Origin of the sequence: Caulobacter sp. DWR2-3-1b2 (assembly GCF_049896345.1) — a bacterium.
Taxonomy (GTDB): domain Bacteria; phylum Pseudomonadota; class Alphaproteobacteria; order Caulobacterales; family Caulobacteraceae; genus Caulobacter.
In genome coordinates this window covers 335,383-393,053 of sequence record NZ_JAFCUC010000001.1, presented here as the reverse complement: position 1 = coordinate 393,053, position 57,671 = coordinate 335,383, and the positions used below count along the sequence as shown (strand labels likewise).

General features: G+C 66.5%; 43 protein-coding genes and 6 pseudogenes (1 of these 49 running past the window's edge). 24 read left to right on the top strand and 25 right to left on the bottom strand.

The window, feature by feature from the left end; genetic code table 11:
- Window positions 1–397, top strand: partial view of an OsmC family protein gene (locus ACP694_RS01865; protein WP_426009973.1) — the 3' portion only. It extends 8 nt beyond the left edge of the window; the window shows 397 of its 405 coding nt (coding positions 9–405); its start codon lies beyond the left edge, outside the window; the stop codon is at window positions 395–397.
- A gap of 193 nt (window positions 398–590) precedes the next feature.
- Here ACP694_RS01865 and ACP694_RS01860 read toward each other — a convergent pair.
- The 6 genes and pseudogenes from ACP694_RS01860 to ACP694_RS01835 all read right to left on the bottom strand — a co-directional run bounded on the left by ACP694_RS01860 (window position 591) and on the right by ACP694_RS01835 (window position 7,218).
- Window positions 591–1,087, bottom strand: a pseudogene (locus ACP694_RS01860) (ATP-binding protein).
- Window positions 1,074–1,718 (bottom strand): annotated as a pseudogene (locus ACP694_RS01855) (Mu transposase domain-containing protein); the annotation flags it as partial. The pseudogenes ACP694_RS01860 and ACP694_RS01855, both read right to left, overlap by 14 nt.
- Before the next feature lie 841 nt (window positions 1,719–2,559).
- Window positions 2,560–3,376, bottom strand: a pseudogene (locus tag ACP694_RS01850) (IS5 family transposase).
- Between the two features lie 280 nt (window positions 3,377–3,656).
- On the bottom strand, window positions 3,657–5,237 hold the full coding sequence (aceB, locus tag ACP694_RS01845; RefSeq protein ID WP_426009972.1) for a malate synthase A: 1,581 nt from the start codon (window positions 5,235–5,237) through the stop codon (window positions 3,657–3,659).
- A gap of 79 nt (window positions 5,238–5,316) precedes the next feature.
- Window positions 5,317–5,550 (bottom strand): hypothetical protein, encoded by a 234-nt coding sequence (locus ACP694_RS01840; protein ID WP_426009970.1) that lies wholly within the window; start codon window positions 5,548–5,550, stop codon window positions 5,317–5,319.
- Between the two features lie 45 nt (window positions 5,551–5,595).
- Window positions 5,596–7,218, bottom strand: a complete 1,623-nt coding sequence (locus ACP694_RS01835) for an isocitrate lyase (RefSeq protein ID WP_426009968.1) — start codon at window positions 7,216–7,218, stop codon at window positions 5,596–5,598.
- A gap of 183 nt (window positions 7,219–7,401) precedes the next feature.
- Between ACP694_RS01835 and ACP694_RS01830 the strand changes: the two genes are divergently transcribed.
- Window positions 7,402–8,829, top strand: coding sequence for a helix-turn-helix domain-containing protein (locus ACP694_RS01830; protein WP_426009966.1), 1,428 nt, complete (start codon window positions 7,402–7,404; stop codon window positions 8,827–8,829).
- Window positions 8,830–9,151: 322 nt separating this feature from the next.
- Here the strand turns inward: ACP694_RS01830 and ACP694_RS01825 are convergent.
- The 3 genes and pseudogenes from ACP694_RS01825 to ACP694_RS01815 all read right to left on the bottom strand — a co-directional run.
- Window positions 9,152–9,921, bottom strand: a pseudogene (locus ACP694_RS01825) (IS5 family transposase); the annotation flags it as partial.
- 249 nt (window positions 9,922–10,170) lie between these two features.
- Entirely contained in the window at window positions 10,171–10,398 is a 228-nt protein-coding gene (locus ACP694_RS01820; protein ID WP_426009964.1) for a hypothetical protein, read from the bottom strand.
- A 376-nt stretch (window positions 10,399–10,774) separates the two neighbouring features.
- A complete protein-coding gene (locus ACP694_RS01815; RefSeq protein WP_426009962.1) occupies window positions 10,775–13,255 on the bottom strand; it encodes a M10 family metallopeptidase C-terminal domain-containing protein in 2,481 nt (826 codons plus the stop codon).
- 601 nt (window positions 13,256–13,856) lie between these two features.
- On the opposite strand from ACP694_RS01815, the gene ACP694_RS01810 reads away from it, so the two are divergent.
- The 4 genes from ACP694_RS01810 to ACP694_RS01795 all read left to right on the top strand — a co-directional run bounded on the left by ACP694_RS01810 (window position 13,857) and on the right by ACP694_RS01795 (window position 17,060).
- Window positions 13,857–14,612, top strand: coding sequence for a CatB-related O-acetyltransferase (locus tag ACP694_RS01810; protein WP_426009961.1), 756 nt, complete (start codon window positions 13,857–13,859; stop codon window positions 14,610–14,612).
- A 7-nt stretch (window positions 14,613–14,619) separates the two neighbouring features.
- Window positions 14,620–15,501, top strand: a complete 882-nt coding sequence (locus ACP694_RS01805) for a class I SAM-dependent methyltransferase (RefSeq protein ID WP_426009959.1) — start codon at window positions 14,620–14,622, stop codon at window positions 15,499–15,501.
- A 42-nt stretch (window positions 15,502–15,543) separates the two neighbouring features.
- Window positions 15,544–16,224 (top strand): DUF1796 family putative cysteine peptidase, encoded by a 681-nt coding sequence (locus ACP694_RS01800; RefSeq protein WP_426009957.1) that lies wholly within the window; start codon window positions 15,544–15,546, stop codon window positions 16,222–16,224.
- A 110-nt stretch (window positions 16,225–16,334) separates the two neighbouring features.
- Window positions 16,335–17,060, top strand: a complete 726-nt coding sequence (locus ACP694_RS01795) for a hypothetical protein (protein ID WP_426009955.1) — start codon at window positions 16,335–16,337, stop codon at window positions 17,058–17,060.
- Here ACP694_RS01795 and paoC read toward each other — a convergent pair.
- From paoC to paoA, 3 genes are read right to left on the bottom strand one after another with little or no spacing between them, the layout of a single operon-like run.
- A complete protein-coding gene (gene paoC, locus ACP694_RS01790) occupies window positions 17,057–19,249 on the bottom strand; it encodes an aldehyde oxidoreductase molybdenum-binding subunit PaoC (protein ID WP_426009954.1) in 2,193 nt (730 codons plus the stop codon). The two genes, ACP694_RS01795 and paoC, sit on opposite strands and share 4 nt — an antisense overlap.
- A gap of 4 nt (window positions 19,250–19,253) precedes the next feature.
- On the bottom strand, window positions 19,254–20,201 hold the full coding sequence (locus tag ACP694_RS01785) for an FAD binding domain-containing protein (RefSeq protein ID WP_426009952.1): 948 nt from the start codon (window positions 20,199–20,201) through the stop codon (window positions 19,254–19,256).
- Entirely contained in the window at window positions 20,198–20,830 is a 633-nt protein-coding gene (gene paoA, locus ACP694_RS01780) for an aldehyde dehydrogenase iron-sulfur subunit PaoA (protein WP_426009950.1), read from the bottom strand. The genes ACP694_RS01785 and paoA overlap by 4 nt, the downstream gene beginning before the upstream one ends.
- Window positions 20,831–21,167: 337 nt before the next feature.
- On the opposite strand from paoA, the gene ACP694_RS01775 reads away from it, so the two are divergent.
- Window positions 21,168–21,644, top strand: coding sequence for an FAD-dependent oxidoreductase (locus ACP694_RS01775; protein WP_426011268.1), 477 nt, complete (start codon window positions 21,168–21,170; stop codon window positions 21,642–21,644).
- A 15-nt stretch (window positions 21,645–21,659) separates the two neighbouring features.
- Here ACP694_RS01775 and ACP694_RS01770 read toward each other — a convergent pair whose 3' ends face one another.
- On the bottom strand, window positions 21,660–22,874 hold the full coding sequence (locus ACP694_RS01770) for an ROK family transcriptional regulator (RefSeq protein WP_426009949.1): 1,215 nt from the start codon (window positions 22,872–22,874) through the stop codon (window positions 21,660–21,662).
- Window positions 22,875–23,048: 174 nt separating this feature from the next.
- Here ACP694_RS01770 and ACP694_RS01765 point away from each other — a divergent pair, with 174 nt between their 5' ends.
- From ACP694_RS01765 to ACP694_RS01740, 6 genes are all read left to right on the top strand, one after another.
- A complete protein-coding gene (locus ACP694_RS01765) occupies window positions 23,049–23,972 on the top strand; it encodes an ROK family protein (RefSeq protein ID WP_426011267.1) in 924 nt (307 codons plus the stop codon).
- Between the two features lie 141 nt (window positions 23,973–24,113).
- Complete coding sequence (locus tag ACP694_RS01760; protein ID WP_426009947.1) at window positions 24,114–27,548, top strand: glycosyl hydrolase 2 galactose-binding domain-containing protein; 3,435 nt, start codon at window positions 24,114–24,116, stop codon at window positions 27,546–27,548.
- Window positions 27,545–28,282 carry an SGNH/GDSL hydrolase family protein gene (locus tag ACP694_RS01755; RefSeq protein WP_426009945.1) on the top strand — a complete coding sequence of 246 codons (738 nt, stop codon included), beginning with the start codon at window positions 27,545–27,547 and terminating at the stop codon, window positions 28,280–28,282. The genes ACP694_RS01760 and ACP694_RS01755 overlap by 4 nt, the downstream gene beginning before the upstream one ends.
- 196 nt (window positions 28,283–28,478) lie before the next feature.
- Window positions 28,479–31,430 (top strand): TonB-dependent receptor, encoded by a 2,952-nt coding sequence (locus ACP694_RS01750; RefSeq protein ID WP_426009944.1) that lies wholly within the window; start codon window positions 28,479–28,481, stop codon window positions 31,428–31,430.
- A gap of 89 nt (window positions 31,431–31,519) precedes the next feature.
- Entirely contained in the window at window positions 31,520–33,043 is a 1,524-nt protein-coding gene (locus ACP694_RS01745; protein WP_426009943.1) for a tryptophan halogenase family protein, read from the top strand.
- 320 nt (window positions 33,044–33,363) lie between these two features.
- The gene (locus ACP694_RS01740) at window positions 33,364–35,832 is read left to right on the top strand and encodes a glycoside hydrolase family 3 protein (protein WP_426009941.1); all 2,469 of its coding nucleotides are present in this window, start codon (window positions 33,364–33,366) and stop codon (window positions 35,830–35,832) included.
- A gap of 156 nt (window positions 35,833–35,988) precedes the next feature.
- Here ACP694_RS01740 and ACP694_RS01735 read toward each other — a convergent pair.
- The 4 genes and pseudogenes from ACP694_RS01735 to ACP694_RS01720 all read right to left on the bottom strand — a co-directional run.
- Window positions 35,989–36,450: pseudogene (locus tag ACP694_RS01735) on the bottom strand (GNAT family N-acetyltransferase); the annotation flags it as partial.
- A gap of 181 nt (window positions 36,451–36,631) precedes the next feature.
- Complete coding sequence (gene gyrB, locus ACP694_RS01730; protein WP_426011266.1) at window positions 36,632–39,052, bottom strand: DNA topoisomerase (ATP-hydrolyzing) subunit B; 2,421 nt, start codon at window positions 39,050–39,052, stop codon at window positions 36,632–36,634.
- An 80-nt stretch (window positions 39,053–39,132) separates the two neighbouring features.
- Window positions 39,133–40,311, bottom strand: coding sequence for a DNA replication/repair protein RecF (recF, locus tag ACP694_RS01725; RefSeq protein ID WP_426009939.1), 1,179 nt, complete (start codon window positions 40,309–40,311; stop codon window positions 39,133–39,135).
- Window positions 40,312–40,352: 41 nt separating this feature from the next.
- Window positions 40,353–40,727: a VOC family protein gene (locus ACP694_RS01720; RefSeq protein ID WP_426009938.1), complete on the bottom strand. Its 375-nt coding sequence runs from the start codon at window positions 40,725–40,727 to the stop codon at window positions 40,353–40,355.
- A gap of 166 nt (window positions 40,728–40,893) precedes the next feature.
- Between ACP694_RS01720 and ACP694_RS01715 the strand changes: the two genes are divergently transcribed.
- Entirely contained in the window at window positions 40,894–41,022 is a 129-nt protein-coding gene (locus tag ACP694_RS01715; protein ID WP_426009937.1) for a hypothetical protein, read from the top strand.
- A 360-nt stretch (window positions 41,023–41,382) separates the two neighbouring features.
- Here the strand turns inward: ACP694_RS01715 and dnaN are convergent, their stop codons facing one another.
- The gene (gene dnaN / locus ACP694_RS01710; RefSeq protein ID WP_426009935.1) at window positions 41,383–42,501 is read right to left on the bottom strand and encodes a DNA polymerase III subunit beta; all 1,119 of its coding nucleotides are present in this window, start codon (window positions 42,499–42,501) and stop codon (window positions 41,383–41,385) included.
- A 164-nt stretch (window positions 42,502–42,665) separates the two neighbouring features.
- Window positions 42,666–43,190 carry a peptide-methionine (S)-S-oxide reductase MsrA gene (gene msrA / locus ACP694_RS01705; protein ID WP_426009934.1) on the bottom strand — a complete coding sequence of 175 codons (525 nt, stop codon included), beginning with the start codon at window positions 43,188–43,190 and terminating at the stop codon, window positions 42,666–42,668.
- Window positions 43,191–43,286: 96 nt separating this feature from the next.
- Between msrA and ACP694_RS01700 the strand changes: the two genes are divergently transcribed.
- The gene (locus ACP694_RS01700; protein WP_426009932.1) at window positions 43,287–43,757 is read left to right on the top strand and encodes a low molecular weight protein-tyrosine-phosphatase; all 471 of its coding nucleotides are present in this window, start codon (window positions 43,287–43,289) and stop codon (window positions 43,755–43,757) included.
- Between the two features lies 1 nt (window position 43,758).
- Here ACP694_RS01700 and ACP694_RS01695 read toward each other — a convergent pair whose 3' ends face one another.
- The 3 genes from ACP694_RS01695 to hrcA form a co-directional block, all read right to left on the bottom strand.
- A complete protein-coding gene (locus ACP694_RS01695) occupies window positions 43,759–44,112 on the bottom strand; it encodes a hypothetical protein (RefSeq protein ID WP_426009931.1) in 354 nt (117 codons plus the stop codon).
- 108 nt (window positions 44,113–44,220) lie between these two features.
- Window positions 44,221–44,838, bottom strand: coding sequence for a nucleotide exchange factor GrpE (gene grpE / locus ACP694_RS01690; protein ID WP_426009929.1), 618 nt, complete (start codon window positions 44,836–44,838; stop codon window positions 44,221–44,223).
- A gap of 12 nt (window positions 44,839–44,850) precedes the next feature.
- Window positions 44,851–45,924: a heat-inducible transcriptional repressor HrcA gene (gene hrcA / locus ACP694_RS01685; protein WP_426009927.1), complete on the bottom strand. Its 1,074-nt coding sequence runs from the start codon at window positions 45,922–45,924 to the stop codon at window positions 44,851–44,853.
- 111 nt (window positions 45,925–46,035) lie between these two features.
- On the opposite strand from hrcA, the gene rph reads away from it, so the two are divergent.
- Window positions 46,036–46,764 (top strand): ribonuclease PH, encoded by a 729-nt coding sequence (gene rph / locus ACP694_RS01680; RefSeq protein WP_426009925.1) that lies wholly within the window; start codon window positions 46,036–46,038, stop codon window positions 46,762–46,764.
- A gap of 8 nt (window positions 46,765–46,772) precedes the next feature.
- Here rph and ACP694_RS01675 read toward each other — a convergent pair.
- From ACP694_RS01675 to ACP694_RS01665, 3 genes and pseudogenes are all read right to left on the bottom strand, one after another.
- Window positions 46,773–46,896, bottom strand: a pseudogene (locus tag ACP694_RS01675) (hypothetical protein); the annotation flags it as partial.
- Window positions 46,897–46,911: 15 nt separating this feature from the next.
- Window positions 46,912–47,148 carry a helix-turn-helix domain-containing protein gene (locus tag ACP694_RS01670; RefSeq protein WP_426009923.1) on the bottom strand — a complete coding sequence of 79 codons (237 nt, stop codon included), beginning with the start codon at window positions 47,146–47,148 and terminating at the stop codon, window positions 46,912–46,914.
- Window positions 47,149–47,178: 30 nt separating this feature from the next.
- Window positions 47,179–47,709 (bottom strand): DUF2975 domain-containing protein, encoded by a 531-nt coding sequence (locus ACP694_RS01665; protein WP_426009921.1) that lies wholly within the window; start codon window positions 47,707–47,709, stop codon window positions 47,179–47,181.
- A gap of 459 nt (window positions 47,710–48,168) precedes the next feature.
- Between ACP694_RS01665 and rdgB the strand changes: the two genes are divergently transcribed.
- The 8 genes from rdgB to ACP694_RS01625 all read left to right on the top strand — a co-directional run bounded on the left by rdgB (window position 48,169) and on the right by ACP694_RS01625 (window position 57,658).
- On the top strand, window positions 48,169–48,774 hold the full coding sequence (gene rdgB / locus ACP694_RS01660) for an RdgB/HAM1 family non-canonical purine NTP pyrophosphatase (protein ID WP_426009920.1): 606 nt from the start codon (window positions 48,169–48,171) through the stop codon (window positions 48,772–48,774).
- 132 nt (window positions 48,775–48,906) lie between these two features.
- Entirely contained in the window at window positions 48,907–50,055 is a 1,149-nt protein-coding gene (hemW, locus tag ACP694_RS01655) for a radical SAM family heme chaperone HemW (protein WP_426009919.1), read from the top strand.
- Window positions 50,056–50,110: 55 nt separating this feature from the next.
- Window positions 50,111–50,983, top strand: a complete 873-nt coding sequence (rsmI, locus tag ACP694_RS01650) for a 16S rRNA (cytidine(1402)-2'-O)-methyltransferase (RefSeq protein ID WP_426009918.1) — start codon at window positions 50,111–50,113, stop codon at window positions 50,981–50,983.
- The gene (locus ACP694_RS01645) at window positions 50,980–51,387 is read left to right on the top strand and encodes a YraN family protein (protein WP_426009916.1); all 408 of its coding nucleotides are present in this window, start codon (window positions 50,980–50,982) and stop codon (window positions 51,385–51,387) included. The genes rsmI and ACP694_RS01645 overlap by 4 nt, the downstream gene beginning before the upstream one ends.
- Window positions 51,384–52,199: a SirB1 family protein gene (locus ACP694_RS01640; RefSeq protein ID WP_426009914.1), complete on the top strand. Its 816-nt coding sequence runs from the start codon at window positions 51,384–51,386 to the stop codon at window positions 52,197–52,199. The genes ACP694_RS01645 and ACP694_RS01640 overlap by 4 nt, the downstream gene beginning before the upstream one ends.
- Before the next feature lie 469 nt (window positions 52,200–52,668).
- On the top strand, window positions 52,669–53,622 hold the full coding sequence (gene gshB / locus ACP694_RS01635) for a glutathione synthase (protein ID WP_426009912.1): 954 nt from the start codon (window positions 52,669–52,671) through the stop codon (window positions 53,620–53,622).
- Between the two features lie 135 nt (window positions 53,623–53,757).
- Entirely contained in the window at window positions 53,758–55,320 is a 1,563-nt protein-coding gene (locus ACP694_RS01630; protein ID WP_426009910.1) for a YifB family Mg chelatase-like AAA ATPase, read from the top strand.
- A gap of 751 nt (window positions 55,321–56,071) precedes the next feature.
- Complete coding sequence (locus ACP694_RS01625) at window positions 56,072–57,658, top strand: response regulator (protein WP_426009909.1); 1,587 nt, start codon at window positions 56,072–56,074, stop codon at window positions 57,656–57,658.
- Window positions 57,659–57,671: the final 13 nt, after the last annotated feature.

Sequence of the window (57,671 nt, the reverse complement as noted above, 5' to 3'; positions counted from 1 at the left end):
ATATCGCGTCAATGCCGTCCGTCAGGACTCTCACGGGAGCCTGGCCACCTGCAAACAAGCTGAGGTCGCCCTCGACACTGACGTCAACGGCCGACCCGACGCCTTCAACCCAGCAGAACTGTTTCTAGCGTCCATAGCCGCCTGCATGATCAAAGGCATCGAGCGGGTCACACCGATGCTTAACTTCGAGCTTCGCGGAGTAGAAGTGCGCCTGCACAGCGTTCGCCAGGACGCCCCGCCGATGCTCATCGCCGTGGACTACGAGCTGATCATCGACACCCATGAGGACGATCAACGCCTCGAGCTTTTGCACAAGAACGTGCGCAAGTACGGGACAATCTCCAACACTGTCGCGGCGGCCCTGCCGTTGACAGGCACGATCCGCCGCATAGGCTAGACTGTCAAACGGCGCAATCGGGACCCCCCATCGGCGCGCAATCGGGACCCCCTATTCGGCTTCCGAGCGGCGATGCGCGTAGCTCTCAGCCAGCGCAGAGCATCGCCGCGGGGTGAGCCACTGATTGATCAGCTGCCCGGGAGGGGGTCTGGGGGGAGGTTGAACAAGTTGTGGATGAAGCGGGGCGTGCCGGTTAGGCGCGGTTTCTGAGTCGCCAGCTGTCGTTGCCGGTCTCGACGATGTCGCAGTGGTGGGTCAGGCGGTCGAGCAGCGCCGTGGTCATCTTGGCGTCGCCGAAGACGGCGGGCCACGCTCCGAAGGTCAGGTTGGTGGTGATGATCACCGAGGTGCGCTCGTAGAGCTTGCTGACCAGATGGAACAGGCGCTGCCCGCCGGACTGGGCGAACGGCAGGTAGCCCAGCTCATCGAGGACCACGAGGTCCAGGCGCGAGAGCTGGGCCGCCAGGGCGCCGGCCTTGCCGCGCCGGGCTTCGGCAGCTTGGCGGCGGTCAGGCGATAGCGGATGGAGGCGGCCTGGCGATGGTTGGTCTCGGCCTTGAGCAGGTCAGCCAGGATCTCCATGGCCGTGCGGTTACGCTGAAGGCCTGTGGTGACGGTCTCATCGAAGGCCCCGGCCATGCCCTTCAGGCCCAATTGGGCGAAGGCTTGGATCATCTCATGCCGCTGCACGGGGACCTCGCAGCAGGTCGTAGCGGGCGCAGTCGGCGATGGGCGGATGGCGCAGGACCAGGGCCTGAGAGGTGGTGATCGCCTCGGGCCTGGGTGGCTCGCGCCGTCGGGCCAGGATGTTGAGGATGACCCCGTCGCTGGCGGCGCCGGCGTCCAGGGCCTCGCGGACGGCGTCATCGACCACATCCAGGCCATCGATCAGCACCGCCGCCACGCCCCAGCTTCTTGCTGAGCCGCGTCAGGGCTGGAACGGCGCGCCGTTGCGCAGAGCGCCCGGCTTGCGGGCCAGGACCGGCAGGTAGCGCCAGGGATCATAGATCGTCCGGCCCCGGCCGAAGGACCGGGCATGCTCAGCAACCACTTCGCCGGCGCAGCGGACGACGATCTTGTCGGCATAGGCGCGCACCTGCACCTTGCGCTTGGCGGCCCTGGCCATCACCGAGTAGCGGTTGCGATCGAAGGTGATCAGGCAGGTTCCGGTCACCGCGTGCTCGACCTCGTGGAAGCCGTCGGGGTGCAGGCGCGCCCAGCGGCGGCACTCGGCTTCAAGCCAGCCGTTCAGCTCTTCCAGGGTGGCGAACCGCAGGCGCGGCTTGAAGGACCGCTCCCGCCGGGACCGCGCCTCGTTCTCGGTCAGAAGCTGCTCAAGCCGTTCGCGCACCGGGCCGATCTTCGGAAACGGCTGCGTCACGCGCCGATAGCTGAACGCGCCTTCCTCCGCCAGGATCGCCTTGCGCACAACCTTGCGACAGAGCCTCAGATCCCGACAAATCGCCTTGATCGACTTGCCCGCCGCAGACTCACCGCGAATCCGCACCACTGTCTCCACGACCAACATCCCGATCTCGACCGCCCGGTTGAACCAAGCCGCCGTGCCTAAGCCATCGGAATGAGGGGTCCCTTTTAGGCGCCTATCACCCCGCTAAGGGGGTCCTTCTTCCACGCCGCTGCACGCGAATCTCGACGCGGCCTTGAAGCGCAACTGAAAGACTATCCAGCCGCTCGGTTCCGCGATGTCAGCGCGCACTATGGCGTTCTTGAAAAGACCACGCCATTTGTCGGCTTCTGCGGTTGGATCAATGCAAAAGACGGTCGCGGCGCATATTTAGGATGGCAATTCTTCATCTTGGTTGGCCAAGGGATCGATCTCTATAAACCTGAGCGTTACGACATAGACGCGATGCGCGCGAGTGGGTGTATTGGGCCATCGATGTCACCGGACGTGGTGTCAGACACCGCTGACTGGTCGGACCAGATCGCTTATCACGACCCAAAACAAGGTCGGGACCAGCGCCCTGCCCAGCGTGCGGTCGGGGGCGAGCATTCCATGCCACGCCCGGCACAAACGGGCCTGCCCGGCCATTGCTCACGCCCAGACCGGAACACGCGACCGCTCTCCATCATGCTTGGTGGCGGGAAAGCAACCGCAGGCTAAAGCTTCAGAGTCTGACTCATAATGTTTCTGATTATGATCAGAGTGTTGCGAGCCTTCGGGTCATGAGTTGGACCGAGGCCATGAAGAGCCATGCGGTTGAGCTTGCGAGAGTGGCCTCGAAATCCTTGGCCAGGCGTCGGTTTCGGCCGAGCCAGGCGAAGGTGCGCTCCACCAACCAGCGGCGGGCAGCAGCACGAAGGTGCGTTTGGCGGTGTTGGATCGCTTGATGATCTCGATCTCCCAGTCGCCGCGTCCGACCATGGCGTGTCGCAGCTTGTCGCCAGCCTAGCCGCCGTCGGCGAAGACGTGGCGCAGCCAGGGGAAGCTGGCGCGGATCGAGGTCAGGACGTCAGGCGCGCCGTCACGGTCCCGGATATCGGCTGTGTGGACCAGGGCCGTGACGAGCAAGCCGCCGGTGTCGGTGAGGATGTGACGCTTGCGGCCCTTGATCTTCTTGCCCGCGTCCCCCCGGTCCAGCCTCCGGCTGGCCGAGGACAGGCTCCCCCAACAGGCCCGCCGCTTTCGGTGGTCTTGACGCTCTGGCTGTCGATCACCCCGGCGCTGGGCGAGGCCTGGCGTCCCACCGTCTCCCGGCAATCCATCAGCAACAGATGATTGAGGGTCCGCCAGAGCCCCTTGTCGCGCCGAGCGTAGAAATAGCGCTGAACCGTCGTCACCGGCGGGAAGTCCCCCTGCAGCATCCGCCACGGCAGACCGCTGCGCAAAACATAGAGCAGCGCGTTGGTGATCGTCCGCAACGACCACTTCGCCGGACGACCCAGGCGAGACCGCGCCGCGATCAGCGGCTCCAGAACCGCCCATTCCTGGTCCGTTAGATCGCTTGAATACCGCAGGCCCTTTCAAGCACGCTTGCCCCAGGTGATCTCAGTCCACATTTCGTTTTCCGTTGATGGCTCGCATCTCCAACAGAATCACAAGGGCCTGAAATCACCCAACTTCATTTCGGGTCAGCCTCTGAGAGAATCGAGGTTTGCTGACCCTGAGCCTCGAAGGTTTGCAAAGCCGAGCGGGCTTGCCCTCAACGGCATTTCGCTCAATGACCAAACGGGCCGCTTGGGCGCCAGACGACACGGAACACATGTCAGTCGCAGTCGGGCGCCGCGAAAGCCGGCGTTAAACGATCATCTCGTAGGCCGGCAGGGTGAGGAATTCATCGAGAGCTTCGGTCAGCACCATCCGTGAGAAAAGTTGCGCAGCGTCCTCCAGCCTGTCGCTGGGAAAATGCTGACGAAGTTCCGTCAGCTCTTGGGTGAAGAAGCTGACGAACAACTCCGAGCTTAGGTCTCGGCCGTCGTCCAGCGCCGCGTTAAATCGCAGCCATTGCCATAGCTGGGTGCGGCAGATTTCGGCGGTCGCGGCGTCTTCCATCAGGTTGTAGAGCGGCACCGCGCCCCGGCCCTCGATCCAGGCCTGAGTGTAGCGCACGCCAACGCGGATGTTTTCGCGCACGCCTGCTTCGGTGCGGACGCCGTCATGCAACTTCAGCATTTGCTGCCGCGTGATCGTGAGGTCGGCGAGGCGCTTGTCCAGCTGGTTGGGCGTCGGCATTAGGCGGTCAAAGACCTCCATGGCCACGGGCACCAGGTCGGGGTGGGCGACCCAGGTGCCGTCGTGACCGGCCCCGGCCTCGCGTTCCTTGTCAGCCCGCACCTTGGCGAAGGCGGCTTGGTTGGCGGTCTCGTCGCCCTTGATCGGGATCTGGGCCGCCATGCCGCCCATGGCGAAGGCCGCCCGGCGGTGGCAGGTCTGGATCAGCTTCAGCGAATAGGCGCCCAGGAAGGCCTGGCCCATCACCATGGCCGAGCGGTCCGGCGTGAGGAATTCAGCGCGTCCGCCCAGGCGCTTGATGAACGAGAAGATGTAGTCCCAGCGACCACAGTTGAGGCCGGCCATGTGGTCGCGCAGCTCGAAGATGATCTCGTCCATCTCGAAGGCGGCAGGGATGGTCTCGATCAGCACCGTGGCCTTGATCGTGCCGTCGGGGACGCCCAGCGCGGCCTGGGCGTGGACGAACACCTCGTTCCAGAGGCGCGCCTCCAGGTGGCTCTCTAGCTTGGGCAGGTAGAAGTAAGGACCCGAGCCTTGCGCCAGGGTGGCCTTGGCGTTGTGGAAAAAGTACAGGCCGAAGTCGAACAAGGCCCCGCTGACGGGCAGGCCATCCACTTCCATGTGCTGTTCAGGCAGGTGCCAGCCGCGTGGGCGGATTTTCAGGACGGCCAGGTTCTCTCCCAGCGCGTAGCTCTTGCCGGACTTGGGATCGACGTGGGCCAGCTGGCCCGCCCAGCGATCCTTCAGGTTGACCTGGCCTTCGATCAGGTTGGACCAGGTCGGAGAGGTGGCGTCCTCGAAGTCGGCCATGAACACCTTCGCCCCGCAGTTGAGGGCGTTGATGATCATCTTGCGATCGACGGGGCCGGTGATTTCGACGCGGCGATCCTGTAGGTCGACTGGGATCGGCGCGACAGTCCAGTCGCTCTCGCGGATGTCGACGGTATCGGGCAGGAAGTCTGGCAGCTCCCCAGCGTCGAAACGAGCCTGGCGTACGCTTCGGGCCACCAGGAGTTCGCGGCGACGCGCGTCGAACCGGCGGTGCAGATCGGCCACGAAGGCCAAAGCTTCGGGCGTCAGGATCTCTACCGCGCGGCCCTCGACAGGACCGTTGATCTGGATATTGGCGGCGATGTCGAGGGGCATGGGAAATCCTGCAGGCTCTGTGGAGGCCTCCCGGGCGTAAAGCCCGGGAGCAAGCATATCGACGAGGTGGTGTTGTAGATCAGTCGCTCTTGGCGGCGCCATTGGGTCGAACGGTCGGGACGATCTGGTCGCCCCAATTGCCCGCCCCGTCGTGGTGACGCGAGGTGCGCACCAGCTCGACGGAATAGCCGGCCGCGATGGCCCGTTGCACTGCCTCGTTCAGGCGGTGGGCGGCCTCGGCCACCCGATCGATCGCGCGTTGTTCGGCGGAGGCGTTCGGCATGGCGGCGGGAGCAAATTGCGTGGCGGTCATGATGGAATCCTTTGATCGGGTGGGGAAAGAAAGGCCGTTCGCCGACTATTCGGCGGCGAACTGGTTCATGGTGTTGGCGTGGCCGCCGGCCTTCAGGGCGCGCTCACCGGCGACCATCTCCTTGAAGGTGTCACCCAGATCCGAGCCGACCTCGTGCTGGTGCTTCACGGCCGAGACGCCGCGACGGATTTCCTCGCGCTGGACGGTGTTGACGTAGGCCTTCATCCGGTCGGGACCGAAATAGCCGCGCGACAACTCGTCCATGCTCTTGGCCGTCAGGTGGAAGGTGGGCAGGGTGATCAGGTTGTGGAACACCCCGGCGCGAGCCGCGATGTCGGCCTGGAAGGCGGCGAGACGGGCGTCGGTTTCCTGGCCCAGGTCGCTGGCGTCGAACTCGGCCGACATCAGGGTGTTACCCTCGGGATAGGAGTCCTTGTGGATCTTTCCCTCGGCGATCCATTGATCACGAACCTGGCGGCGCAGGTTCAGGGTCCAGTTGAACGACGGCGAGTTGTTGTAGGTCAGCTTGGCGTTCGGGACGACCTTGCGGATCTCGCTGACCATCGAGGCGATCTCGTCGACATTGGGGGTGTCGGTCTCGATCCACAGCAGGTCGGCGCCGCCCTGAGTCAAGGATGCGATGCAGTCCTCGATGACGCGGGCCCGGCCGGTGCCTTCCTGGAAGGCGAACAGACCGTTGGGCATGCGCACCGGCTTTTCGAACCGACCGTCGAGATAGATCGCCAATTCGCCCGGCAGGATCGGGCTATCGACGGTGATCGCCTCGGTCTTCAGCCACTTGATGTAGTCAGAGGCCAGGTCGCCCGGCGCCTGGCTGACCGGGATCTTCTGGGTCAGGCCGGCGCCCAGGCTGTCGGTGCGGGCGACGATGACGCCCTCGTCGACGCCCAGTTCCTCGAAGGCCAGGCGACAAGCGCGCAGCTTCTCGATGAAGTCCTCACGCGGCACCGTGACCTTGCCGTCCTGGTGGCCGCACTGCTTGGCGTCGGAGACCTGGTTCTCGATCTGCAGGCAGCAGGCGCCGGCCTTGATCATTTCCTTGGCCAAAATGTAGGTGGCGTTCTCGTTACCGAAGCCCGCGTCGATGTCGGCGATGATCGGCACGACGTGAGTCTCGAAGGTGTCGATGGCGGCGATTGCGGTTTTCTCGGCGACCTGGTCGCCGACGTCGCGGGCGGTCTTCAGGGCCTTGAACAGGTCGTTGATCGCGACCTCATCGGCCTGGCGCAGCGAGACGTAGATCTCCTCGATCAGATCAACGACCGAGGTCTTGTCGTGCATCGACTGATCGGGCAGGTGGCCGAAGCGGTTGCGCAGGCCGGCGACCATCCAACCCGAGAGATAGACGTAGGCGCCCTTGGTCGTGCCGCGCAGGCGCTTGACCGACTTGATCATCTGCTGGGCGTGGAAGCCCGACCAGCAGCCCAGCGATTGGGTGAACTGGGCGCTGTCGGCGTCGTAGGCGGCCATGTCGGCACGCATGACGCCGGCCATTTCGCGGGCGATGTCCAGGTGGGTCGAGAAAGTGTTCTGCAGCTTCAGCTGGATAATGTCGTCCACGGCGATGCCGGCCGGCGCGAGGCCGTCGGGATAGCGGCCCAGCAGCTCCTGGCGGTGTTGGGCGTAGGTCTTGCGCAGCGTCGTCATCGGTCGTTTGTCCCACATCAGGCGCCGATCCGGCTTGGCCGCAGGAGGTGCGGGAGGGCGGGTCGACAAGGAAGCGTTCGTGACCGTGAGCTAACGCCGCCCGGCGAAAGCCGTCGAACCTAATGAAGGCGATTTGTCACATCAAGACTTTGTAAATCTGTCAATCTATGACAACTTGACCATATGTCGACGAATGACAAGAAGCTCTTCCTGGGCGGCCGGCTGAAGCGGCTGCGGCGCGATCTCGGCGTGACCCAGAGCCGGATGGCGGAGGACCTCGGCGTCTCGCCCAGTTATTTCAACCTGCTGGAGCGCAACCAGCGTCCGGTCACCGCCCAGATCCTGCTGCGCCTGGCCGACGCCTACGACCTGGACCTGCGCAGCCTGTCGGCCGACGATCCGGGCGGCGGGGCCAGTTTGGAGGAGGTGCTGGCCGACAAGATGTTCGCCGACCTGGGCGTCAATCGCCACGAGTCGGCCGAGGTCGCCGAGCTGTCGCCGGCCTTCGCCGAGGCCATGACCCGGCTCTACCGCGCCTATTTGGATCGGGGTCGCCTGATAGACCTTGGCGCCTTCGAGCGTCCGGACGGCACGGCGGCGGCCTCGACAACCTCGCCCACGGACTGGGTCCGCGACCTGGTCAGCGCTCAGCGCAACCATTTTGCCGAGCTGGAGACCGTGGCCGAGCGGATCGTCGCGGCCATGAAGGCCGACCCGCAGGACCTGGGTCCCGCCGTCCGCGCCCGGCTGCTGGAACAGTTCGGCGTCCAGACCCGGGTGATGCCGGTCGAGACCATGGCCGGCTCGCTGCGACGCTACGACCATCACCGCAAGCGGCTGATGGTGTCGGAGACCCTGGCCCCGGCCAGCCGCATCTTCGCGGTTTGCTACCAGCTGGGTCTGATGGAGGCCGGCGAAACGCTGACGACCTTGACCGACCGCTTCCAGGCCCCCGACCGTGCCACGCGCCAACTGCTGAAGGTGTTCCTCGACAACTACCTGGCCGCCGCGATCATGACCTCTTACGAGCCTTTCCTGGCGGCCATGGAGGCTAGCGGCTATGACATCGAACGGGTCCGCTCACGGTTCGGGATCAGTTACGAGCAGGCGGCCCAGCGGCTGACGACGCTCAGCCGCCCCGGCTCACGCGGCGTGCCGTTCTTCATGATGCGGCTGGACGCGGCGGGTAACATCTCCAAGCGGTTCGCGGCCGGGCCGTTTCCGTTCTCGCGGTTCGGCGGAGCCTGCCCGCGCTGGAACGTCCACGACAGCTTCAAGACTCCGGGCCGCATCATCACCCAGGTGATCGAGACCCCCGACCGCGAGCGCTATTTCACCCTGTCGCGCACGGTGCGGCGAGTGTCGGGCCTGCAGGCGGGGCTGGAGGACGAGCTGGTCATTGGCCTGGGTTGCGAGCTGAAATACGCCGGCAAGCTGGTCTATGCCCGGGGGCTGGACATCACCGCGCCCCTGGCTGTCGAGATCGGCCCATCCTGCCGGATCTGCGAGCGCCCGGCCTGCCCGCAGCGGGCGGCGGCGCCGATCAATCGCACGCTGTTGGTCGAGGAAAACAGCAAGGCTGTCTCGCCATTCCCATTTGCAGCGTTTTAGCGGCTGACTGGGTCAGGTCTCTGTCGGGCGCAGGGCGATTTGCCTCGATTTTTGCTCCGCTCAAGCACCGCTGCAACGTACCGGTTCTGCTGCTATCGCGGGCCAAGTTACGCCGCCGGGATGACAGTCTGCTTCACGCCTCCAATCCTTGCGGCTTCAATCGCGGCGAGGCGCTGGGCCTCGCCGCATTGCGTCGTCAATATTTAGAGTTCAGCTCGATCCCGACAGTGCGTCCCTTGTTCAGGGGCGCAAACCCGCCGCCGCCGTAGGAGGCGGGAAGCGGGAAGCGGGAAGCGGGAAGCGGCGAGTTTTGGTCGTAGAAGAGCCATGCGGTTGAGCTTTCGAGAGTGGCCTCGAAGTCCTTGGCCAGGCGTCGGTTTCGGCCGAGCCAGGCGAAGGTGCGCTCCACGACCCAGCGGCGGGGCAGCAGCACGAAGGTGCGTTTGGCGGTGTCGGATCGCTTGATGATCTCGATCTCCCAGTCGCCGCGTCCGACCATGGCGTGTCGCAGCTTGTCGCCAGCCTAGCCGCCGTCGGCGAAGACGTGGCGCAGCCAGGGGAAGCTGGCGCGGATCGAGGTCAGGACGTCAGGCGCGCCGTCACGGTCCCGGATATCGGCTGTGTGGACCAGGGCCGTGACGAGCAAGCCGCCGGTGTCGGTGAGGATGTGACGCTTGCGGCCCTTGATCTTCTTGCCCGCGTCCCCCCGGTCCAGCCTCCGGCTGGCCGAGGACAGGCTCCCCCAACAGGCCCGCCGCTTTCGGTGGTCTTGACGCTCTGGCTGTCGACCACCCCGGCGCTGGGCGAGGCCTGGCGTCCCACCGTCTCGCGGCAATCCATCAGCAACAGATGATTGAGGGTCTGCCAGAGCCCCTTGTCGCGCCAGGCGTAGAAATAGCGCTGAACCGTCGTCACCGGCGGGAAGTCCCCCGGCAGCATCCGCCACGGCAGACCGCCGCGCAAAACATAGAGCAGCGCGTTGGTGATCGTCCGCAACAACCATTTCGCCGGACGACCCAGGCGAGACCGCGCCGGGATCAGCGGCTCCAGAACCGCCCATTCCTGGTCCGTTAGATCGCTTGAATACCGCAGGCCCTTTCAAGCGCGCTTGCTCCGGGTGGTTTCGGTCCACATGTCGTTTTCCGTTGATGGCTCGCATCTCCAACAGAATCACAAGGGCCTGAAATCAAACAACTTCATTTCGGGTCAGCCTCTTAGTGGAGCTGCTACGTCGCATCGTCGACCAAATTGAGGGTTCGGACGTGTTGACCGACGAGGAGCGCGAAGAGGCATTGGACGGGTTGGGAGACTGGCTATAGGCGGCTGCCTCGTCTGCCTGCCTCATTCATCGTTGCGTCGCGACATCGGATCATCAACTCCCCGATCATTCGTGGCTCCGGCCGCCGCTCCAACACCAGCCATGCGATGAAGCGCGAAGATGAGCTTCCGCGTCGCCGCCGGGTGCGGTGAAGGCGGAGCCTTTTTCAGCAACTCTCGCGCGATCTCAGGATGAACCATCGCGGTGGTCACAAACTCATCCACCCGGGCGATGCCGGCAAAGAGGCTCATGCTGGACCGATCGACCTAGGATGCTGCGCGGCGTCTCGCGCACGGCGCGCAGCGCCCGATGCATGGCGATTATGGGAGCTTCGCCCTTACCACGCGCGCACGTACTCGTCCGGAAACCCCGAAATTCGTCTAAAAAACTCGCGGATCAACAGGCAGGCTCGTCCAGCCAAGGCCTCGCGCTCGCGCGTTCGCGTACTGCTGCCAAAAATCGGAGCGGCCGCTCCGTCAACGAGTCGCGGCCGGGGTGGCGGGTCGCGGCCTCTCGGATCGGGCTAGAGCATTTCCCGACCTGACTGCGTCAGGCCGTGAGCTCTAATCGTTTGTTTTGACGCATTTTTCTTCACGCGAACCGGAACCACTTCGCTCGAAAAATGCTCTAGAAGATCCACCCACCTTGCGAAACAAGGTCAGTGGCATGCACGCCATACAGAGTGATGCTGTCGCCGTTGTTCAGGGTTATGGCGGTGTCGGCGCCGACCTGGGCGATGCTCCAGCCGATTGAGGCCGTCACATAGGCCTGCAGATTGATGGCGTCTTCGGCGCCCCCCGCCACGAAATCCAGGATGCGATCGGCGCCGTCCCCGGGTGCGAACACGAACTGGTCGTGATCGGCGCCGCCGATCAGGACATCGTCGCCCTTTCCGCCGTACAGCACGTCGAACCCGGCGCCGCCGTCCATCCAGTCATTGCCGGCGCCGCCCTGCAGGCCATCGGCCCCCGTGTTGCCGGCCAGGGTGTCGTCACCGGTCTCGCCATCAAGCCAGTCGTCGCCGGCTCCGCCGTCCACCGCGTCGTTGCCGCCTCCTGCATAGATGAAGTCCCGGCCTCCCAGACCGCCCAGATAGTTGGCGCTGGCATTGCCGTACAGCTTCTCGTCATAGTCCGACCCGAAGCCATTCGACGCCGCGCCGGCCAGGCGCAGAATCTCAACATTGCCGTGCAGTTGGAAGTCGATTGTCGAGATCACCGTGTCGGTTCCCGCGTTGACCTCCTCGATCGCCTGGTCGGAGACGTTGTCGACCAAGTAGATATCATCGTCCAGACCGCCATACATGTTGTCGGCGCCAGATGCGCCGTCCAGCCAATCCTTGCCCGCCCCGCCGGCCAAGCCGTCGTCGCCGGTTCCCCCGTAGACGACATCGTCTCCGTCGCCGCCGTTGAGCCAGTCGTTACCGCTCCCGCCGTCGAGAGAATCCGCGCCAGCGTCGCCGAACAGGTCGTCGTCACCGGCCAGGCCGCCCAGGTAGTTGGCCCGCTCGTTGCCCACCAGCTTGTCGCTCTGATCGTCGCGGCCAAACAGATTGACGTCGAACCCGGCGTCCGCTTTGGCGATCTCGACATTGACGTGCAGCTGGTAATTGAACCTGACCAAGGCCGTGTCGACGCCCTGGCTCTTCAGTTCCACGATCGCATCCTGCGCGCTGTCCAGCACATAGACGTCGTCGTTGCCCCCCCCGACAAGAACGTCCAAGCCAGCGCCGCCATCAAGCCAGTCCGAGCCGCCACCGCCTTCCAGGCGGTCATCGCCCGCGCCGCCAAAGACGATATCGACAGCCTGGTTGCCGACGTACTGGTCAGCGAACGCGCTCAGAGTAAACCGTTCCACCAGGAAGAAGGTGTCGCCCTGCGCGTCTCCAGTGTGCTGATTGGTCGTAAAGTCGAGCGTCACCGCCGCCGACGCCGCAGCGTAGCTGGCCGTGTCCTCGCCCGCGCCGCCATCCAGATAGTCGGCGCCCGCGCCGCCTTCCAGAAAGTCATTCCCATCGCCGCCGTCGATGATGTCCGCACCAGCCCCGCCATAGAGCTGGTCGTCGCCGAGTTCGCCTGAGAGCTTATCGTTTCCGCCTCCGCCCAAGATCTTGTTGGCAAGGCCGTTTCCGGTAACGATGTCGTCGGCCTCGCCGCCTATGGCGTTTTCGATCTTTGCATCATGGGCGATCGTGAAACCGCCATAGATTCCCGACCCGCTGGACAGCAAGCCGCCGCCGCCCACCTCGTTAAGCAGGCTCGCCTCGCGAAGGTCGATCGTGCAGGCGATGCTCGCGCCTTCGGCGGACAGCGTATCGACGCCCCCGGCGTCCCACAGACAGGAATAGGATGTGCCGGCCTGGTTGAGTAGGGGGATGCGATAGACGTCGTCACCGGCGTGGGCGGACGTCTTGGCGCCATACAGCGCCTGGATCGCTGCGATGTCGAAAGCGCCCGGCGTGGACATCCAGCCGTAAGCGTAGGACGGCGAATATCCCTTGGTCAGGTAGCCGTCATTGTAGCTCATCACGGTGAAAATGCTTTGGTTCAAACCAAAGCTGCCGAGCGAGCTCTCGGACGTGACCCCTGGAAAACTGGCGCCGTCGTGAGGGTGGTCGAGGCCCAGGGCGTGGCCGATCTCATGCACGAAGGTGGTGAAGCTGTAGCCGCCTAGCGCATTGTTTTCGCGCGTGAACACCGCGCTCTGGTTGTTGAACCCGCCCTCGAGTTGCATCGCGAACGTGGCGTTTCTGTAAGGCAGCTGGTGATGACCGAGTTCAGTGCTTTCACTGCCCAAAAAGTCGATTTTCTCGACCCAATTTGCGCCGGTTCCACCCGACCCGTTATAGTAAAACGGATAGGCGGCGATGGAGATGTTGCTTACCGCCGTCCAAGTTCTGACAGCATTGATAAAAGCAGTGGCCGCGCCGTTTGCTGACCAGAGCGTACCGCCGTAACCATCATAACCACTTGAGCCGGCTTTCCCTTGTAGGACGTAGGTTATAGAGCCGGAAATATTCCCAAGATCATAAACGGTGGGCCCGAGCAGCGCGTTGAGGAACGGGTTGCCGAGATCCGGAGCGCCGGTGGTTATGTAAATCGACGACATGATACTGCCTTGACTGGACAGGAGGCCCGATGGGTCGGTGAGCTGCTCGGATACTGGGATTCGTGCTTCTAGGAAGAGCGCCGCGCGGTGAAGCGGTCGCGGCATGTTGGATCAGCGGCTTGAATTTCTAGCCAAGCCATCAAGATATCCCCCTCTTTCGATCGACAAGATGGCGCGTCTCAGACGGCGGCGTCAAGCAAGGTGAACGCTCTGATATATAGATAAATCACCTCGGGCCGCCTGTTATTGGCTGCCGGATGCCTCATGACTAAGGGCGTGCACGGCATATCCTGACCTCTCAGGCCAGGCCGCGCGTAATGATCTGCCCTGTCTCATGTAGCAGAGAAGAAAACGGGCTATCGTGCGTCCCAATCGTGCGTCCTGGCTGGGGCGCGTTGCCGGTTCGGCGGGTGCGCTAGGTGCAACGGAGAGCGAACCTCGCGTGGCGTAGGCTTTCGCGCCCCAGGATGCCATTTATGCTCTGTTTGGAGTGTCTCGCTCGACGCTATTCGTGCCAACCTTGATCGGCAATGGCGCGTGATTTAGCCCCGCTCTCACTGGCTTCGTTGCCTTCGCTTCGATCTGAGGTAGATTCGAGAGCATGGTTGACGGGACAACCCACATCGAGGGCGACGGGCTACTGGAGGCCGGCTTCATGGCCTACGTCGGGGCCGCGAACGTTCTTGGATCGCTGAAGGCGGAACTGCCCTGTAACCTCGGCGACACCCGCTTCCATGGGGTCTGCGAGACCGGCGCGTTCACCTATTGCAACGGCGGCGCGATCGCAGATGCGGTCATCGGCCGGTATTGCTCGATCGGCCAGGACGTCTTGATCAACCCGGGCAACCATCCGACAAATATGCTCTCGACGCACCCCTTTGCCTACAAGGCGGACGGCGCCTCCTGCGGCCTAACCGGCCGTCCTGAGTATAGCGACATCGCGGTCGATTTCACGGACGAAACGGACGCCCGCCCCAACCGCGTGGTGGTCGGCAATGACGTCTGGATCGGAGCGCGCGCGACCATATTGGGCGGCGTGACGGTCGGAGACGGGGCCGTCATCGGGGCTGGCGCTGTAGTGACGCACGACGTCGAGGCCTACGCCGTTGTCGGCGGCGTGCCGGCGCGCATGACCCGCCGCCGCCTCCCGGAAACCTATGAACGCCTGTTGGCCAGCAAGTGGTGGGAATTGGATCTTTCCTACCTGCCGGGCAATCGCGACTATTCGGACGTGGCTGGGTTTCTGGACCGGCTGGTTCTCTCGCCCTTGCCGCCGCTGCCACATAGAGTCGCACGGATCGAGTTCCGCGTGGACAAGCCGCCCTACATCGCAGTGCCGCAAAGCGGTCTAAGGTAGATCCTGGATGAGCGAGGGGCTGCTTCGGTTCCCGGATGTCGTCGATCTCGACGGCTTCGGCGAATATCTGGCGCTCAAGGCCGCCGGCCGCATCATTGTGACCGATTACCCGGTCAAATCCAGGCCGCGCGACTTCCGAGCGAACGGCGCGGCGGCCAGGTTCGAGGCCATCTTCGACAAGTTCGATAGCAACACCCGGCGCGCGCTCGCCGCCATGCGGGCCAACGCCGAAGCCCTGGCACGCGTCCCCTTCAACCAGCCCAAGTGCACCCGGTCGCCCTATTGGAGCAACGGCTTCATCCCACCCCTGGATGGCCTGTCGCTCTACGCCATGGTGTCTATGAACCGGCCTCGGCTCTATGTGGAGGTTGGCTCCGGAAACTCGACCAAGTTCGTACGACGCGCGATCGAAGACCTGGGGCTCTCAACCCGAATCGTCTCGATCGATCCCCACCCACGCGCCGAGATCGATGCCCTCTGCGATGAAGTCATACGCCAGCCCATGGAAGACGTGGCGCCGGAGGTGTTCGGCCGACTAGGTCGAGACGATATGCTGTTCGTCGATAATTCCCACATGGCCTGCGCGGGATCCGACGTGGCGGTCTTCTTCACTGAGGTGTTGCCCGCCCTGGCCTCTGGTGTGGTCTATGGCCTGCACGATATGCCGCTCCCCCTCGACTACGACGAGCGCATGGCCCCAAGGGGGTATAACGAGCACTACCTGATGGCGGCCTACCTCCTCGGCGGCGCAGCCGGAGACCATGTCGCCTTCCCCTCGGCGCATGTGGCGTGGCGCGAGGATCTGTGCGGACTAGCCCCCTTCCCAGAACACCCCGGCATGTTGGCTGAGGGCCGCCATGGCGGGGCGCTCTGGATGCGGAAGGCGTAGGGTCAGAGCTTGATCCGACCGAGCGACGACCATGGTGCGAAGATGGCTGACGGGACCTTCATGCCGCGCGAGTCCGCCAGGACCGTGCGGGCGGTAAGCCTTGGTGTCTGGTGTCAGGTCGCTCACCAATTGGCCAAGCACGACCTCCACATCCCCGGCCCATTCGATGACCAGGCGGGCAGCTTTGACGGCCTAGTGGGCATATTGAGGGGCGACTACGAGCCAGGCCCTGACGCGATCCCCTACGACGGCACCACGGTGATCGGAGCCCAGACCAGGGTCATCTATCACCACGCCTTCCGGAGAGACGCAGCTGGCGTGCCGCTGATCGACGATCGCTCGAAATCGGTCTGCCAGCGACAGTTCAGGATCCGAATGGCGGCGCTCGAAAAAACCCTCGCCGACGAAGGCGAGGTCGTGTTCATCCGCCAAGGTGGCAAGCTGGCGCAACCCACGGTCTCGCCCTACCTGCCCGATTCATCCAACCTTCTAAGTGCCGACTACGACGCCCTGACCGACGCGCTCGACAAGCGTTTTCCAGGCCTGGCCTATCGGGTCGCGATCGTTTTCTTCGACGGCCTGACCCGCGCCGAGCCCAGCGCCAATTCTCGCGTTTCGCTGCACCCGATGACCTTGCCCGACGAGGCCAATCTCGCGACATGGGAAGGCGACGACAACCAGTGGGCGCGGCTTATGTCCTCGCTGCCGCTGGTACCGGCTTAGAATTTCGCGCTGAGCAGCAGACCCCGGTTGCGCCGCAGCTGACCTGAGCTTGGCCGGTAAACTCATGGGCCGTCTTGGTTGGGGCGATTATCAGAGGTAGATTCGGAGATATGGAAACGAAGTTTGTCAGCTTGGGCTGCGTTTGCCAGCCCCATGCTCAGATTGAACGGACCGGCATGGTGGCGCCTGGGTTCTTCGACCTCCTCGGCTCATCCTGGGCTGACCTGATCCGCGTGCTGCGCAACCCTCACGACGATTACGGGCTCGACGCCATCGCGTGGGACGACAGAAGTTCAGTGCGCGGCAGGGAGTCTGGCCTGATCATGCACCACGAATTTCCCCGCGACGAAGCTGGCCGGGTGATCATCACCGATGAAGGCCGAGCGCTGTGCGCGGCGCGCCTGAGGCGGAGGATGAAGCGTTTCCTGGCGCTGAAGGGGGACGTCACCTTTGTGCGACTCGGCGGGGTAGAGTCGCCGATCGAGGTGGACCCCTACCGGTTCGACCCCTTCCGTCTGACGCAAGATCACGTAGCGGATTTGCTAGCCGCTCTCGATGGTCTGTTCCCTGACCTGAAATTCCGCGTCGTCATGGTCTATTACAATCACAAGACCCACGTCAGCGCGAAGAGCACGGGCCAATTCCGAGCCTATGGCCTGCCTGATCCCCGCCCCTTGCTGGCCAGGGAAGACTGGTGGAAAGGCGACGATTGCGCCTGGTCCAGCGTTCTAGAGCATTTTTCGAGCGAATTGGCTCCGGTTCGCGTGAAGAAAATTGCGTCAAAACATGAGATTAGAGCTCACGGCCTGACGCAGTCAGGTCGGGAAAGGCTCTAGGCGACCTGCGGCAGCCGATCGAGAAGCTTGTCGAGCGTGACCGGATAGTGCCGCACCCGTACGCCGGTGGCGTTGTGGACGGCATTGGCGACCGCGGCGGCGACCCCGCATATGCCCAGCTCTCCAACGCCCTTGGCCTTCATCGGCGAGGACATCGGGTCTGTTTCGTCAAGGAAGATCACCTCCTGGTGCGGAATGTCGGCATGCACGGGCACTTCGTAGCCGGCCAGGTCGTGATTGACGAAGAAGCCCAGCCGTTTATCGACGACCAACTCTTCCATCAGAGCGCCGCCAACGCCCATGGTCATGGCGCCAATCACCTGACTGCGAGCCGACTTGGGGTTCAGGATCCGCCCCGCCGCGCAGACGGCCAGCATCCGCCGCACGCGGATCTCGCCCGTGGCCGCATCGACCCCGACCTCAACGAAGTGCGCGCCGAACGTCGATTGCTGGTGGGTCTTGGCCAGGTCGCCATATTCCATTTTGTCCTCAGCCGTCAGCCCCGCCTCGCCTGCGGCCTGGGCCAGGGGGAGGCTGCGTCCGCCGGCGCTGACCTGGCTGTCGGCGAATTTCGCCAGGCTCGGATCGAAACCCAGCTTTTGCGCAACGGCTTCGCGCAACTTGACGCAAGCGGCGTAGACGCCAGCGGTCGAACTGTTGCCGCCCCATTGGCCGCCAGAGCCCGACGAAACCGGGAAAGAGGAGTCGCCGAGCTTCACCGAGACCTGACTGAGCGGCACGCCCATCATCTCGGCGGCCGTCTGGGCGATGATCGTATAGCTGCCCGTGCCGATGTCGGTCATATCGGTCTCGACCGTCACCACGCCGTCTTTGTCCAGGCGTACACGCGCGGCGGAGGTCATGGTCAGGTTGTTGCGGAAGGCGGCCGCGACGCCCATGCCGACCAACCAACGCCCGTCGCGGGTCTGGGCCGGCGCGCGGCGCTTCGCCCAGCCGAACCGGTCGGCCCCGGTGCGCAGGCACTGGATCAACTGCCGTTGGGAGAAGGGGCGCTCGGGCTTTTCCGGATCGACCTGGGTGTCGTTGAGGATGCGCAGCGCGACGGGGTCGATGCCCAGCTTCTCGGCCAGTTCGTCCATGGCCACTTCCAGAGCCATCAGGCCAGGGGCCTCGCCTGGCGCGCGCATGGCGTTGCCCTCGGGCAGATCCAGCACCGCAAGACGGGTGGTCATCAAGCGATTGGCCCCCGCATAGAGCAAGCGGGTCTGCTGGACGGCGTCCTCGGGACCGCCGCCCTCCAGATCGCCAGACCAGGTCCCGTGGCCGATCGCCGTGAGCTTGCCCTCCTTCGTCGCGCCAAGGCGGATGCGCTGGATCGTGGCGGGCCGATGGGTGGTGTTGTTGAAGATCAAGGGGCGAGTCAGGGCCAGCTTCACAGGCCGGCGGGCCGCGCGGGCCCCGAGCGCGGCCAGGATGGCGTCGGCGCGCACGAAGAGCTTGCCGCCAAACCCGCCGCCGATGAAGGGTGACACAAGTCGGACGTTCGCCTTGGGGATGCCGAGCGTCTGGGCCACGTCGCCCACGCTCCAGGCGATCATCTGGTTGGACGTCCACAAGGTCAGCTTGTCACCATTCCAGATGGCGATCGAGGCATGCGGCTCCATCATCGCATGGCTCTGGTCGGGCGTGACGTAGGTCTCGTCCAGTTGCACGGGCGCGGCGGCGAAGGCGGTCGCGAAATCGCCGACGACGGCGTCGGCGCTATCCTTGGGCCGGGTCGCGCCGGGCTTGGCCTGGGCGAGGTCGAAACGGCCTTGGGCGCGGGCATAGTCGACCTTCACGAGCGAGGCGGCGGCGCGCGCCTGTTCGAAGGTCTCGGCGACGACCACGGCGATCGCCTGGTGGTAGTGTTCGATCTCGGGGCCGCCCAGGAGTTTGGCGGTGTTGAATCTGCCCTTGCCGAGCTTGCCGGCATTGGCCGCCGTGACGATGGCCAGGACGCCGGGCGCGGCCAGGGCTTTGGACGTGTCCATCGACGTGATCCTGCCCTTGGCGATCGCCGCGCCGATCACAAATCCATAGACGGGGCTGGGGGCCACGTCGTGGTGTTCATAGGCGTAGGTCGCCAGGCCGCTAGTCTTGTGCGGACCATCGATGCGGTCGGTGGACTTGCCGATGATCTTTAGCTGATCGATCGGATTGGTGGTGGCGGGCGTGTCGAACTTCATGGCGTCAGGCCCTTGCTTGCGCCAACACCGCGCCGAGCGTGCGCTCGATCAGGGTCAGCTTGTAGGCGTTGTCCGGCGTGGTCTTGGCCCCCGACAGCAGCAGGTCGGCCGTCGGCTTGGCGCCGCGCCGCAGCTGCGCTTCGGCCGCCTCGACGCGCCACGGCTTGTGGGCGACGCCGCCGACCGCCACGCGACCCGAGCCGTCGCGCTGAACGATGGCGGCCACCGACACCAGGGCGAAGGCGTAGGAGGCCCGGTCGCGGACCTTTTGGTAGATATGCACGCCGCCGATCGGCTTGGGCAGGGTCACGGCCGTGATCAGCTCGCCCGGCGCCAGCGCGGTCTCCAGATGCGGCGTGGCGCCTGGCAGGCGGTGGAAGTCGGCGATCGGGATCGTGCGGACGGCGCCGTCCGGCTTGACGGTCTCCACCTCGGCGTCCAGGGCGCGCATGGCCACGGCCATGTCGCTGGGGTGGGTGGCGATGCAGGCCTCGCTGGTCCCCAGCACGGCGTGCGAGCGGGTGAAGCCGCCGATCGCCGAGCAGCCGGCGCCGGGCATGCGCTTGTTGCATGGCATGTTGGTGTCGTAGAAATAGGGACAGCGGGTGCGCTGCAGCAGATTGCCCGCCGTCGTGGCCTTGTTGCGCAGCTGTCCGGACGCGCCAGCCAGGAGGGCGCGGCTGAGCACCGCGTAGTCGCGGCGCACGCGCTTGTCGGCCGCCAGATCGGTATTGCGGACCAGGGCTCCGATGCGGAGGCCGCCGTCGGGTGTCTTGTCGATCTTGTCCAGCGCCAATCCGTTGACGTCGATCAGATGTCGAGGCGTTTCGATCTGCAGCTTCATCAAGTCGAGCAGATTGGTGCCACCGGCGATGAACTTGGCGCCGGGCTTGCGAGCCGCCGCAGCGGCCTCGGCGGGGGAGCGGACCCGCTCGTAGGTGAAGGCTTTCATGCCGTCCTCCCCGCCACTTCGGTGATGGCCTCGACGATGTTGGAATAGGCGCCGCAGCGACAGATGTTGCCGCTCATCCGCTCTCGCAGCTCTTCTCCGCTCACCTCAGGCGAGGCGGTCAGGTCGGCGCTGACGTGGCTGGGGATCCCGGCCTTGATCTCGTCCAGCACGGCGACCGCCGAGCAGATCTGGCCCGGCGTGCAGTAGCCGCACTGATAGCCGTCGTGCTTGACGAAGGCGGCCTGCATCGGGTGCAGCCTGTCCGGCGCGCCCAGGCCCTCAATGGTGGTCACGCGGTCGCCCTCGTGCATCACCGCCAGGCTCAGGCAGGAATTGATCCGCCGCCCCTCCACGATCACCGTACAGGCCCCGCACTGGCCGTGGTCACAGCCCTTCTTGGTGCCGGTCAGCTTCAGGTGCTCGCGCAGGGCGTCAAGCAGGGTGGTGCGGGTGTCGAGCTCGAGTGTCTGGGGCTTGCCGTTGATTTCGAACGAGACCTTGGCGAGCACCGGAGCATCGGCGTTCGAAGCCGCCGTGGCGGCCAAGGGGGACGCCGTCGCCGCGGCCGAGGCCGCGCCCGCGGCCACCAGGCAACGGCGGGAAATGGAGGGCGTTTCGATGGGAGGCATGTGGCGCTCTGATCCTGTTTGCCAACCCGACGGCAGCTTCCGTTGCCGCATCATTGGCGCGGGTTGGGGGGAAACGCACGGCGAAAGCTTCGGTGCTGCGCGGCTAACAGAAAATACCTGAGCCCGCCCAGTCTGAACGGCCAAAGAGCCTAGATTTTGACCCTGGCGCTCGGTGTCTTGCCTGAACGCGCACGGCCGATGCTCCAGCGCCGCGAAATGCGGCGCGGGTTGCCAGCCTTGGCGGCGCCGGGCGGACAATCATCCGGCGGCGGGGTCTTTGATTGACGCGCCGTGAGCATCCCTTTCGCATGGCGCTTGAACACGAGCGTTCAGGGGGATCCATGCCGGTCAGTCGTCGCAGTTTCATTCACGGCATCGGCGCGCCCGGCGGTTACGGCGCCGCCTTCACCGCCATGCAGGCCTCTCGTTCGTGAAGGGCCCCAGCAACATGGTTTGGTATCCCAGCTACGGCCTGCACACCAAGACCGGCGTGATCCTCGGGGCCTATGCTGGCGGCAAGGTGGCGGACCAACTTGCCAAACTCTCGCGCCCCGACCAGATCGAGCACACCCGCAAGGTCATCGAGGCGATGCACCCAGCCTGCGGCCAATTGCTGGAAAAGCCGCTGCAGGTGCAATGGGCGGCGGCGCCCTACACCCTGGGCATCGGCGTTGGCTGGGCCAGCGACGACGAGCCCGACTATCACCTGCTGGGCCAGCCCGACGGGCAGATCCACTTCGCCGGCGAATATCTCAGCCATGTCGGCGCCTGGCACCGGAAGGGCCAGCCCGTGAGCGCTCAGCGGATGATCTGATCCGCACCCAAACGATCAACCCTCGCCGGTCTTCCTCAAAGCGGCGCGGGACGGCAGGAGCTGGGCCATGAACGGCAGCAGGGCCGCCCCCACCGCCGCCCCGTCGGCCGAGGTGGCGGCCCGTTCGACCGGGGCCAGGACGGGCATGTTCTCGACCCTGGCCAGGCGGGCGTTGACGGCGTCCACCAACCGGTCGAGCAGATCGGTGGGCAGGCGGCCGCCGATATAGATGGCCTCTGGATTAAACACGCAGCTGATCCCCACGAAGGGCGAGACCAGCAGCTTGGCGCTGAGAACCAGCCAGTCCTCGACCAAGGCCTGACCCCCGGCGGACAGGCTGGCCAACTGGTCGGGGCGGTTGACCGTGACGCCCCCAGCTTCCAGGTGGGCGTAGAGCGCCGACAGCGACACCACTTCCTGCAGGGAGCGGGCCTCGGTCCTGGAGGAGCGGATGGGCAGGAAGCCGATCTCTCCGCTGCGGCCCTGCGCTCCGCGGAAGTAATTGCCCTCCACCACCATGCCTCCGCCGAGGCCCGACGAGATCAGCACGTAGAAGAAGCTGGGCTTGCGCAGGCCGTGGCCGAACTGCAGCTCGCCCAGGGCGGCGGCGGCGGCGTCGTTCTCGAGAAACACCGGCAGCGGCAGAATGCCGGCCAGCAGCTTGCCGACATCGGCCGTGCTCCAGACGTCGTAGTTTTCTGGACGGTGCGGCAGGTCCACCCGGCCCAGGTCGTCGGGCAGGGCGACGCCGATGCCCGACAGGCGCGGCGGGCCGTCCTTCCAAGCCGCCAGCATCTCGTGGATCTTGACCTTGCAGAACCTGGCCACATCGTCCGGCAGCGGAAACTCGATCTCCTCGCTGGCCCGCGCCCGGACGACACCCATCAGGTCCAGCAGCACCACGGTGATGTGGTCACGGTCTATATTGACCCCGATCGACAGGCAGCCATCGGGATTGATCATCAGGTTCATGGCCGGCTGGCCGCGCGCCCCCTGCACTCGGCCAGCCTCCAGGATCAGCCCGTCGTCCAGCAGTCGCTTGGTGATGTTGGCGACCGCGGGCGGGGTCAAGCCGCTGATCTGGGCCAAGGTGACGCGGGTGATGGGGCTGTTGACCCGGATGGCCTGCAGGATGACCCGCTGGTTGTGGTCGCCGACCCGCTCCAGATTGGCACCCGACAGGCTGGTCCCGGCGGTGCGCTTTCGGTCCGACTTCCGCGAGGCTTCCAAGGACGGCTTTCCGCTGATCTGCGAGGGCCGTCCTCCCTAGCATCGCCTCGCGCCGCGAGCGATAGGGGCCGCTTGCCATAGATTATTTAAATTGCTTTCTTTATTCGTCGAAGGCTAAGAGCGAACTCGGAAGCGCGCCGCAGCGTGCGCTCCGGACAGGTGGAGGAAGACGGCTTGATCCAGGTCGGCGTTGATTTCGGCGGCACGAAGATCGAGGCCGCCGCCCTGGCGCCGGACGGTCGTTTCCTGGCCCGGGTGCGCGCCCCCAATCCCGGGTCCTATGACGCCGCCATCGACACCGTTCGGGACCTGATCGCCAAGGCCGAGCAGCAGGCCGGCGCGCGCGGCACGATCGGCGTCGGGTCACCCGGCTCGGTGTCGCCGCGCACCGGCGTGATGCGCAACGCCAATTCCACCTGGTTGAACGGCCGCCGGTTTCGCGAGGACTTGCAGGCCGGCCTTGGTCGTCCCGTGCGGCTGGCCAATGACGCCAACTGCCTGGCGCTGTCCGAGGCCGTCGATGGCGCGGCGGCGGGCCTGGCCGTGGTCTTCGCGGTGATCATCGGCACCGGCTGCGGCGGCGGACTGGTGGTCGATGGCAAGCTGGTCGAGGGCGCCAACGGCGTGGCCGGCGAGTGGGGTCACATGCCCTTGCCTTGGCCGAGCGTCGCGGAAAGCCCTGGCCCGGCCTGCTGGTGCGGTCGCCAGGGCTGCCTGGAAACCTGGATCTCGGGCACGGGGCTCCAACGCGACCACGCAGCGCGCGTTGGCCAGGATCTGAGCGGTGAAGCGATCATCGCCGCCGCCCGCGCTGGCGACGCCCAGGCCGTGGTCAGCTTCGACCTTTATCTCGATCGTCTCGCCCGGGGCTTGGCGGTGATCTGCGACATCGCCGACCCCGACGCCTTCGTGTTCGGCGGCGGGCTGTCGAACGTGGTCGAGCTTTATGAGCGGCTGCCGGGCTTCATCGAACCGCACGTCTTCTCTGACGGCTGGAACGCTCGGCTGGCCCCGGCCCAGTGGGGCGACTCTTCCGGCGTGCGGGGCGCTGCTCGACTGTGGACCCTGGCCGAGGCGCAGGCCGATGCGGCGCTCTAGCCGCTTCCTTGCCCTGGTAGGCCTGCTGCCCGCCCTGGCGAGCAGCGCGCGACTTGCGCTCGCCTGCCGCCGCGACCCTGACGCCCTGAAAACCACGCCGAGCGCGCCATCAGAGGCCGCCTGAAGGAGGAGGAAGACGCCATGACCCCGTTCGCCCGTCGGATTTCACGCGCCTTGCTATTGGCGTCCTGCGCCGCCCTGGTCGCCGCGACAGCCAGCGCCCAGACATCGTCTGTCTACGGACCTTACAATGCCGACCTGCCGCGCGGCGGCGACGGCTTGGCCAAACCCCTGGCCGCTAGCCTGCCGGCCGATGGGCCCTGGACGCTGCAAGGCTGGGTCAAGGCGTCGAACATCGCGGCGGGACGCGTGGTGGTGGCCGGGGTCGGCGACCCGGCCGCGGGCGGCCGCTTCCTGGTGCTCGAAAACGGCGTTCCGGCCGTGTGGGTCGGCGCGACGGTGATCAGGGGGCAGGGCGCGGCGCAGGCCGGCGCCTGGCGCCATGTGGCGGCGGTGTCGGACGGCGCGAGGGTCTCGCTCTATGTCGATGGGACAAAGGTCGCGGACGGCGCCGCGACGCCCGTCGGGCCGGCCTCCGTAGCGCAGCTGGGTCCGCGCGGACTGGCCGGAAGCGTACCGTTCGGCGGCCAAGTGGCCGGATTCACCGCCGAGCCGCGGGCGCTGGGCTCTGTCGAGATCAAGACCCTGGCGGCCGCCAAGCCCGATGCCGCGCTGACCGTCTACGAGCCTGGCAGTCCGTCCTGGCCAGTCCAGGTGCGCCAGATGTACGGCCAAGTGACGCCGCAGGACGCCTGGACACGGCCCAAGAGCAAGGCGCCGTTCTCCAAGCCCGCCGCCATCGCCCCCTATGCTGGCCCGGCCCTGCGCCCGGATGGCGATCAGGCCTGGGTCCTGGCGGCTTGGTCGCTGGCTGAGGCCCCGAAAGTCACGGCCGATCCGACAGCGCTGTCCACGCCAGGTTATGACGCCAAGGCCTGGTACGCCGCCACGACGCCGGGCACGGTGTTGACCACCCTGGTCGATCGCGGCGTCTATCCCGATCCCGACTACGGCCTTAACAACACCGCCATTCCGGAAAGCCTCAACAGGCAGGACTACTGGTACCGCGCCGAGTTCGACGCCCCCGCCGGTCAGGCCGGCCGCCATCAGCAACTGATCTTCAAGGGGGTGAACTACGCTGCGGAGATCTGGCTGAATGGCGAGCGGCTGGGCGACCTGAAGGGCGCCTTCGTCCGGGGGCAGTTCGATGTCACCGGCAAGCTGAAGCCGGGCCGCAACGCCATCGCCGTCAAGGTCTCGCCGCCGCCGCATCCGGGGATCGCCCACGAGGAGTCCCTGACCGCCGGGGTCGGTGAGAACGGGGGGATGCAGGCCTTGGACGGCCCGACTTTCATCGCCAGCGAAGGTTGGGACTGGATCCCCAGCGTCCGCGACCGCAATACCGGCCTGTGGCAGGACGTGGTGCTGCGCTCGACCGGCGCCGTGCGGATCGGCGACAGCCATGTGGTCACCACGCTGCCCCAAGTGGCTGGCAAGCCGGACAACAGCGTCGCCGACGTCGAGATTACCGTGCCGGTCGAGAACCTGACCGACACGCCAGTTCAGGTCACGGTCCGCGCGGCGTTCGACACGGTCGCCGTCGAGAAGGTCGTCACCCTGGCGCCGGGCAAGAGCGAGGTCTTGCTCGCCCCCACCGAGTTCCCGCAGCTGTCGGTGAAGACCCCCAAGCTTTGGTGGCCCAACGGCTATGGCGATCAGACCCTGTACGGATTGCGCCTGCTAGCCAGCGTGGACGGCAAGGTCTCCGACTGGAAGGATAGCCGCATCGGCCTGCGGCAGATGACCTACGAGCTGTCGCTGATGGCGCCCGATGGCGACCTGCGACGGGTGGAGGTCGACTTCTCCAAGGCCCGGCAGTTGGGCCAGACGATCACCGACGGCAGCCACGAGGGTATCCGCAAGGTGGAGGGCGGCTGGGCGACCTCCCTGACCCCGGTGGGCGCGACCTCACCCGCCGTCCGCGACATCCCCGACACCGGCCTGACGCCCTATCTCGTCATCAAGGTCAACGGCGTGAAGATCGCGGCGCGGGGCGGCAATTGGGGCACGGATGATTGGCGCAAGCGGGTGTCGCGCGAGCGCCTCGAGCCCTATTTCCGCCTGCACCACGACGCCCACCTCAACACCATCCGCAACTGGGTGGGGCAGAACACCGAGGACGTCTTCTATGACCTGGCCGACGAGTACGGCCTGCTGGTGCTGAACGACTTCTGGGCCTCGACCCAGGACTACCAGCTGGAACCGCAGGACGTGCCACTGTTCCTGAACAACGCCGCCGACGTCATCAGCCGCTATCGCAACCACCCCTCGATCGCCCTGTGGTTCGGCCGCAACGAGGGCGTGCCGCAGCCGATCCTCAATGAAGGTCTGGAGGCGCTGGTCCACGATCTGGACGGCACCCGCTGGTACACCGGCAGCTCCAACCGGGTGAACCTGCAAAACAGCGGGCCCTACAGCTACAAGGAGCCGGAAACCTATTACAGCGAGCACGCCAAGGGCTTTTCGGTCGAGGTTGGCACGCCGTCGTTCCCGACCCTGGAAGCGTTCGAGGCCGCCGTGCCCGCGCCGGACCGCTGGCCGATCAGCGACACCTGGGCCTATCACGACTGGCATCCGACCGGGAACGGCGCGACCAAGAGCTTCCTCGACGCCATGAGCGCCAAGCTCGGCGCGCCGACCAGCCTTGAGGACTTCGAGCGCAAGGCCCAGCTCATGAACTACGAGACGCACCGCGCGATCTTCGAGGGCATGAACGCCGAGCTGTGGACCAAGTCGTCGGGCCGCCTGTTGTGGATGACCCAGCCGGCCTGGCCCAGCACCATGTGGCAGATCCTCAGCCACGACTACGACACCCACGCGGCCTTCTACGGGACCCAGAAGGCGTCCGAGCCCATCCACGTGCAAATGAACTTCCCCGAGCACCGGCTTGAGGCGGTCAATAACGGCCTCGCTCCGATCGCCGGAGCCACGCTGCGAGCGCGGGTGCTGGGCCTGGACGGCAAACTCCTGGCCGACACGTCCAGCCGGATCGACGCGGCGGCCAACACCGTCGCCCAGGGCGAGGTGCTGGACCTGGCCGGGCCGCTGGCCGCCCAGGGCGCGGTGGTGGTGCGACTGGACCTGGCCAGCGCCGACGGCAAGGCGCTGTCGAGCAACCTCTACTGGCTGGGCCGCGACGCCGCCGGCAGCCGCCAGCTGTCGGCCATGGCCGCCCAACCGGTGTCGATCCGCGCCGCCTCGGTCAAGGCTGGCGCCGAGACGGTGGTCACCGTGTCGCTTGCCAATACCGGCTCGACCCCAGCCTTGAACGGCAAGCTGACCTTGGTCGACGGCAAGGGCCAGCGCATCCTGCCGGCCTATTATGCCGACAACTACGTCTCGCTGCTGCCGGGCGAGCAACGGACGGTCGAGGTTCGCTATCCGGGCGCGGTGGCCGGCGCCAGGGTCGAGTTGCGCGGCTGGAACGTGACGCCGGCCATGGCGGTCGTGCGATGAGGATCAGTCGCCGCGCCCTGATGGCGGCAGGCCTCGCCGCGCCGGGTCTGGCGCGCGCCCAGGCGCCGGTCGCCGCAGCGTCGAGCCAGGAGGAACAGCGGCTGCGCACAGACTGGGCCTATCTCCAGCGCTACGCCGCCGCGAACCTGGTCGATCGCGACTTGCCGCCGGAGCGGCGGCGGGCGGTGTTCATGGGAGATTCGATCACCAGCGGCTGGCGCGATTCTCACCCGTCCTTCTTCGAGACCAACGGCTTCATCGGCCGAGGCATAGGCGGCCAGACCACGGCCCAGATGCTGCTGCGGTTCTGGCCCGACGTGATCGCCTTGCGGCCTCGGGCGGTCCACATCCTGGGCGGGGTCAACGACATCGCGCAGAACGCCGGCCCCTATGATCCGGCGGCGACCAAGGCCAACCTCCAGGCCATGACGGTTCTGGCCCAGGCCAACGGCGTCGCGGTGGTGCTGGCCACCCTGACGCCGGTCGCCGAATTTCCCTGGAGGCCGGGCCTGGGCCCCACCGCCAAGGTCGCGGCCCTCAACGCCTGGATCCGGGCCTATGCCGTCGAACGCGGCGCGACGCTGGCCGACTACACCGCGGCGCTGGAAGACGGCGTCGGGGCCATGAGGCCCGGCCTGGCCTATGACGGTGTTCACCCTACCCGCGAGGGCTACGCTCTGATGGAGCCCATCGCCATGGCGGCGCTCGCGGAGCGTGACCCAAAAGCCGCATAAACCAAATCAACTTTCTGAAATATGATGGAGTTATTGACAGCGCTGTCTGGCGCTCATAGGTTGATGCTACCGGCATGGCTTAAAAGGCCGGAATCCACGGGAGGATGCGCACGCATCCCTCAACTCTCTGCGTCTTGGCTCGCTCAGCACTGCTGATCGCGATCGAGAACTGCTGCCGCAAACAGGGGAATGCTCAATGACCACAATGTCTTATCGATCCCGCACGGCCTTGCTGTCCGCCGCCTCGGCCTTTGTGCTGATGGCCGCCGGCCAAGCCGCCGCCCAAACCGCGCCACCGCCTGCCGACGCACCCTCGGAGGTTGAAACGGTTGTCGTGACCGGCTTCCGCGCCTCGCTCGCCGACGCGCTGAATCTGAAGAAGCATTCCAACCAGATCATCGAGTCGATCACCGCCGAGGACATGGGTAAGTTCCCGGATCAGAACATCGCCGAGTCGCTGCAGCGCCTGCCGGGCGTTCAGATCGACCGCGAGAACGGCCAGGGCACCAAGGTGCGGATCCGTGGTCTGGACCAGAACGTCACCCTGCTGAACAGCGACACGTTCCTGTCCGGCCTTGAGGCCTTCCGCCTTGGCGAAGGCAATATCAAGCAGACCAATTCGCTTGAGGGCATCCCCTCCGACCTGCTGGCCGGTGTCGATGTGATCAAGTCGCCTCAGGCCGACCTGATCGAAGGCGGGCTGGGCGGCACGGTCAATCTGAAGACTCGCAACGCCCTCGACGTGCGCGGCGACAGCACCTTTTCGATCGATCTGCGCGCCAACAAGGGCTCGACCAAGGGCAAGACCAAGCCCCAGGTTTCTGTGGTCCTGGGCCACAAGTTCTCGGACAATTTCGCCGTTCTGGGCAGCCTGTCCTATGACAAGAACTCGATCGACACCGAGGTGCTCAGCGGCGAGAACCGCGGTGGCTGGGCCTTTCTCAATCGCCCCACCGCCACGGGCAACAACCAGGTCCAGACTGGCACAAGCAACATCTGGTCGCCGGAATACCGCTACAGCAACAACCGTCACCAAGGGCGCGAGCGCACCGCCTTCTCGCTCAACGCCGACTGGAACGTCTCCGATTCGCTGTCGCTGCGCGCCGACTGGTTCCATTCGGACCTGAAGATCTTCACTGGCGAACATTCGCTCAAGTGGGCCTATGCCAACGAAAACGCGGTGTACAACGCCCAGGGCCTGACCAAGGACAATAACGGCGTCCTGCAATCGGGCTTTGTCACCGCCAATTCGTCGGAAGGCGACAGCTTCGCCAAGAACGCCCACGCCAAGACCGACAACGTCCAGTTCTCGGCGGACTGGGACAATGGCGGCCGGCTCAGCGGCCGAGTTCGCGCGGCGATGTCCAAGATCGACTACGCCTCGACGTCGGGCCAGGTCGATACGCGCTACACGCAATATGGCGTGCGCGACGGCGTCAATGGCTTCGCGCCGAACTCGACCGCGCCGTTGACGGCCACCTACGGCTTCACCAACGGCGCCTACCCGACCTTCGCGCCGGTCGCCGCCCTGGCCACCGCCATGACGACCCCCAGTTCGGTGTTCTTCAAGTCGCACTGGGCGTTTGGCGACAAGTCCAAGCTGGACGACAAGGCGTTGACCGGCGACTTCAAGTACAAGCCTGAGTTCGGCGAGGGCTCGGACATGGTGATCAGCTTCGGCGGTCGTTATTCCAGCCACAAGGTCGATTCGACCTATGGCCGCTACTTGGCCGACTACTCGGCCAAGGGCGAACTGCCGGCCAGCGCCCAAGGCACGACCGACCACGGCACCTTCGTCGATTGGACGCCGCTCGGCTATTTCCAGGACGGCGCGATCGGCCTGAAGAAGTGCGACATCGCTTTCTACAACTGCAGCCGCTTCGGCAACTCGCCCGCCGTGGTCACGCCCTACCAGACCGCCGCCTCCAACCCGGGCCGCGCGGTCACCGACAATGTCCACGGCGTGACGGCGATCTTCCAGGACTATGGGCAGATGAAGGATCCGGTCGCCTGGCTGCAGGCGCTGTATCCCTCGACCAAGCTGGCCTTCTACAGGGACCCAATCGAATCCTTCAAGATCAAGGATGAGACGACCTCGGGCTACGTCATGACCGACCTGGGCGACGAAGGGTTCCACATCAATGCGGGCGTCCGCGTGGTCCACACCAAGCTGACCATCGACTCGTCCAACACCCCGGTCACGCCGCTGTCTTGGGGCACCGATAGCTGGAACGGCGTCCTGAAGAACCCGGACTCGGCGCGGACCGTGCGCGAATATACCGATGTCCTGCCCAGCCTGAACGCCGTGTTCAACATCAACGACAACGACAAGGTCCGGGCGACCGCGGCGCGCGTCGTGGCCTCGCAGAACCTGTTCGACCTGGGCCAGGGCGCGTCGTACAACTTCACCCGCTCCTCGACCCCCGGGCCGAACCTGAACAAGTTCCTCTACACCAACGGCAGCGGCGGCAATCCCAACCTCAACCCGTTCCGCGCCTCGCAGATCGACTTCGCCTATGAGCACTATTTCGGCAAGCAGGGCCTGATCTCGGCCGGCGTCTTCTACAAGACCATCGACTCGTTCATCGTCCCCAACACCTTCCCGGTGACGGTGAAGGACCAGTCGGTGGCGGGCGCTTCTGTCGGCACGTTCAACTCCGTGAGCAACGGCGAGGGCGGCACGATCAAGGGGCTCGAGCTACAGGGACAGTACGCCTTTGAGAATGGCTTCGGCTTCACCGCCAACTATACCTATTCGGACTCCAGCTCGCCTGACTTCACCGACTTCTCCAAGAGCCTGCCGATTCCAGGCGTTTCCAAGAACGCCTTCAACGTCCAGGGCTATTTCGAGCATGGCCCGTTCTCGACCCGCCTGTCCTATGCCTGGCGTGACAAGGCCTATACCGGTAACTTCACCTTCGGCTCGGGCGCCGACCTTCACAAGCTGGGCATCTATAACGAAGCCTACGGCCAGCTGGATGGCCAGGTCGCCTACGAGGTCACCTCGGATCTGAAGGTCACGCTCGAAGGCTCCAACCTGACCAAGGAAGACTCCAAGAGCTATCTGCAGTTCTCGAACCTGCCTCTGCGCTTCGTGTCGGGCGACCGCCGCGTGTCGCTGGGCGTGCGCTACCGCTTCGGCGGCTAACGCAACCGAACGGCGGGCGCGCTCATCCTCTTGAGCGCGCCCAACGCCGGGCCCAGGATCAATCCCGGCTCACCTATCGAGGACGTTTGATGTCCGACCCGGACTGGATCCAGAAGATCGTCATCGTCGGTGGCGGCAGCGCCGGCTGGATGACGGCGGCGGCCTTGGCGCGCGGGCTGGATCGCCGCTACCAGATCCAGGTCGTGGAATCCCAGGACATCGGCGTGGTCGGGGTGGGCGAGGCGACCATTCCGCCGATCCGCCTGTTCAACGCCATGCTGGGCCTCGACGAAGCCGAGTTCATGCGCGAGACCCAGGCGACCTACAAGCTGGGCATCGAATTCAAGAACTGGGGCGGGCTGGGCGAGCGCTATTTCCACCCCTTCGGCGCCTATGGCCTGAAGGCCGAGATGGGCCACTTCTTCCAGTATTTCCTGAAGCTCGACCGCGAGGGCGGCGCGTTGGCCCTCGACGACTATTCGCTGTGCGCCCAGGCCGCCAAGGGCGGGCGGTTCGACCGCCAGAGCGACGATCCGCGCGATCCGATGTCGATCTTCGGCTCGGCCTATCACTTCGACACCATCCTCTACGGCCAGTATCTGCGCCGCTTCGCCCAGGGTCTGGGCGTCGTTCGTACGGAGGGCGAGGTGGTGCGGGTCGATCAGGATACCGAAACCGGCTTCGTCACCGCCGTGCGCCTGAAATCTGGCCAAAGCATCGAGGGCGACCTGTTCATCGACTGCTCCGGCTTCAAGGGCCTGCTGATCGAACAGACCCTCAAGGCCGGCTACGAGGACTGGTCGTCCTATCTGCCGATGGACCGCGCGGCCGCCGTGCCCTGCGCCCTGAACGGCCCGCTGTCGCCCTTCACCACCTCGACGGCGCGCGAGGCCGGCTGGCAGTGGCGCATCCCGCTGCAGCACCGGGTCGGCAATGGCTATGTCTATTCCAGCCGGTTCATTTCCGACGACGCGGCGGTCGGAACCTTGCTGGGCAATCTCGAGAGCGAGCCCCTGGCCGAGCCGCGATTGCTGCGGTTCGTCACCGGTCGCCGGCGCAAGATCTGGGACAAGAACGTCGTCGCCATCGGCCTGTCGAGCGGCTTTCTGGAACCCCTGGAGTCGACCAGCATCCACCTGATCCAGGCCAGTATCAACAAGCTGCTGCAGCACTTCCCGGACCGCAGGTTTTCGCCGGCCAACCGGGAAACCTTCAACCGTCGCATCCATGCCGACATGGAGACGATCCGCGATTTCCTGATCCTGCACTACCACGCCACGGCCCGCGACGACGCGGGGCTGTGGTCCTATGTCCGCACCATGCCGATCCCCGACTCCCTGGCCCACCGCATCGCCCTGTTCCGCGAGAGCGGCCAATTGGTGATCCATCCCGACGAGATGTTCACGCCGACGTCCTGGCTGGCGGTCTTGCTGGGACAGAACATCCGGCCTCAATCCCACACCCCTCTGGTCGCTGGCCACGACAGTCAGGCGATCGCCCAGGGGTTCCGGAACATGAAGGCCCAGATCATCGGCCGGGTCGGCGCGATGCCAAGCCATGTCGATTATCTCAGGCGTCACGGCATGTGGGCCGCCGCCGCCGTCGCGGCTTGAGGCCGGAACGAGGATAGATGCTAGCGCTATCAGAAACTGTTAGACAGCGCTGTCAATTTGTGGTGACCTCACGGAACAGAAGGGCTCAAGGCCTCCGTTGCAAGGGAAGGAAACCATGCTGTTCGCGCTCCCTCGTGGGCGGCGGACCAACGTGTCCCGACATTATTCGATTCAGCCGCCGCTTGTCCGGCGACCCCCCAACGTGCGTCCGCTCAATCTCCCGGCGGGCTGCGTGACAGGACCCCTCGCGATGCGAGGGCGCTCCCACTTCGGCGCGGCGACGTCCTGCTCGCCGCGCCGTCTTTTTTCAAAGGTGCTTCATGATCCCTCGCCGTCTGGCCTGCCGCGTTTCGGTCCTGGCCCTCGCCGTCTCGGCCTGTCTCTCGGCGATGCCGGCATCGGCGCGGGCCAGCGACGCTGTGGCCCATCCAACGCTGTGGCCCAAGGCCGCTAGTCCGGCGGCGATCACCGACGCCAAGACCGAGGCCTTCATCAGCGGGCTGATGAGCAAGATGACCCTTGAGGAGAAGGTCGGCCAGACCATCCAGGGCGACATCGCCTCGATGACCCCGGCTGATCTGATCAAGTATCCGCTGGGCTCGATCCTGGCCGGCGGCAACTCGGCGCCGGGCGGCGACGACCGCGCGGCGCCCAAGGCCTGGACCGACCTGGTCGACGCCTATCGCGCCAAGTCCCTGGAGCAGCGGCCCGGCCATACGCCGATCCCGATCCTGTTCGGCATCGACGCCGTACACGGACACAACAACATCGTCGGCGCCACCATCTTCCCGCACAATATCGGCCTCGGCGCGGCCCGCGATCCCGACCTGATCCGCCGCATCGGCGCGGCCACCGGCGAGGAGGTGGCGGCGGTCGGGGGCGACTGGACCTTCGGGCCCACGGTCGCCGTGCCCCGCGACGACCGTTGGGGCCGCAGCTACGAGGGCTATGCCGAGGACCCGGAAGTCGTGAAGTCCTATTCGGGCCCAATGACCCTGGGTCTGCAGGGCGCGTTGAAGCGCGGCGCGCCCTTGGCCGCCGGCCATATTGCCGGCTCGGCCAAGCACTTCCTGGCCGACGGCGGCACCGAAGGGGGCAAGGATCAAGGTGACGCAGGAATCTCGGAAGCCGAGCTGGTCGCCATCCACGCCCAGGGATACCCGCCCAGCATCGACGCCGGCATCCTGACGGTGATGGTCTCGTTCTCCAGCTGGAACGGTCAGAAGATGACCGGCAACAAGACCTTGATCACCGACGTGCTGAAGGGCCGGATGGGCTTCCAGGGCTTCGTGGTCAGCGACTGGAACGCCCATGGACAGGTCGCGGGCTGCACCAACGTCAGCTGCCCACAGGCGATGAACGCTGGGCTTGACATGTACATGGCGCCCGACAGCTGGAAGCCCCTCTATGAGAGCACCTTGGCCCAGGTGAAGTCCGGCGAGATCCCGATGTCGCGGCTGGACGACGCCGTGCGGCGCATCCTGCGGGTCAAGGTCAAGACCGGCCTGTTCGCGCGGGTGGCGCCGAGCGTGCAGGGCCAGTTCGACCGTCTTGGCGCCGCCGATCACCGGGCCATCGCCCGCGAGGCGGTGGCCAAGTCGCTGGTGCTGCTGAAGAACGACGGCGTGCTACCGGTCAAGCCGGGGGCCAGGGTGCTGGTGGCCGGAGCCGCCGACGACATCGGCAAGGCGGCCGGTGGCTGGACCCTGACCTGGCAAGGCACGGGCAACAAGAACAGCGACTTCCCGCACGGCCAGTCGATCTGGGGCGGTATCGAAAAGGCCGTCAAGGCCGGCGGCGGCCAGGCCGAGCTCGCGCCGGACGGCCAGTTCAAATCCAAACCCGACGTCGCCATCGTGGTGTTCGGCGAAGATCCGTATGCGGAGTTCCAGGGCGACGTCGCCAATCTCGGCTACCAGCTGGCCGACAAGACCGATCTGGCCCTGATCAAGCGTCTGAAAGCCCAGGGCATTCCCGTGGTCTCGGTGTTCTTGTCGGGCCGGCCTCTGTGGACCAATCCCGAGATCAACGCCTCCGACGCCTTTGTCGCCGCCTGGTTGCCCGGCAGCGAGGGGGGCGGGGTGGCCGATGTGCTGGTCGCCGACAAGGGCGGCAAACCGAAGCGGGACTTCCAGGGCAAGCTCGGTTTTTCCTGGCCCAAGCGCGCTGACCAGGGTTCGCTGAACCGGGGCCAGCCCGGCTATGACCCGCAGTTCGCCTATGGCTACGGCCTGTCCTACGCCAAGGGGGGCAAGGTCGGGATGTTGCCGGAAGATCCGGGCGCGGTGGCGGCCGCCGGCAGCGTCGATCGCTATTTCATCGCCGGCCGCACTCCGGCCCCCTGGCGGATGGACTTCGTGGGGGCGGGCGCGGTCAAGGCCATTGACGCCGGCGCCCAGGAGAACGGGCAACAGGCGGTGTGGACGGGTCAGGGCATGCTGTCCATCCACGGTCCGGCCGTCGATCTGTCGCGCCAAACCACGGGCGACATGGCCGTCCAGCTGCGCTATCGCGTCGATGCCGGATCGGCCCGACCGGTGACGATGAGCATCGGCTGCAGCGAGGATGCGTCCTGCGGCGGAACGCTGGATGTCACCGCCTTGATGGCCAAGGCGGCCGGCCCCGAATGGCGCAGTGTCAAGATCAAGCTGTCCTGCTTCCAGGCGGCCGGAGCGAAAATGGACCACGTCACCGCGCCGTTCGTCATCGGCGCGTCGGGGCCGTTCGCCCTGTCGGTCACCGAGGTCAAGCTGGCCTCGAACGAAGGCGACGCGGTCTGTCCGAAATGACGGGCGCCACTTCCCTCTCCCCTTGCGGGAGAGGGTAGCCTGGCGGAGCGAGGTCGGATGAGGGTCGAGGATCGTCTCAACCGCGGGCGGCGGACAGGTCAACGCGACCCCTCATCCGGCGCTTTGCGTCACCTTCTCCCGCAAGCGGAGAAGGATTTAGCCTCGATACGACATCGCCACATCACACCGCTCATACCGCGCCCCGAACGTCGCCATGATCTCGGCGTCGTGCTGGAAGCCCAGCTTTTCGTAGAGGTGGATGGCCGCCGCGCACTTGGCATTGGTCAACAGATAGAGCTTGTCGGCGACGCCCATGGCCTTGGCGTGTTCCAGGGTCGCCGCCAACAGGAACTCGCCGGCCTTGCGGCCCCGCGCCGCCTTCGAGACGCCCATCTTGGTCAGCTCGAACCAGCTGTCCTTCATCTTGATCAGGGCGCAGGTTCCCACCACGCCCAGGTCCGAAGTCTCCGCGAAAAGCACCGCCCCACCCTTGTCGATGATCAGTTCGCGCGGGTTCGACAACAGCGTGATGTCGTTCTCCTCGAGAACAAACATCTCCTCGATCCACTCGGCGTTGATCCGATAGAATGGCTCGGCGAGGTCGTCGCTGAAGGCGCGGACCGTCAGGCCGCCGCCGGTTGGCGAGCATTCGTCCCGTTCACGTTCCAACATGGCGATCTGCTCCAGGCTAGAGCATTTTTCGAGCGAAGTGGTTCCGGTTCGCGTGAAGAAAAATGCGTCAAAACAAATGATTAGAGCTCACGGCTTGACGCAGTCAGGTCGGGAAGTGCTCTAGCGGTTAGACGTCCACCTCGGCGTCGAGCGCGTTGGCCTGGATGAACTCGCGGCGGGGTTCGACCAGGTCGCCCATCAGGCGGCTGAACATGTCGTCGGCGTCGTCGGCATGGTTGACGCGCACCTGCAGCAGGGTGCGGGCCTCGACGTCGAGGGTGGTCTCCCACAGCTGGTCGGGGTTCATCTCGCCCAGGCCCTTGTAGCGTTGGATCGACAGGCCCTTTCGGCCGGCGTCGATCACCGCGCCCAACAGGTCAAGCGGACCTCGAACCGTGGTCGACTTGTCCTTGCGACGGAAGATCGCCGCGCCGGAGAACACCTCGGCCAGGGCCGTGGCGCGTTCGGCCCAGCGGCGAGCGTCGGCGGCGTGCAGCAAGCCATCGTCCAGCACCACGCTCTCGGTGACCCCGCGACGCACGCGCTTGAACACATAGGCGGTGTCGCCGCGCTCGCCCGACCACGGGCCGTCGCCTTCTTCCGCATACAGATCAAGCCGCTTGGCGGCGGCGGCGATGTCGGGCGTGTCGCTGAACAGGCCGGCCAGGGCCGCCTGCTCGATCGCGAAGGCCGGCGCGCGGGCGGCCAGGCGATCAATATTGCCCTTGGCCGACCGGCAGAGCTGGACCAGGGCCAACAGGTCCTTGCCCGTGCGACGCTCGCCCGACGGCAGGTCCAGCTCGGCGCCCTCGACACCCTCGTCCACAAGGAAGGCGTCCATCTCGAAGTCGTCCTTCAGATACCGCGACGACTTGCCCTTGGCGGCTTTGTAGAGCGGCGGCTGGGCGATGTAGATGTAGCCGCGCTCGATCAGCTCCGGCATCTGACGATAGAAGAAGGTCAGGAGCAGGGTGCGGATGTGGGCGCCATCGACGTCGGCGTCGGTCATCAGCACGATCTTGTGGTAGCGCACCTTGTCGGCGTTGAAGTCGTCGCGGCCGATACCGGCCCCCAGGGCGGTGATCAGCGTACCGATCTGGTCGGACGACAGCATCTTGTCAAAGCGCGCCCGCTCGACATTGAGGATCTTGCCACGCAGGGGCAGGACGGCCTGATTTTCGCGGTTGCGGGCCTGCTTGGCGCTGCCGCCGGCCGAGTCGCCCTCGACGATGAAGATCTCGGACTTGGCCGGATCGCGCTCGGAGCAATCGGCCAGCTTGCCGGGCAAGGACGTGATGTCGAGCGCACTCTTGCGGCGGGTTAGCTCGCGCGCCTTGCGGGCGGCTTCCCGCGCGGCGGCGGCCTCGGCGATCTTGCTGACGATGGCCTTGGCTTCGGTCGGATGCTCCTCGAACCACGAGGCCAGGCCTTCCTGGACCAGGTTTTCCACCGCCGGGCGGACTTCGGACGACACTAGTTTGTCCTTGGTCTGCGAGCTGAACTTGGGGTCGGGCACCTTGACCGACAGCACGCAGGTCAGGCCCTCGCGGGCGTCCTCGCCGCCCACATTGACCTTCTCGCGCTTGGTGATGCCCGAGCTCTCGGCGTAGTTGGTGATGATCCGGGTCAGGGCGCCGCGGAAGGCCGACAGGTGGGTGCCGCCATCCCGCTGGGGGATGTTGTTGGTGAAGCACAGCATGTGCTCGTGATAGCTGTCGTTCCACCACAGGGCCAGGTCGATCTCGACCTTGTCCTTGCGGCCGCGAATGACGATCGGCGTCTTCAGCAGCGGGGTCTTGGCCTTGTCGAGGTGGCGCACGAAGGCCTCGATGCCGCCCTCGTAGTGCAGCTTTTCTTCCCACGGCTCGGCGTCGCGCAGGTCGCGGAAATAGATCGTCACGCCCGAGTTCAGGAAGGCCAGCTCGCGCAGCCGGTGCTCCAGGGTCTTGCGATCGAACTCGATGAAGGCGAAGGTTTGCAAGCTCGGGAAGAAGGTCACCTCGGTGCCGGTCAGGGTCTGACCGGCCTTGGCGCCTTCCGACCGCACCGGCGAGTCGCCGGTCTGGGCCAGCGAGGTCACCGCGTCGCCGCGCTCGAAGCGCATCTGATAGCTGTGGCCGTTGCGGTGGATCTTCAGTTCCAGCCAGTCGCTCAGCGCATTGACCACCGAGACGCCCACGCCGTGGAGGCCGCCGGAGACCTTGTAGCTGTTCTGGTCAAACTTTCCGCCGGCGTGCAGCTGGGTCATGATGACCTCGGCCGCCGAGACGCCCTCGCCCTCGTGGATGTCGACCGGGATGCCACGACCGTCGTCGGTGACCGTCACCGAGCCGTCGGCGTTGAGGATCACCTCCACCTTGGTGGCGTGGCCGGCCAGGGCTTCGTCGATGGCGTTGTCGACCACTTCGTACACCATGTGGTGCAGGCCCGAGCCGTCATCGGTGTCGCCGATATACATGCCGGGGCGCTTGCGCACCGCGTCCAGGCCCTTGAGCACCTTGATCGAGTCGGCGTCGTAATCGCCGGTCATCACTTCGGGGGCCGCCATCTGCGAACCGTCCGCGCTGGTCAGGCGATCGCCGGTGTTGTCGGCCGCAGAAGCGTCTTGGGGGCCTTTGGTCTCTTCGGTCATACGTCTTCCAATGCGGTCAGGCCGAGTTCGCTGACGCGAACGCCGAGAGCCCGACCCTTCAGGTGGTCGAACAGCGACTCGTCCGTGCCAGTGAGAAAGGCCTGGAGCCCGAGCGCCGTGAGTTCGTCAGCCAGGGCGGCCCGCCTTTCCAGGTCGAGATGCGCGGCGACTTCGTCCAGCAACAATATAGGATTCGGCGCGTCTTTCGCACGCGAAAGTCGCGCCGCCTGGGCCAAAACCAGGTTCAAAATCAGCGCTTTCTGCTCTCCGGTCGAACATTCCGCAGCAGGACGGTCCTTGTCGGCGTGAATGATCGCCAGATCGCCGCGATGCGGTCCGGTCAAGGCCCGTCCGGCGGCCCCGTCGCGGGGCCGGGCCGCAGCCAGGGCGGTGGCCAGGCGGACCTCGATCTCGGCACTTTCGACCCCGTCCAACGCCATCTGCTCCCAGGCGCCGCTCAGCGACAGGCGCGCGCGGGGGAAGGGACGATTGCCCCGGCCGTCGATCTCGGCCTGCAGGGCCACGAGTGTGCGGGCGCGGGCGGCGGCCATCAGGGCGCCGGCCTGGCCGAGACGGGCCTCAAGCGCGGCGAGCCAGACGGTGTCAGCCGGCGCGCCACCTTCAGCGGCGTCGTTCAGCAGGCGCATCCGCTCGCGTTGCGCCTTGTCATAGGCGTTGGCGTGGGCGGCGTGAGACGGCTCGCCGGCGAACACCAGGCGGTCGAAGAACTTGCGGCGTTCGCCGGCCGCTTCCAGGAACAAGCGGTCTTGGGCCGGGGTCAGCCAGATCGGCCGGATGTGGTCGGTCAGCCGGCCCGGTGGCAGGGTCTCGCCGTCGATGCGGACGATGCGACGGCTGGCGCCGGCCATCTCGACCCCGGCGCCCAGCCGCACCGGCTCGTCATCGCCCAGACCCGTCTGCGGGGACTGGACCTCGGCGGCCACGGCCCAGGCCCGGCCCGTGGCCTCGCCCGGCATCCGCCGACCCACCTCGACCAGGCTCGCGCTCCGCAGCCCCTTGCCCGGCGAGAGCAGCGAGATGGCCTCCAACAGGTTGGTCTTGCCCGCGCCGTTGGCCCCGAACAGATAGACGCTGCGGCCCTCGGGTCGCAGGCGCGCGCGCTCGTAAGAGCGGAAGTCGGTCAGGGTCAGGGACAGCAGGGCGGCGCGGCTCACCGGGGGGTTCTAGCCTATTAGGCGCGCCACCCTAACCCCGTTCAGCCGAACTTGTAGCCGCACAGCTTGTTGCCATCCAGGTCGCGGAAATAGGCGAAATAGACCCCGGGCATCCGCTCGCCAGGCGCGCCTTCGTCGGTTCCGCCCAGTTCCAGAGCCTTGGCGTGGAAGGCGTCGACCTCCTCGCGGCTCTCGAAGTCGAAGCCGCCCATCATGCCGTTGCCGACGCAGGCCTCCGCGCCGTCATAGGGTCCGAGCACCCCGAACAGCCCCGTCCCCTTGCCGCGATAGAGCCGCCCGCCCGAAGCGTGCTCGTGAATGCCCGCCATGCCGATAGATCCCAGCAGGGCGTCGTAAAAGGCCTTGGCCTCATCGAGTTTGTTCGACCCCACCGTCATGTAGCTGACCCGTGCCATGCGCAGTCCTCCCGTTTTCTTATGCAACCAAGGCTAGCACGGGTGGAAACTGGGGCAAGTCGAGGCGCGTCAAATCGCAGCAACCTTGTTGCGACACCACAGGTTGCTTGCGCGACGGAGCTTGTCGGCCACGAATAGCGCTAACAAAGCCCTGGGGAGGGGACTCATGCGACACAAGTTTTCGGGCGCACCGCGCCAATGGTGGCAGAACAATCCTGAACTCGGTCTCGCGACCGGTTTCGCCGTGGTCTGCGGCGTGCTGTGTCTGGTGGTGAGAGTGCTTGGGGTGGGGTGAGGCCGAGGGGTGGTTGAGGCTGGGCATTCTGGCCGGTTTCGACATTGCGGACGAAGAATCCCGTCTCTCGAAGAAAGAGGGTTACGCGCTCTGACTCCCGAACAGCCCGCTTGGCGGAAGCTCGCCATCAAGATTTCAAGGCGCGGCCTCGCCGTTACGGGCGGATTGGGAAGGGGCTGGGCGCCCATCCAGCGTTGCTTCCCTCCCCATTTCGAGGAGGGTGGCGCGCAAAGCGGGTCGGGTGGGGTTTGATGAGTCAGGCCGCGTCGCCCCACCCGACCCCTCCGGGACCACCTTCCCCGTATAGGGCAGGGACAGAGAGTCTGGGGATCGGGATGGGCGAGGTATCGCCTCTGCGCGCTACACCCGCAGCGGCATCAGCACGTATTTCACGCCCGGATCGGTCGGATCGACCACCAGGGTCGGCGAGGCCGGGTCGGCGAAGCGGAACTCGGCGATCGGGCCGCCGATCTGGCCGCAGACGTCGAGCAGGTAGCGGGCGTTGAAGCCGATCTCGAAGGGCTCGCCGTCATAATCGACCTCGACCTCTTCCACGGCCTGGCCGGCTTCCATGTTGCGGACGGTCAGGGTGATGCGGCCCGGCTCGATGGCCAGCTTCACCGAGCGGCTCTTCTCGGCCGAAATGGTGGCCACCCGGTCGACGGCCTTGGCGAACAGGTCGTTGTCGAGGGTCAGGATCTTGGCGTTGTCGCGCGGGATGACCCGCAGATAGTCGGGGAAGGCGCCGTCGATGACCTTGGAGGTCAGGGCGGCACGACCGAACTCGAAGCGCACCTTCTGGGCCGAGATCTGCAACTCGACCTGCTCGCCGGCCGATTCCATCAGGCGGCGGGCCTCCTGGATGGTTTTGCGCGGCACGATGATGCCCGGCAGGCCGGCGGCGCCCTCGGGGGCGGCCATCTCGGCCAGGGCCAGGCGGTGGCCGTCGGTGGCCACAGCCCGCAGCTTGACCTCGCCGCCGTCATTGACGGTGTGGAGATAGAGGCCATTCAAGTAGTAGCGGGTCTCTTCGGTCGAGATCGCAAAGCGGGTCTTGTCGATCAGCCGCATCAGATCGTTGGTGTCGACCGAGATGCGGCCCGACAGGCCGTCGCTGCTCATCACCGGGAAGTCGCCGGCCGGCAGCACCGGCAGGTTGAAGCGCGAGCGACCGGCTTGGATCACCAGGCGCGGATCGTCGCCGCTGAAGCTCAGCGACACGTCCGAGCCGTCGGGCAGCTTGCGGACGATTTCATAGAGGGTCTGGGCGGGCGCGGTGATCTGGCCGGGCACGTCGATCTGGGCCAGGCCCTCGTCGATGATCTCCATGTCCAGGTCGGTGGCCGAGAACGACAGGGTGTCGCGATCGGCCGACAGCAGGATATTCGATAGGATCGGGATGGTGTTGCGGCGCTCGACGACGCTCTGCACGTGACCCAGCGCCTTCAAAAGCGCCGCCCGCTCGATGGTAAGCTTCATATCTCGGTCCAGGTCCCGCCGCCGACGAAAGAATCCTTCGCGGCCCCGTCATGAATGGACTTGCGACATTAGCGAAATCACGCGGTGGGGGAAGAGGGGGCGAGCGGCGGGATGCGCCGAAATGTGCGGATCGGGCATACGACCCGCACCGACACGCCCGATCGTTACTCGGCGGCGGCCCGTTCGGCCCGGGTCGGCAGCTTCCAGTCCGGGCGGATGAAGTGGCAGGTATAGCCGTTGGGGATCCGCTCCAGATAGTCCTGGTGCTCGGGCTCGGCCTCCCAGAACGGGCCGGCGGGCTGGACCTCGGTGACCACCTTGCCGGGCCAGAGGCCGGAAGCGTCGACATCGGCGATGGTCTCCAGCGCGGTCTGCTTCTGGGCGTCGCTGGAATAGTAGATGGCCGAGCGGTAGCTCAGGCCCAGGTCGTTGCCCTGGCGGTTCTTGGTGGTCGGATCGTGGATCTGAAAGAAGAATTCCAGGATGCGGCGATAGCTGATGATCGTCGGGTCGAAGACGATCTCGATCGCTTCGGCGTGAGTGCCGTGATTGCGATAGGTGGCGTTGGGCACATCGCCGCCGGAGTAGCCCACGCGGGTTTCCAGCACGCCGGGATAGCGGCGCAGCAGGTCCTGCACGCCCCAGAAACAGCCGCCGGCCAGGATCGCGGTTTCGGTGGTGGCGGTCATGGGGCAGGCTCCTTTGCATTCGTCGCTCGAGGCCACATGTTGGGTCTATCGGCGTTCCACGCAAGCTTGAACCCCACCCGTCTTGAAAGGCTGCCCGTGACGCGACCGTCGGTTCTGTTCGTCTGCATGGGCAACATCTGTCGCTCGCCCCTGGCCGAGGCGGCGTTTCGCCAGGAGGCGCAGCGCCGGGGCCTCGAGATCGAGGTCGATTCGGCTGGCACCGGCGGCTGGCACGCCGGCGACTCGCCCGACCGCCGCGCCCAAGCGGTGGCCCGGCGCCACGGCGTCGAGATCGGCCGTTACAAGGCGCGCCAGGTGAAGCTGGAGGATTTCTGCCGCTTCACCCACATCGTCGCCTTGGATCGCGACAACCTCGCCGACCTCACGGCCCTGCGGCCAAGCGATGCGACGGCGGAGCTGATGTTGCTGCTGGATACGGTCGAGGGGCGCCGAGGCAAGTCGGTGGCCGATCCCTACTACGGCGATGACGCTGGGTTTAATGTGACCTGGAGCGACGCCGTGGCAGGGGCGAAGGGGTTGGTCGAACGGATCGAGGCCAACCTCTAAATCAGAACCGCAGCGCCAGCTTGGCCCCGACGAACTTGCCGTCCGGATCGTAGCCGCGGGCCATGGCCGCGCCGCTGGTGTCGGCGCTGGGCTGCAGGCCGCAGAGCAGGCCGGCCGAGCCGGTGACGCTGTCCGTCCCGGCTTCCACCGAGGTGCGGGCGACGCCCGGCGGCAGCGGGGTCGGGGCGCGGCTATAGCGCAGCGGCAAGGCGGCGCGCGGCGAGGCCAGGTCAAGCGACCGCTGGGTGATGGCCGGGGTCTGGACCGCGAAGGACTGAACGGTCTGTGCCTGGCTCGCGCTGGCGATCAAGGCCGCGCCCAGGGCGATCGGAACGAGAAGGGTGGCGCGAGGCATGGCGGTCTCCAGCGGCGGACGCTTCAGAACTAGGCCCGCGAGACCCCCGTCTCAAGCGGCGCGATGTCGCGGCTCCGAGGCGGCGACCCGCCCCGGAGTCCGGAACGATCAAGCCTTGGTGTCGAAAGCCCCGCCGGTGTCGGCGCCGTTGCTGGCATAGGGATTGGCTGCGGCGGCCGGTTCGGCCGGCGCTTCGGGACCCTTGGAGCCCTTGGCGGCCACGGCGACCATGGCCGGGCGGACCAGTCGGCCCATCAGCTCATAGCCCGCCTGCAGCACCTGCAGAACGCCGCCGGCCGCGACCTCGTCCGAGGGCTGTTCCATCACCGCCTGGTGCAGGTGGGGATCGAACTTCTCGCCCTTGCCGGGCTCGAGTTTCTTCAGGCCATTGCGTTCGAAGGCGTCCTGTAGCGCCTTCTCGGTCATCTCGACGCCGATGATATAGTTGGTGACCGCCGGATCCTGCGACTCGCGCGGGCTCATGGCCGTGGCGCGCGACAGGTTGTCGGCCGCGCCCAGCAGGTCGCGGGCGAACTTCTGGATCGCGAAGGCGCGGGCGTCGTTGCTCTCGCGCTCGGCTCGGCGCTTGGTGTTCTCGGCGTCGGCCAGGTAGCGCAGCGCCTGATCCCTCAGGGCCGCCACCTCCAGCTTCAGGGTCTCGATTTCCTGGGCTGCGTCGTCGGTCTCGAAGGCCACGTCTTCGGCCGGCGTTTCGTCGTCGGTCATGTCGTACAGTCCCTATCCGTCCATCATCCGGCCGAGCACGCGGGCGGTATAGTCCACCAGCGGGATCACCCGGGCATAGTTTAAGCGGGTGGGCCCGATCACGCCGATCGCGCCCAACACCTTCTGCCGGCCCGTCATATAGGGCGCCGCGATCAGGGAGGAGCCCGAAAGCGAAAAGAGTCGTGTTTCGGCCCCGATGAAAATGCGCACGCCCTCTGCGGTTCGCACGTCGTCGAGCAGTCCGATCAGTTGGCCCTTCTGCTCTAGGTCGTCGAACAGCCGGCGCACGCGCTCCAGATCCTCAAGGGCGCTGGCGTCGGCCAGCAGATTGGCCCGGCCGCGCACGATCAGGGCGCGGTCGGGGTCGTCGCCGCCGCTCCAGGCCGCCAGTCCGTCCTCGACCAAACGCGCGGCGGTGGCGTCCAGTTCAAGCCGCGCCTTGTCGAGCTCGGCGGCCATCTCGGCCTTGGTCTCGCCGAGGGTACGGCCGCGCAGGCGGGCATTGAGGAAGTTGGAGGCCTCCTGCAGCGAGGCCGGCGTGACCCCGGCCGAGCGCTTCATCAGCCGGTTTTCCACCGTGCCGTCGTCAAACACCATGATCGCCAGGGCCTGGTCGGCGCCCAGGGCCACGAACTCCACATGCTTGACCCCGCCCTCGCGGGCCGGCGTCACGACGATGCCCGCTCCGCCGGCCAGGCCGGAGAGAATGGCGCTGGCCTCGCCCATGGCGTCCTCGAACGAGCGGCCGTGGGCGAACAGCCGCGTCTCGATGGTCCGCCGCTCCTCCTCGCCGATGTCGCCCACCTCAAGCAGGCCGTCGACGAACATCCGCAGGCCAGCATGGGTGGGAATGCGGCCGGCGCTGCTGTGCGGCGCGTCGAGCAGGCCCAACTGCGCCAGATCCTGCATCGTGTTGCGGATCGAGGCCGGCGACAGCGACACATCGCGTGACAGGGTGCGCGAGCCGACCGGCTCCCCGGTCTCCAGATAGGATTCCACCACCCGTCGGAAGATATCACGGGCCCGGCTGTCCAGGTCGGTGAGGCTGGGCGTCTGAGCGGAAAACCCGGAAAAAAGCTGTGTCATGAAGCCTTCGAACGCGCCCGATCGGGCTATCGCGGGTTCAACGGGGTTGGACGCGCCCGTCAAACTTAGGATAAGCCCCGCATCCTATCACGCAAAGCCCTGGAGTTTCCCATGCGTCCGTCCGAACGCGCCGCCGACCAAACGCGAGACGTCACGCTGGAGACCGGCGTCAACCGCTATGCCGAAGGATCGTGCCTGATCAGCTTTGGCCATACCAAGGTGCTGGTCACCGCCACGGTCGAGGAAAGCGTGCCCGGCTGGATGCGCAACAAGGGCGCCGGCTGGGTCACGGCCGAGTATGGCATGCTGCCCCGCGCCACCCACACCCGGGGTCGCCGCGAGGCCGCCGCGGGCAAGCAGAGTGGCCGCACCCAGGAAATCCAGCGCCTGATCGGGCGGTCCCTGCGAGCGGTGGTCGATCTCAAGGCGTTGGGTGAACGACAGATCAGCCTGGACTGCGACGTCATCCAGGCCGACGGCGGCACCCGCACCGCCGCCATCACCGGCGCCTGGGTCGCCCTGCGCCTGGCGGTCAATTATCTGCTGGCCGAAGGCGTGCTGAAGACCGACCCGATCATCGGCCAGGTAGCGGCCGTCTCGTGCGGCGTGTTCGATAATGTCCCGGTGCTTGACCTCGACTATGAGGAAGACAGCCAGGCCGAGGCCGACAGCAATTTCGTGCTGACCGGCTCGGGCGACATCGTCGAGGTCCAGGCCACCGGCGAGAAACGCGGCTTCTCGCGCGGCGAATTCGACACCCTGTTCGCCCTGGCGGAAAAGGGCATCGGCGAGCTGTTCGTCATCCAGCGCGATGCGGTCGCGGCGGCGAAGCCTCGGTAACGTTCTTTACCCTCTCCGCTTGCGGGAGAGGGGTCGAAGAACAGAAAAGCCGCGACAGCCGAAAGGCCGGTCGCGTCTTTTGTCGTCTGAGGACCCCTCATCCGTCAGCTTCGCTGACACCTTCTCCCGCAAGGGGAGAAGGGAATTTTAGTCCACATCCTCCAACCCGCCGTCGCCGGGGCCGGGCTCGAAGCCCATCAGGTCTCCCGGCTGGCATTGCAGTTCGCGGCACAGGGCGTCCAGCGTCGAGAAGCGCACGGCGCGGGCCTTGCCGGTCTTCAGGATCGACAGGTTGGCGATGGTCACGCCCACCCGGTCGGAAAGCTCGGTCAGCGACATGCGCCGTTCCAGCAGGATGCGGTCCAGTTGAACGCGGATGGCCATGATTTTCTTATCTCCGCGTCACGATAGGCATCAGATGGTCAATTCGGCTTCGCGGCGAAGGCGGGCGCCTTCGCGGAATACTTCGGCCAGCACGAACACCACCAGGACCGGGAACCAGGCGCTGATGCTGAAGGTGCTGTCGATCTTGGCCTCCGGGGCCAACCAGCCGGCCAAGGCTGCGAAGATGTAGTGGCCAATCTCCAGGCCAGCCAAAACCAGGCCCACCACTCGCAAGCGGCGGACATTGTCGGGATGGAAGGGATCGCCGGCGGTCAGGGTGGCGAAAATGCGCCGCAGGCGCTCGACGATCACCATCCAGCCCCCGGACATCAGGGCCCAGGCCGCCAGGCCGCCGGCGAACAGCGGGCCCTTGGCGATCAGCTCGTCGGCCGAGCCGCCCACGTGCAGCTTCTCGGTGATCAGCTCGGGATTGAAGCTCAGCAGCAGCACCGCCACGGTGAACACCGCCAGCAGGCTGACCCAGACCCACAGGCCCACATAGATCACGTCGAGAATGATCTTCAGGAAACTCGAAACCGAGCCTGGCCCCAAGGCGCGCATCCGTTCTCTCCCTTACCTCTTCACAGGCGCCGACCATGCGCCAGTGTATCGAGACGGGTCAAAGTCGGGCCGGAAACTCAGGTCAAAACCAGGCTAGAACGTCTTGATCGCGAAGGTCACGGCGGCCAGCGGCAGGCCCGCGATCAGCGTCAGGGTCGCCAAGCGGGTGGCGACGGCGTCGGCGATGCGGATCAGTCTGGCGGCGGACATGGCGGCTTCAATCGGGGTTCTGGGCCGCGCCGAGGTGGCGGGTCTTCCATGGCTCGATACATAGGCGGCGTTTTACGACCCGCCAATGTCGCTTATCGATAAACGATATTAAACCTCTGTAATGATCGCGCTCATCGAACGAGATCATGCGAGGTGTGGCGCCGTGGCCACCATGGTCTGCCTTATAGCGGAGCGGTATCGGGAAGGCGTAGAGACTGGCGGTAGGATTTGCCCGAAGGGAGACGCGTGATGACGCTGAAGCTGGACGCTGGACTTAAGCTCGTCGCGGCGACGCACAACCCCGGCAAGGCCAAGGAACTACACGCGCTGCTCGAGGGCCGCTTCGAGGTGCTGACCGCCGGCGCCCTGGGCATCCCCGAGCCGGACGAGACCGAGACGACCTTCGTCGGCAACGCCCTGCTCAAGGCCCGTCACGCCGCCGACCATTCGGGTCAGATCGCCCTGGCCGACGATTCGGGTCTGTCGGTCGCGGCCCTGGACGGACAGCCGGGCATCTATTCGGCGCGTTGGGCCGGGCCGACCAAGGATTTCGGCCTGGCGATAGGCAAGGTGGCCGAGCGGATCGAGGAGGCGGGCTCCGAAGATCTCGCGGCCTGGTTCACCTGCGCCCTGGCCGTCGCCTGGCCAAACGGCGGCCCGGCGGTGGTGGTGCAGGGCGAGGTGCACGGCGTTCTGACCTTCCCGCCGCGCGGCGACAACGGCTTCGGCTACGATCCGATCTTCATTCCCACGGGCCTCGACCAGACGTTCGGCGAGATGGAGCCGGCCGCCAAGGACGCCATGAGCCATCGGGCGATCGCGTTCGCGAAGCTGAAGGCGGCGCTGTTTGACTAGGGTTTCACCAAACCGCCAACCCATATCTGGCTTTCCGGCGAAGGCCGGGACCCAGATTCATCCTGAGCGTCTCGTGGGTTTCACCTGGGCCCCGGCCTTCGCCGGGGAGACGGTGTGGGGAAGGCTTGTGCGATGACGCAACCGCCTCCCCTCGGCGTCTATGTTCACTGGCCCTATTGCGCCCGCATCTGCCCCTATTGCGACTTCAACGTGGTGCGCGACCGGGGCCGGACTGGCGAGCAAGCGGCCTTGGTCGACGCCATCGTCGCCGACCTGATCGCCCAGCGCGCCCTGACCGGGCCTCGTCAGCTGCTGTCGATCTTCTTCGGTGGCGGCACGCCGTCGCTGATGGACCCCGCCCATGTCGCCCGGGTGATCGATACGGCCAAGGTGCTTTGGAGCCCGGCCGAGGACCTAGAGATCAGCCTCGAGGCCAATCCCACCGACGCCGAAGCGGATCGTTTCGACGCGTTGGCGGCGGCCGGCGTGGCGCGGCTGTCGCTGGGCGTCCAGGCGCTGGACGACGCGGCCCTGTCCCTGCTGGGCCGCAACCACGACGCCGGCTCGGCCCGCCGGGCGCTCGCCGTGGCGGCCAAGGCCTTTCCGCGCTTGTCGGCCGACCTGATCTACGCCCGGCCCGGCCAGACGGTGGCGGCCTGGACGGCGGAACTGGGCGAACTGCTGGCCCATGGCCCCGAGCACGTCTCGCCCTATCAACTGACAATCGAGCAGGGCACCGCCTTCGACCGGGCCATCGGCCGCGGCCGGATGGTCGTGCCCGACCAGGACTTGGCCGCGTCGCTGTTCGAGACCACGCAAATCGTGCTCGAGGCCGCCGGCTTTGACGCCTACGAGGTTTCAAACCACGCCCAGGGCCCGGCCGCCCGCTCACGCCACAACCTGGTCTATTGGCAGGGCCACGACTATGTCGGCGCCGGCCCTGGCGCCCACGGCCGGCTGTCGCTGGACGGCGGAAAGCTGGCCACCACGGCCCATCGCAAGGTCGCCGACTACATCCGCGCCGTGGCGCAAACCGGAGTCGGCTTCGAGCGTGAAGTCCTGACCCCGCTCGAGGCCGCCGAGGAGCGCCTCGTGCTGGGCCTGCGCATAGACGACGGCGTGGCCTTCGCCGAGATCGCCGCGCTTGCCCTGTCGCCAGACACGCCGAAGGTGAAATCCCTGGTCGAGGACGGCCTGTTGGCCGACGATCCGACTCGCCTACGCGCCACCCGGCCCGGACGTCTCGTTCTGGACCGGCTGACAGGAACGCTCGCGACCTGATATCCCTGCGAAACGCGCCGCGTTGTGGGCGTCCTTCGTCTCGGAAAGTTTGCCCTTGCGTCGCCAGCTTGCCCCGCCCGCCCTGTCCGACGCGCCGCTCGCCCCAGGCCTGTATCTGGTGGCCACGCCGATTGGCAATCTGCGGGACATCACCCTGCGGGCGCTGGACGTGCTCAACGCCTGCGACGTGTTGCTGGCCGAGGACACCCGCGTTTCAGGCAAGCTGCTGGCCGCCTATTCGATCTCCAAACGTCTGCAGCGTTATGACGAACATGTCGCTGACCGCGAGACGCCGAGGATCCTGGAGCGGTTGGAGGCGGGCGAGCGCGTGGCCCTAGTGTCAGACGCCGGGACCCCGATGGTCTCTGATCCCGGCTACCGCCTGGCCCAGGCGGCGATCGAGGCCGGCCACGCGGTGTTTCCGATTCCCGGCGCCTCGGCGGCCCTCGCCGCCCTGACCCTGGCTGGCCTACCCACCGACCGCTTCCTGTTCGCGGGTTTTCCGCCGCCCAAGAGCGCGGCGCGCAAGACCTTCTTCGCCGAGCTGGCCAATGTCCGCGCCACCTTGATCTTCTACGAAGGCGCCTCGAGGGTGGCCGACAGCCTGGCCGACATGGCCGCCGTGTTCGGACCCCGCCAGGGCGCCGTGGCCCGCGAACTGACCAAGCTCTACGAGACCTGCATCCGCGGCCCGCTCGACGTGCTGGCCGCCGACCCCCGCTTTACGGCCCCCAAGGGCGAGATCGTCATTCTGGTTGGTCCTGGCCAAGAGGCGCCGGTCCGCGAGGGCGACGCCGAGGCGGCCCTGCGCGAGGCGATGGCCCGCCTGCCGCTGGGCGAGGCCGCTTCCGAGGTGGCCAAGGCCCTGGGCCTGCCGCGCCGCGACCTCTACCGCCAGGCGCTGGCCCTGAAGGACGAAGCCTCGTGACGGCTGTCCGCCCCCTCCGCCCTGAAAGAAAGGCAAGGGGAGCCGCCGCTCGCCTGTCGGGCCGCCGCGCCGAGGTGGTGGCGGCGCTATGGTTGCTCGCCAAGGGCTACCGCATCCTCGGCTTCCGCCTGGCCACGCCCCTGGGCGAGATCGACCTGTTGGCGCAACGGGGAAGCGTCCTGGCCGTTGTTGAAGTCAAGCGCAGAACCAGCCTGGAGACAGCCTTGGAAGCGGTGACCCATGAGCAGCAGGCGCGGCTGCGGCGGGCCGGCGCCCACATCGCCGCCAGCCGCTCGGGTTTGCGCGACGCTACGGTGCGGCTCGATCTGATCGCCCTGGCCCCCGGCCGCCGGCCGCGTCACGTACCCGACGCCTGGCCCAACAGCTGGAACCCCGCATCGTGACCCGCGAGGAAGCCGAGGCCCTGCTGACCGACGCCGGCAATCGTCCGGACAAGGCTTTTCCGCTGCTGGAGGCAGCCCTGGCCTGCGCCGTGCATGATGATCCCGATCGCGACCCGGCGCCGGTGCTCGACCTGGCCCGCCATTCGGTCGATCGCCTGACCGAGCGTCTGAAGCTGGAATCCGCCGAGGAAGCCCTGGCCGAGACCATGGCCGGGGATTTGCGGCTGTCGGGCGACCTGATCACCTACGACCATTCCGACAACGCCGACATCATCGCCGTGGCGCAGCGGCGCAAGGGCCTGCCTGTGGCGTTGGGAGTGTTTTACCTGCATGCGGGCCGGTCGTGCGGCCTCGATTTGCACGGCGTCGATTTCCCAGGTCACTTCCTGCTGCGCATCGAGACCGAAGAGGGCCCGCTGGCCCTGGACCCGTTCAGCGAGGGCCGGGTAGTGCTGCCGTCGGAACTGTCGCGCCGGGCCTTGCGAACTGGCCTGATGCCCGACGTCGCCGCCAAGCTGGACGTGCTGATGAGCCCGATCTCCGACCGCGCCGTGTTGATCCGCCTACAGAACAATATCTTTGCCCGCGCCCAGCAATCGCGCGACTGGGCGCGGGCCGAGCGCTCGGCCCTGCGCCGGGCCCTGCTCGACCCCACCGACCACCATCCCTGGCTCGACGTCGCCGCCGCCCGCGAAGGGCAAGGGGCGCTGGCGGGAGCGTTGCAGGCCTTGTCGCGCGCCCAGGTCCTGGACGGCGGCGCGGCCATAGCCGCCCGGGCGGCGCGCGAGCGGATGCGGATGCGGCTGAACTAACGCATTGTTCGACCGAAGTGGTTCCGGTTCGCGTCAAGAAAAATGCTTCAAAACAGAAGATTAGAGCTCACGGCCTGGCGCGGTCAGGTCGAGAAATGCTCTAGCGCCGCAGGGCCGCCAGGGTCTCGTCCCGCAGAGCCGCATCGTTCTTGGACGAAACGACCGGATGGGCGGCGGTCCCTGGCTGTCGGCCGGAATGGCGTGCAGATGCATGTCGATGATGGCTTGGGCTCGCACCTCGCTCCCGAGGACGAACGCGGCGGCGAGGCCGACGTACAAGGCGAGGCTGCGCACGGATCCATCTCCGCGGGTAAAGCTTGTTTTAATCCATCAGACGTGGAGCGCGCTGTCGAGCCGGTTTGATCGCGACAAGGCGAACATTCCTCGCATTACCGTCTTGGTCATCCTAACTAAGGCGTTCGTCACGCGAGGCCTGCGCCGTCGCGTCCGCATCTGATCCGGAGCCCCCATGTCGCTGAGAGTCGCCGTCCAGATGGATCCCGTCCAGGGGATCAATATCGAGAACGACACCACCTTCCTGATGATGTGGGAAGCTCAGGCGCGGGGCCACGGGCTGTGGGTCTACACCCCCGACAAGCTGTCGATGGAAGACGGCCGGGTGTTCGCCCGCGCTCAGTCGCTGGTGTTGACCAAGACGCAGGGATCGCATGCCCAACTCGGTGATGTCGAAATCCTCGACATGAAGGACGATGTCGACGTGGTGCTGATGCGCCAGGATCCGCCGTTCGACATGGCCTATATCACCGCCACGCACTTCCTCGAAAAGGTCCACCCCCACACCCTGGTGGTCAACAACCCGGCCGAGGTGCGTAACGCACCCGAGAAGCTGTTCGTCACCGACTTTCCGGGCGTCCAGCCGCCGACCCTGATCACGTCGGACCACGAGGCGATCTACGACTTTCGCGCCCGGCATGGCGACATCGTGCTCAAGCCCCTCTACGGCGGCGGCGGCTCGGGCGTGGCGCGGTTGCTGGCCGACGATCCCAATCTCGACGCCCTGCTGGAACTGCACGCCATGATCAGCCGCGAGCAGGTCATCGCCCAGAAGTTCGTGCCGGCGGTCAGCAAGGGCGACAAGCGCATTCTGCTGGTCGATGGCGAGCCGGTGGGCGCGGTCAATCGCGTGCCGGCTGCGGGCCAGGTGCGGTCGAACCTGCGCGTGGGCGGCCGGGCCGAGGCGGTGGGGCTGACGCCGCGCGACCTGGAGCTCTGCGCGATCATCGCGCCGGAACTGAAGCGGCGCGGGCTGCTCTTTGTCGGCATCGACGTGATCGGCGAATTCCTGACCGAGATCAACGTCACGTCTCCCACCGGCGCCCAGCAGCTCAAGCGGTTCGGCGGCGCCGACGCGGCGGCGGTGCTCTGGGATCGTATCGAAGTGATCCGCTCCAGCGCCGACTGAAGAACGTCGTCTAGACGACTGAATCGTCACAACTTCTTCGCACTTTCCTGAAACGTTCGTTTTTTGTTCTTGCTCCGCTCTAGCAGCCATGTTTGGCTTGTGGATAAGATTGAGTGGGCGAGGGGCGAGAAACCAATGGCGGCCAAAGTCGTCACGGTGGCTTTCGAGGGCGTCGAGGCGCGCCGCGTCGATGTCGAGGTGCAGCTGACCGGCGGCCAGCAGATCATGGTCATTGTCGGCTTGGGCGACAAGGCGGTGGCCGAGAGTCGCGAACGCGTGCGCGGCGCCTTCGCGGGGTTGGGCTTGGCCTTGCCGGGCAAGCGGATCGTCGTCAATCTGGCGCCCGCCGACATGCCCAAGGAGGGGTCGCATTACGACCTTCCCATCGCGCTCGCGGTGATGGCGGCCATGGGCGTGATCCCGATCGACGCGCTGGACGGCTGGGCGGCGATGGGTGAACTGTCCTTGGACGGACGGATCGCAGCCACGGCCGGCGCCCTGCCCGCCGCGATGGCGGCCGGGGCCATGGACCTTGGCCTGATCTGCCCGGAGGCTTGCGGACCAGAGGCCGCCTGGGCGGGTGGCACGCGGATCCTGGCGCCCCGCTCGCTGGTGGCGCTGATCAACCACTTCCGGGGCGGCCAGATCCTGTCAGCTCCCTTGCCTGGCCCGGTCGAGGAAGGGGCGGGCTTTCGCGACCTGCGCGACGTCAAGGGCCAGGAGCACGCCAAGCGGGCCTTGGAGATCGCGGCGGCCGGCGGTCACAACCTGCTGTTCTGCGGCCCGCCGGGCTCTGGCAAGTCCATGCTCGCCCAACGTCTGCCCGGCCTCTTGCCGCCCCTGACCTCGGTCGAGCTGCTGGAGACCTCGATGGTCCATTCGGTGGCCGGACTGATCGCCAAGGGCACGCTGACCCGGGCGCGGCCATACCGCTCGCCGCACCACAGCGCCAGCATGGCGGCCCTGACCGGCGGCGGGCTGAAGGCCAAGCCCGGCGAGGTGTCGCTGGCCCATAATGGCGTGCTGTTCCTGGATGAGCTGCCGGAGTTCGGCACCCAGGCCCTGGACAGCCTGCGGGGGCCGCTGGAGACCGGCGAGGTGATGGTGGCCCGCGCCAACGCCCATGTCCGATATCCGGCCCGGGTGCAGCTGGTGGCGGCGATGAACCCCTGCCGCTGTGGCCATGGCGGGGCGGGGCGGGGCGCCTGCGGCAAGGCCCCGCGCTGCATTCGCGACTACCAGGGCCGGGTCAGCGGGCCGCTTATGGACCGTATCGACCTGGCCGTCGACATGCCGGCTGTCACCGCCGCCGACTTGGCTCTGCCGCCCCCCAGCGAGGGCACGGCGGAGGTCGCCGCCCGCGTCGCCCAGGCCCGCCGCCTGCAGCTGGAACGGGCCGAGGCGATGGCCCTGACGGGAGAGGCCGCGCCGGTCGGGGCCGAGGCCCTCAACGGCCGTGCCGAGGGTCGCTTCTTGGATAAGATCGCCGACCTCGACGAGACCGGCCGCGCCCTGCTCACCCGCGCCGCCGAGGCGCGACAGATCAGCGCCCGAGGCTGGACCCGGGTCCTTCGCCTGGCCCGAACGATCGCCGACCTGGAAGGCGCGCCCAGCGTCCGCCGTGTCCACATCGCCGAGGCGCTGGCCCACAGGCGGGCCAGCGCGATGGGCGGGATGAGCGGCGAGGGGGCGTTTTGAGCGTGAGCGCTCGGACCCGTTGCTGGCGTCTCTTGCGACAGGTGCGTCGCCGGTTTCGCACGGACGCCCTGCCGGCACGCCGTCTGACGGTTTACCCCCTCACCCTCCCACCGCTGCGCGGCGGGCCCCTCCCTCTCCCAGCGGGAGAGGGTTCAAGAAAGGGGGATCGGCGCTGCTGCATCCCCATATATTCCCACTAGAAACTATAGTAATATTAACGCTCTATGAAATAATCAGCGTCACAAACCCTGGCGCGTCCAAAACCACCCCCATAATGGTCCTCACCTGAGAGCACGGGGAGGGCGCACGTACGGCGACCGAGGCGGCTTTCAGGGGTGGACGAGCGGGAAGGCTTGTCCGCCGTGCTCTGACAAGGAGCGCCCCAGGTCGGTTCGGAGCAGGTTCACCCCCGTGGTGACGAAACTCCGGCGCTCGGGGTAGGCGGACAGGCCGACAGGTGCGGGCTGAAATCGCCCGCATGGTCCGGAAGGGTTAGCCGCCCTGCCGCCCGCCGGGGGCCCACTTCGGAAGCGGGTTAAGACCCCGCGCTCCGATGGCTCCCGTCTGAAGGCCACGCGAAGCGCTCGTCTTCGTCGAAACGGTACATCTACTGCAAAACCTCCGGGCGGAGCCCGGGCGCTTCGCACCCTCCCCAATCTCTTCAGCGGGTCAGCCGCGTGAAGCGGCGGAGCCGCGTCTCCGGCCGCCCGTCTTGAACCGCCCGTTAAGTCGTCTCTGCTAGGTTCCACCCATGAGCAACCGCCCTTCCTCCACCGGGGTCACGCCCGAACAGCTGGCTACCCTGAGCCACGAGTTTCGCACCCCGCTCAACGGCGTGCTGGGCATGGCCCGCCTGTTGGAGGGCACCCGCCTGACCGCCGAGCAGCGGACCTACGTGGCGGCCTTGCGCGAGAGCGGCGACCACCTGCTGTCGCTCGTCAATGACGTGCTGGACTTCGCTCGCCTGGGGGCCACGGCGATCGACCTGCAGGCCGCGCCGGTCGAGGTCGAGAACCTGCTGCGCCAGGTCGCCGAGCTGCTGAGCCCTCGGGCCCACGAGAAATCCATCGAGATCGCCTGGGCCTGCGCGCCGGGCCTGACCACCATCCTGGCCGACGAGGGCCGACTGCGGCAGGTGCTGCTGAACTATGCCGGCAACGCCATCAAGTTCACCGAGGCCGGCGGGGTGCTGCTCAGCGCCGATCACGTGGCCAACGGTCGCGTGCGCTTCTCGGTGCGCGACACCGGGCCGGGCGTGGCGCCGGATGCCCGCGCCGCGATCTTCGAGGCCTTCGTCCAAACCGATCCCTCCCACCGCGCCCAGCTGGGCGGGGCCGGCCTGGGCCTGGCCATCGTCGCCCGCCTAGCCGCGGCCATGGACGGCGAGGCCGGCGTAGGGGGCGAGGTGGGACAGGGGGCCGACTTCTGGTTCGAAGCCTCGTTCGAAGCCGTCGCCAACGCCGCTGTCGACCTGCCGCTCGCCGGCCGCTGCGTGGCCATCGCCTCGCCCAACGCCATGATCCGCGAGGCGGCCATTCGCCAGATCCGCGCCAGCGGCGGTCAAGCGCTCTCCGGCGAGACGGTCGCTGCTGCCCTGAAGGGCGCGCCGGCCGACGCCGTGCTGCTGCTCGACGCCGTGCTGGCCAAAGCACAAGGGGCAAGTCCTCGCGGAGCATTCAAGCCGCCGGCGGGCCGGGCCTCGATCGTGCTGCTGACGCCCGACCAACGCGACCGCATCGCCAAGCTCAAGGCCGCCGGCTTCAGCGGCTACCTGATCAAGCCGCTGCGCCGCGCCTCGCTGATCGCCCAGGTGCTGGAAGCCCGTGTTCCTCAGATCAAGGGGACCGCCAGCCATCCCGCCGTGGTCGAGACCGCCCCCGCCAAGGTCCCGGACGACGACCGCATCGCCCCGGCCATCGCCACGGGGGTCCGGGTGCTGCTGGCCGAGGACAATCCGATCAACGCCCTGCTGGCCCGCGCCCTTTTGGAACGCGAGGGCTGCAAGGTCGACCGCATCGCCAGCGGCGACGAGGCCGTCTCGGCCCTGTCGCGCGGCTTCTACGACCTGATCCTGATGGACCTGCGCATGCCGGGCCTGAACGGCCTGGAGGCGACCCGGGCCCTGCGCGAGCGCGGCGTCACCACCCCGATCGTCGCCCTGACCGCCGACGCCTTCGACGAGGACCGCCGCGCCTGTCTGGCGGCCGGCATGAACGACTTTCTCGCCAAGCCCCTGACGCCCTCGGCCCTGCGCGGGGTGCTCACGAACTGGGCCCACCTTGGACAGAGCGGGCTCGGCTGGACGAAAGCCGCGACACGCGCCAAGCTCGCCGGCTAAGGCGGGACCAAGG

Excerpts from the sequence above, each read along its gene's own strand:
- aceB (WP_426009972.1), bottom strand. The coding sequence starts at position 5,237 with ATGCCCCTCGACATCGCCGCCAATATCCAGATCAACGGTCCTGTCGAG.
- ACP694_RS01840 (WP_426009970.1), bottom strand. The coding sequence starts at position 5,550 with ATGACCGCCACGCAATTTGCTCCCGCCGCCATGCCGAACGCCTCCGCC.
- ACP694_RS01835 (WP_426009968.1), bottom strand. The coding sequence starts at position 7,218 with ATGACGACGCTGCGCAAGACCTACGCCCAACACCGCCAGGAGCTGCTG.
- ACP694_RS01830 (WP_426009966.1), top strand. The coding sequence starts at position 7,402 with ATGTCGACGAATGACAAGAAGCTCTTCCTGGGCGGCCGGCTGAAGCGG.
- ACP694_RS01820 (WP_426009964.1), bottom strand. The coding sequence starts at position 10,398 with ATGAGCCTCTTTGCCGGCATCGCCCGGGTGGATGAGTTTGTGACCACC.
- ACP694_RS01815 (WP_426009962.1), bottom strand. The coding sequence starts at position 13,255 with ATGTCGTCGATTTACATAACCACCGGCGCTCCGGATCTCGGCAACCCG.
- ACP694_RS01810 (WP_426009961.1), top strand. The coding sequence starts at position 13,857 with ATGGTTGACGGGACAACCCACATCGAGGGCGACGGGCTACTGGAGGCC.
- ACP694_RS01805 (WP_426009959.1), top strand. The coding sequence starts at position 14,620 with ATGAGCGAGGGGCTGCTTCGGTTCCCGGATGTCGTCGATCTCGACGGC.
- ACP694_RS01800 (WP_426009957.1), top strand. The coding sequence starts at position 15,544 with ATGGCTGACGGGACCTTCATGCCGCGCGAGTCCGCCAGGACCGTGCGG.
- ACP694_RS01795 (WP_426009955.1), top strand. The coding sequence starts at position 16,335 with ATGGAAACGAAGTTTGTCAGCTTGGGCTGCGTTTGCCAGCCCCATGCT.
- paoC (WP_426009954.1), bottom strand. The coding sequence starts at position 19,249 with ATGAAGTTCGACACGCCCGCCACCACCAATCCGATCGATCAGCTAAAG.
- ACP694_RS01785 (WP_426009952.1), bottom strand. The coding sequence starts at position 20,201 with ATGAAAGCCTTCACCTACGAGCGGGTCCGCTCCCCCGCCGAGGCCGCT.
- paoA (WP_426009950.1), bottom strand. The coding sequence starts at position 20,830 with ATGCCTCCCATCGAAACGCCCTCCATTTCCCGCCGTTGCCTGGTGGCC.
- ACP694_RS01760 (WP_426009947.1), top strand. The coding sequence starts at position 24,114 with ATGACCCCGTTCGCCCGTCGGATTTCACGCGCCTTGCTATTGGCGTCC.
- ACP694_RS01755 (WP_426009945.1), top strand. The coding sequence starts at position 27,545 with ATGAGGATCAGTCGCCGCGCCCTGATGGCGGCAGGCCTCGCCGCGCCG.
- ACP694_RS01750 (WP_426009944.1), top strand. The coding sequence starts at position 28,479 with ATGACCACAATGTCTTATCGATCCCGCACGGCCTTGCTGTCCGCCGCC.
- ACP694_RS01745 (WP_426009943.1), top strand. The coding sequence starts at position 31,520 with ATGTCCGACCCGGACTGGATCCAGAAGATCGTCATCGTCGGTGGCGGC.
- ACP694_RS01740 (WP_426009941.1), top strand. The coding sequence starts at position 33,364 with ATGATCCCTCGCCGTCTGGCCTGCCGCGTTTCGGTCCTGGCCCTCGCC.
- gyrB (WP_426011266.1), bottom strand. The coding sequence starts at position 39,052 with ATGGCGGCCCCCGAAGTGATGACCGGCGATTACGACGCCGACTCGATC.
- ACP694_RS01720 (WP_426009938.1), bottom strand. The coding sequence starts at position 40,727 with ATGGCACGGGTCAGCTACATGACGGTGGGGTCGAACAAACTCGATGAG.
- ACP694_RS01715 (WP_426009937.1), top strand. The coding sequence starts at position 40,894 with ATGCGACACAAGTTTTCGGGCGCACCGCGCCAATGGTGGCAGAACAAT.
- dnaN (WP_426009935.1), bottom strand. The coding sequence starts at position 42,501 with ATGAAGCTTACCATCGAGCGGGCGGCGCTTTTGAAGGCGCTGGGTCAC.
- msrA (WP_426009934.1), bottom strand. The coding sequence starts at position 43,190 with ATGACCGCCACCACCGAAACCGCGATCCTGGCCGGCGGCTGTTTCTGG.
- ACP694_RS01695 (WP_426009931.1), bottom strand. The coding sequence starts at position 44,112 with ATGCCTCGCGCCACCCTTCTCGTTCCGATCGCCCTGGGCGCGGCCTTG.
- grpE (WP_426009929.1), bottom strand. The coding sequence starts at position 44,838 with ATGACCGACGACGAAACGCCGGCCGAAGACGTGGCCTTCGAGACCGAC.
- hrcA (WP_426009927.1), bottom strand. The coding sequence starts at position 45,924 with ATGACACAGCTTTTTTCCGGGTTTTCCGCTCAGACGCCCAGCCTCACC.
- rph (WP_426009925.1), top strand. The coding sequence starts at position 46,036 with ATGCGTCCGTCCGAACGCGCCGCCGACCAAACGCGAGACGTCACGCTG.
- ACP694_RS01670 (WP_426009923.1), bottom strand. The coding sequence starts at position 47,148 with ATGGCCATCCGCGTTCAACTGGACCGCATCCTGCTGGAACGGCGCATG.
- ACP694_RS01665 (WP_426009921.1), bottom strand. The coding sequence starts at position 47,709 with ATGCGCGCCTTGGGGCCAGGCTCGGTTTCGAGTTTCCTGAAGATCATT.
- rdgB (WP_426009920.1), top strand. The coding sequence starts at position 48,169 with ATGACGCTGAAGCTGGACGCTGGACTTAAGCTCGTCGCGGCGACGCAC.
- hemW (WP_426009919.1), top strand. The coding sequence starts at position 48,907 with ATGACGCAACCGCCTCCCCTCGGCGTCTATGTTCACTGGCCCTATTGC.
- gshB (WP_426009912.1), top strand. The coding sequence starts at position 52,669 with ATGTCGCTGAGAGTCGCCGTCCAGATGGATCCCGTCCAGGGGATCAAT.
- ACP694_RS01630 (WP_426009910.1), top strand. The coding sequence starts at position 53,758 with ATGGCGGCCAAAGTCGTCACGGTGGCTTTCGAGGGCGTCGAGGCGCGC.
- ACP694_RS01625 (WP_426009909.1), top strand. The coding sequence starts at position 56,072 with ATGAGCAACCGCCCTTCCTCCACCGGGGTCACGCCCGAACAGCTGGCT.